The following is a 56448-nucleotide window of genomic DNA, read 5'->3' as shown; positions in this document are numbered from 1 at the left end:
TGATGGCCGGGGACTTTACAAAATTCCTGAGGATGCGGGGCGATAACTGGGTTTCTACGGATTTCGTACAGAGCCTAGCGGTTTCCAGATCCCAGGCACCAACATGCGCACAAAAGTGATCTGAAACTTCGGTATGCCGGGGTCATCTGAATTGATTGGCTAAGCCACTCTTTTGGTTGAAAAAACTCGGTTTAAAAATTGGTCATGGAATACTAATTGGAATACCGAAAGCTCGATTTCACGGTGCGCGGGCTCGTCTGAGGCCGTGACGACGGCAGTTCAGTCTGAGGCTTTGATTCTCTGATGCTGCGCTACCAAAAGCTGACCGTCAGGATCAGAGCAGGTGATGCCAGGTGCTGAGTCCTGGTAAAGGTGTAGTCACACGCTGCGAAATTCACATGAGCTGCCTCGGCTTCTGTGGACATATCTGCCGCACGGTGTAACCCGCCTGCAATAGACACGCTCCGTGAGGATCGAGTAGTGTCGCAGGCGAATTTGCTCCCGCATCTGATCGAGCAAACGAGGCTGTCCTTCCATGGTGTGTAACTCCCTTATACGCTCATCGAAACGCCAACAGCTCCAGCCTAGACAGGGATAACGAAAGGAACAAGGAATGTTATACACCACGCCCGTCCGGGCAGTTATACACCAATTGGTGTCTATTTATAGTTATGTGAAGAGTCTCAACGGATGACTGAACAAGAAACACACCATAAGATGGTCGTTGGCAGCTTTATAAAAAACAAGCTGGAAGAATATGAGTACTTCCTAAGAAAAATTATAAGTATTTGCAATCTAGTCAACAACAGCTTCTTAGCCGGAATCAACCCTGTCAACACAAGCGATGAAGACATAAATTTCACCTTCAATGCTTTCGTTAATACCTTCCAGTCACTGAAAGACTCTTTAAAAACAGCTACAAGCCAGAAAATTGCTTGGTCATACTTCTCAGGAGTAAGGCACTCTGCATTTGTCAAGGAATGCAGAAATGCCATAACGCATGACGGCATGCAAATCATCAACGCCTACACTGATGGCAAGTATTACATTGCGAGCAATATAGAAAGAATTGACAGCAAAGGGAAATTTATTAGCCTTGAAGCCCCGAAGCAAGACATTCTCACTCTGTGTCTAGAATTCTCTACTGACCTAATGCTTCAAGTCGAAAAAATCGCTGATGAATACGGCCAAAGCATTCCGACTCAAAGCAATGTAGACAAAATGAAATACATTGCACGGTACATGAGCAGCCCTATTGTTCCTGAGTTTGCGCGCACGTTATTCCAACAAAATCGTGAAATTATCGAACAGCAATTAGCAGCACATGTCTTCAATCCGGTAGCAGGCATTAAAAAGCAAACAGCGAGCATTAGCAGCCTATGTGCTCAAGCATAACAATTGGTTCAAATCGTTCGCTACGCTCACTGGGGCGGGCTAAGGCCCGCCCCTTAACCAAACGTTAGCTTTCACTAAGTAAGCGGAGATAACTTGAAACTTTTAATACCATCGTCCAAGCAGTTCAAAAGTTGGACTATGCTAAATAGAATTGGCTATGTTGGAGCTGCAGTTGGAATATTTGTAGGTTCAGTCCAGCTGATTATCTGGACTATTGGTGTTTACCAATGGCTGGAACCCGCTCCATCGAAGCTGAGTGCTCAAGACCTCCTCACCATTGATCAGAATCCGACTAAATTAGAAATAACGAGGGTAGAAAAAGAAAAAAACAGCTCCAACGATGAATTAGTCACTTTTACTATAAAAAACACATCTAATGTGACCGCGAAAAATGTCAGGGTAGAATTTTATAATTATGACTCTAATAAATCCCCATATAGTGATGAATTTGCTAACGGCTATAATGGTAATGGAGTAGATATTCGCGCTGGAGAAACTCGTAAGTACAAAGTAGCGTTACTAGGCGACTACGAAAACTTCTTTAACCCTGATGACTCAGGTGCGCCCCTTCTAAGGGTTTCAACAGAAGTTCAATCTGAACGACCGTTTGAGTTAGAGGCACTTGCCTGTGGAGTAATCAATGGTGATGTACCTCCTTGCACTTTCAGTACCTCGGGCAGGTCTACGGTTGTAGATATTAGATATGGCTCTATCTTTGGGCAAAAGTACCACGTACTAACTCAGTTCTATAATACTTTTCTCAAGGGTGAAGTTAAGTTTCTACCAAAGCTAACAATGAGCTCAAGCAAGGACGCAGCATAGCTGCGCCGCTTAGCTTGTCGTTAGATGGCTATGTCGAACCGGAGCATTGCAACGCGAATCATGGAAGTGGTGGCTGCATACGAGGCGAAACAAGTTGGAGCGTCGGCCATTGCCCGTGCACTGGAGCTACATGAGCCCGCGTTTGAGGCGCTTCCTCGCACAGTGCGCGACGAAATGCATCACCTATCCGTCCAGATCATCAGGGACGACGTAACGCCGCTGGAGGAAGCGCAACTCGGTTTCAAGTCTGATGGAGTGGCAATTTCAAGGCTTAGAGCTTTGCTTCAGTCAGTTGAAGAATGAGCCGCCTGATGCAAACGCTCGAGTCGATCAAGCGAGCCGGCAACGGCGACAAGTTTATCGTCTTTACCGATTTGCGATATATTCAGCGGGAATTGCAGCACGCGATTCAGCAGCGTTTCGGATTTCGGGCGACGGTCATCAATGGTGATACCAGTACCAGCAGTCAGAGCGCCAATAGCCGGCAGAGGCTGATCGATCAATTCCAGGAGCTGCCAGGTTTCGCCGTCATCATCCTGTCCACTATCGCAGTCGGATTCGGGGTGAACGTGCAGGCCGCCAACCACGTCATTCACTTCACGCGTTGCTGGAACCCGGCCAAGGAAGATCAGGCGACCGATCGGGCCTATCGGATTGGGCAGCAGAAGGATGTGTATGTGTACTATCCGACGGTTCGAGATGCAGCGATGCCGACGTTTGAGGCGACGCTGGATGAACTTTTGAGTAAGCGACGGGCGTTGGCGCGGGATATGTTGAGTGGGGCTTCGGAGCTTCAGGCTTCGGATTTTGAGGGATTGCTGGGGGCGCGGTGAAGGCTGAGCCTTTAATTAATCAAAATCACAATCGAAATAGAAAGGTGACGGCCAGCCTCGACACACTGTTAATGCCTGCCTCCCTATGCGGGGTTACTTGGCTATGTGTCAATTATGCGTGCAGGTTGTTCATTACTGCATTTGCAATTGCGGAGCTTTCAGCCGTCTGAGGGGGTTCTAACGCAGTGTCGCCAGCGAGGCCTGCCTGGATTGTTTACCTGTGAGCTTGTCCAGTCTTGGCGCCGGCAGCTCAATGGCCTACGGTGCGCTGAAGTTTGCATCGCAGGGCGCATACGTCGAAGCAGCTGTGGTGTCCATGATGTCGAGTAGGTTGAGCGAAGAGCTATCCGCCTCGGCATCGCGTTCTTCGTGACGGCGGCATCGATGGTCTATTGGATTACTCGCATCCGCTGTTCTGTGAGCGCAACTGCCTTTGCTTTCTCACCGTGGACAGCTCCCGGCAGCTTCAGGACAGACGGGGGATTGGGATGATCCAGCGGCGTGATCCAATCGCACGGGAGAACGTGCATTTCGCCATGCGCTGGCGTCACAGTGCCGCGCGAGTAGCTTGAGTGGATACTGGTGTTACCTCTGTGCAAAAAAGCCGCGTTTTGATGGGGCGCGATCTTTACCCATGCTGGCTGGATAGATATTGTGACGTCGTTCGCACACAGTTAGGTCAAAGAGCCATCAGGGACGTAATCAAGGGTTCTAGCGTACACTTTTACGCCGTCCCAATAATCGCCTCGCCAACCAGATATGCGAGGTCAATGCAGTTCAACGGGACGGATACATGGACAAGAATTCACTGACTGAGCGCGACATCTGCAGCAAATACATCACGCCGGCCATCACCGCAGCGGGCTGGGATTTGCACAAGCAGGTCCGTGAGGAAGTCAGCTTTACCAAGGGCCGCATCATCGTCCGTGGCAAGCTGCACAGCCGGGGCGAATCGCGCCGCGCAGACTACATCCTGTATCACCAGGCCAACCTGCCGCTGGCTGTTATCGAAGCCAAGGACAACAAGCATGCCCTCGGCGGCGGAATGCAGCAGGCGCTCGGTTATGCCGAGGCGCTGGATGTGCCGTTCGTGTTCTCCAGCAACGGTGACGGTTTTCTCTTCCATGATCGCAGTGGTACCGGCGCGCAGAAGGAAACCGAGCTGAGCCTGGGGCAGTTCCCCAGCCCCGAGGAGCTGTGGCAGCGCTACTGTCAGTGGAAGGGCCTCAGCGGCGAAAGCCAGCAGAAGGCCGAAGCCCCGTATTACGACGACGGCACCGGGCGCATGCCGCGCTACTACCAGATGAACGCCATCAACCGTACCGTTGAGGCCGTGGCGCGCGGGCAGGATCGCATCCTGCTGGTCATGGCCACCGGCACCGGCAAGACGTACACTGCCTTCCAGATCATCTGGCGCTTGTGGAAGTCCGGGCAGAAGAAACGCATCCTCTTCCTCGCCGACCGCAACATCCTCGTCGACCAGACCAAGAACAACGACTTCAAACCCTTCGGCCAGGCGATGACCAAGATTGCCAAACGGCAGATCGAAAAGTCCTACGAAATCTACCTGTCGCTGTATCAGGCCGTGACCGGCAATGAAGAAGAGAAGAATGTCTACAAGCAGTTTTCCCGCGACTTCTTCGACCTCGTGGTGATCGACGAATGCCACCGAGGCAGCGCCTCCGAAGACTCGGCCTGGCGCGAGATTCTCGACTACTTCTCCGGTGCCACCCACATCGGCCTGACCGCTACGCCGAAGGAGACCAAAGAGGTTTCCAGCATTACCTACTTCGGTGAGCCGGTGTACAGCTACACCCTCAAGCAAGGCATCGAAGATGGCTTCCTCGCCCCGTACAAAGTGGTGCGCATCGACTTCGACAAAGACCTGCAAGGCTGGCGCCCGCCCAAGGGCACGCGCGACAAGAACGGTGAGCTGATCGAAGACCGCGTCTATGACCTCAACGACATGGACCGCGACCTGGTGATCGAGGCGCGCACCCAGTTGGTTGCCCGCAAGGTCACCGAATACCTGACCGCCACCGACTCCTTCCAGAAAACCATCATCTTCTGCGACGACATTGACCACGCCGAGCGCATGCGCCAGGCCCTGGTCAACCTCAACCCCAAGCGCGTTGAGGAAAACCGCAAATACGTGATGCGCATTACCGGCGACGACAAGGAAGGCAAGGCCGAGCTGGACAACTTCATCAACCCCGAGTCGCGCTACCCGGTGATCGCCACCACCAGCAAACTCATGACCACCGGCGTTGATGCCCAGACCTGCAAGCTGGTGGTGCTCGACCAGCACATCAAATCCATGACCGAATTCAAGCAGATCATCGGTCGTGGCACCCGTATCAACGAGGATTACGGCAAGTACTGGTTCACCATCATGGACTTCAAGAAAGCCACCGAACTGTTTGCCGACCCGGCCTTCGACGGGGAGCCGGCGGTAATCTACAACCCCGAGGGCGACTCCTCACCGGTGCCGCCGGAAGAAACCGAGGGCGAAGAGGGTGACGTGATCGACGGTGGCGCTGGGCCAACCGAAGGTGACGAAACCACCGGCGGCGCTGACGACGATGGCTGCAAGAAGCGCGTCAAATACGTGATCAACAACGTCGCCGTCCACGTCATTGCCGAGCGCGTGCAGTACTACGGCCCGGACGGCAAGCTGATCACCGAATCGCTACGCGACTACACCCGCACCTGCGTTAAGAAACAGTTTGCCTCGCTGGATGACTTCCTGCGTCGCTGGAGCGATGCCGAACAGAAGAAAGTCATCATCGATGAATTGGCCGCTCAAGGCGTGATGTGGGAAGCCCTGGACGACGAAGTCTCAGCCAAGCGCGGCCAGCCGCTCGATCCGTTCGACCTGATCTGCCATATCGCCTTCGACCAGCCGCCGCTCACCCGCAAGGAGCGCGCCGAGCAGGTGAAAAAACGCAACTACTTCGCCAAATACTCCGGCGCCGCCCGCCAGGTACTGGAAGCCCTGCTCGACAAATACGCCGACACCGGCGTCGAGCACATCGAAGACATCAAGATTCTTCAGCTGGCGCCATTCAGCCAGATCGGTGCGCCGATTGAGCTGGTCAAGGCCTTTGGCGGCAAACCGGGCTATCAGCAGGCCATTCAGGAGCTTGAGCGACAGCTCTACGGATAACCGATGCCCAAACTTAATTCATTTGAAATCGCAGCTGCGCTCATCCGTAAGGGCTTTGTTCTGACCGTAAAAAATCAACATGCTAACGGGTATGAGCAACCTGGTTTTAACGGTCGTGTATTCGTCAAAATGAGCAAAACGGGTGCTCCTGTTGCCAAGCAGCCCTTCCTCATTCATCCAGAACATGCCACAGCAGGTAAATGGGACTCCATCAAGGTACTTTCCCCTTCGTTGCCAAATATCGGGTATCGAAACACCAACATGACGGGTTATCCCACCGTAGCTGGCTCTGACAGTAAATTAGCAATTGCATTGGATATCGCTACAGAGGCCGACCTTCATCAACTGCTTGATCTACTCGGTTATAAATCCTCTGTTTCTGCCCTCCAGTCCGCGACTCCTAAATCTTCGGTCTCTACAGAGGAATTTCTAAACGATCCCAACCTCACCGACACCGAACGCGATGCCCTGATCAAAGCGCGCATCGGCCAGAGCAGCTACCGCGACGACCTGCTGGCCTACTGGGGCGGCTGTGCGATTACCGACTGCTGCGTACCGGAGTTGTTGCGGGCCTCGCATATCAAACCCTGGCGTGCTGCCAGCCCGGCCGAGCGACTTGATCCGTTCAACGGGCTGTTGCTCACCCCCAATCTTGATCTGGCCTTCGACCGTGGCCTGATCAGCTTTGACGATCAGGGGCAGATTCTCCTTGGCGAGGATCTCGACCCCGAAAGCGCCCGTGCGCTCAACATCACCCCTTGTCTGCGCTTGCGCCAGATCAAGCCGCAACATCGCGACTATCTGGCCTGGCACCGTGAACACCTTTTCAGGAAGTAAGCATGTCCATCAGCAGCACCATCAAATCCATCCAGGACATCATGCGCAAGGACGTCGGCGTCGACGGTGATGCGCAGCGTATTGGCCAGCTTGTGTGGATGCTGTTCCTGAAAATATTCGACGACCGCGAGCAGGAGTGGGAGCTGCTCGATGACGACTACCGTTCGCCGATTCCGGAGAGTTGCCGCTGGCGTACGTGGGCGGCCAACCCGGAGGGCATCACCGGTGATGCCCTGAAGGACTTCATTGACAACAACCTGTTCCCGCAGTTGCAGAACCTCCACGAATACAGCACCACGCCGGCCACCTATGTGGTGCGTGGCGTGTTCGAGGATGCCTACAACTACATGAAGTCCGGCCAGTTGATCCGCCAGGTGATCAACAAGATTCAGGAAGGGGTGGACTTTAACAAGGCGCAGGAGCGCCACGCCTTTGGCGACATTTACGAGCAACTGCTGCGCGACCTGCAGAACGCTGGCAATGCCGGTGAGTTCTACACCCCGCGCCCGGTCACCGAATTCATGGTGCGCATGGTCGACCCCAAGCTGGACGAAAAGGTCATGGACCCGGCCTGCGGCACTGGCGGCTTCCTCACCTGCAGCATCGAGCACAAGCGCAAGCGCTATGTGCAAACCGCCGAGGACGAGCGCGCCCTGCAGGCGAGCATCTTCGGGGTGGAGAAAAAGCCACTGCCGCACCTGCTGGCCACCACCAACATGATCCTGCACGGCATCGAAGTACCCAACCAGATCAAGCATGACAATACCCTGGGGCGCCCGCTTATCAGCTGGGGGCCGGCTGAGCGGGTCGATTGCATAGTCGCCAACCCGCCGTTCGGTGGCATGGAAGAAGACGGCATCGAAACCAACTTCCCTACGGCCTTCCGCACCCGCGAAACCGCCGACCTGTTCCTGGTGCTGATCATGCACCTGCTCAAGGACGGCGGCCGCGCCGCCGTGGTGCTGCCCGACGGTTTCCTCTTTGGTGAAGGCATCAAGAGTCGCATCAAGGAAAAGCTGCTGACCGAATGCAACCTGCACACCATCGTTCGCCTGCCCAACGGCGTGTTCAACCCCTACACCGGCATCAAGACTAACCTGCTGTTCTTCACCAAGGGCACGCCCACCAAGGACGTGTGGTTCTACGAGCACCAGTACCCAGTCGGTTACAAAAGCTACTCCAAGACCAAACCCATGCGAGTCAAAGAGTTTGCTGTCGAGGAAGCCTGGTGGGGAAGCGAGGCCGATGGCTTTGCCGCACGGCAGGAGAATGAGTTTGCCTGGAAGGTCAGCTTCGCCGAGCTGCAAAACTGCAACTGGAACCTCGACTGCAAGAACCCTCACGTCGGAGAACAGATCAGCCATGACCCGAACGAACTGCTGCGCGACTACGCCGCGCTGCAAGGCGAGATTGGCGAACTGCGCGACCAGCTCAAGGCTGTGCTGGCCGAGGCCTTTGCCGCTCAGGCGGCGGAGCGTGACGCATGAGCGCCGTGTTGACCGACAATCTGCCGCTGCTGGCCGGCGCGCCCAATGGCATCAAGAAGCTGCGTGAGCTGATTCTGGAGCTGGCGGTGCGGGGTAAGCTGGTGCCGCAAGATCCGAGTGATGAGCCGGCCAGTGAGTTGCTGAAGCTGATTGCTGAGGAAAAAGCGCGGCTTGTGGCGCAGGGGAAAATCAAGAAGCAGAAACCGCTGGCTGGCGTTGAAGAGGCAGCACTACCATTTGAATTGCCAGTGGCCTGGGTTTGGGCTCGTCTTGGCGAAATTACCAACTTTGGTACTACAACCAAAAAAGACGAAATCCCAGATGACGCTTGGGTGCTCGATCTTGAGGATATTGAGAAAGACACTTCAAGACTTTTACAGAAGACTCGCTTTTACGAGCGTAACTCTCTCAGTGACAAGAACAGCTTCGCTAAAGGCGATGTGCTCTATGGCAAGCTCCGTCCGTATCTGAATAAGGTTCTAGTAGCTGAGGATGACGGATTTTGCACAACCGAAATTCTCCCGTTCAGGTGCCACGGACCTTATGTAGCGCACTACTTTATGGTCGCGCTGAAAAGCCCATACTTCCTCAGCTATGTGAATGCTAAAAGCTACGGTATGAAAATGCCTAGGCTAGGAACTGAAGACGGTAGGCAAGCCCTTTTCCCTCTACCCCCTCTCGCCGAACAACACCGCATCGTCGCCAAAGTCGATGAGCTGATGGCCCTGTGCGACCGGCTGGAAGCGCGGCAGGCCGATGCCGTCAGCGCCCACGTCCAACTGGTGCAGGCGCTGCTGGGCAGCCTGACTCAGGCCAGCAATGCAGAAGACTTTGCGCAAAGCTGGCAGCGCCTCACCGAGCACTTCCACGCCCTGCTCACCACCGAATCCAGCATCGACGCCCTCAAGCAAACCCTGCTGCAACTGGCCGTGATGGGCAAGTTGGTGCCGCAAGATCCTAGCGATGAACCGGCGAGTGAATTGCTGAGGCGGATTGCCGAGCAAAAGGCGCGCCTCATCTCCGAAGAAGGTCTTCGAACGACAGCAAGAGACGATGTCCCAGAGGCTGAGCATTACTTCAGGCTACATACCGGTTGGGCGTCCTGCCGGCTTGGCAACCTTGCTCGTTTCATTGACTACCGGGGCAGGACACCTACAAAAACATCATATGGCGTACCGCTCATTACTGCCAAAAATGTGCGTCCAGGATTCATCAGTAGAGATCCTCAAGAGTTCATTGCTGAGACGGACTACTTGTCTTGGATGACAAGAGGCTTTCCACGGGTTGGAGACATGCTTTTCACAACCGAAGCTCCAATGGGGAACGTGGCGGTAATTGATATTGCTGAGCGTTTTGCACTGGCTCAGCGCGTGATTTGCTTCCAACTGCATGAGCTGGAAACGGGCCCATTCCTGAAGCTGACCATGATGTCCTCTGGCTTTCAGACGCAGCTTTCAGATGCCGCCACAGGTATGACCGCCACTGGTATCAAATCCTCTCGCCTTAAAGAAATACCAGTTCCGATACCTCCGCTCGCCGAACAACACCGCATCGTCGCCAAAGTCGACCAGCTGATGGCCCTCTGCGACCAACTCAAAGCCCGTCTTAATCATGTCCGGCAAGTGCACGAGCATCTAGCCAGTGCGCTGGTCGAGCAGGGCGTGGCCTGATTTAACAAGAACACCGATAAGGACATCCTATGCGTCCCGACAAGAAAGCCGTCACCGACCTGTTTACCGAGCGCGCGCAGTACCTGATCCCCTTGTTCCAGCGCGGTTACGTGTGGACGCTGAACGAGCAGGTGCAGCCGCTGTGGGAAGACCTCGTTGACCGCCTGGAGGCTATCGTCCAGCATCAGGTTGATGCAGCCATGGTCGGGGCTGGCCGGCTCAGGCCGCTACGCCGGCACTTTCTCGGGACCGTGGTGATCGGCAGCCTCAAGGGCGGCAGCAGTGATGCCGTGGGCAACCGCGATGTGATCGACGGTCAGCAGCGTATCACCACCCTGCAGATTCTGTTGCTGGCGTTTCGCGACCTGGTCGCGCCTCTGGATGACGATGCGCTGAGCTATGACCTCAAGCCGCTGACGCAGAATATCGGCCGATACCGCCAGGCCAGCGATACCCTCAAGGTGTTGCCGACCAATGTTGGCCGCGATGTCATGCAGGCGCTGGCCGGGCTGGGCAGCGCCGAGAAGATCAGCGAGCGCTTCCCGGCCAAGGTCGGCCGGCAGTACCAGGAACGCCCGGCGATGGTGCGTGCCTACCTGTTCTTCCACGCCATGCTGGCCTGCCACCTGCGCGGCCTGCGCTACGACGACCCGTTGCCGGACGCGGCTGCAGATGAAGAACACACCGTGGCCCATGCGGTGATTCGTACCATCGACACGGACAACCAGTTGAAACTGCCGGGCGCCGACCTCCCTCTGCAGGTGGAGCGCGCCCATGCGCTGCTGGCCACCCTGCGCGAAGGTTTCCAGATCATGTCGCTGGAGCTGGAGGACGAGGACGATCCGCAGATTATCTTCGAAACCCTCAATGCCCGGGGCGCGCCGCTATTGCCGAGCGACCTGATCCGCAACTTCATCTTCCTCCATGCCACCCGCAACGGCGAGGACGTGGATGAGCTGTATCGCCAGGGCTGGCAGCATTTCGACGAGACGGTAGACACCAGCACTGGCAAGGGCGCCAAGTTCTGGAAGCAGCAGGAGCGGCAGGGCCGCCTGAAGAACTCGCGACTGGACCTGCTGCTTTACCACTACGTGGGCATGCGCAAGTGCGAGGATTTGAAGGTGGCCCACGTATTCAACGAATTCAAAGACTGGTGGCAGTACGAGCCCCGCGACACTCAGCACGAGCTGGCGCGCATCACGCACCTGGCGGGGTATTTCCAGACCTTTATGGTACCGGGGCAGGCGAGTCGCCTCGATCTGTTCTGCCGGCGTCTGAAACTGCTGGATGTATCCACGGTGACGCCGCTTGTACTGTATCTACTGGAGCACCATAAGCCGGATTCCGCGGAGTTCCTGCAGGCCATTGGTGATCTGGAGTCTTACTTGGTGCGCCGGTTTATCTGTGGCTACACCACCAAGAGCTACAACCGCACCTTCCTCAACCGCTTGCTGGTGGAGATGGTGCGCGAGCAGAAGACCGATGCCGCGACATTGCGCGACAAGTTGCTGTCCCTGCAGGGCGACAGCCAGTGCTGGCCGGATGACGAGGCCTTCGCCCTTAACTGGTGCCATCGCGCTCTTTACCAGGGCCGCAACACCAGCAAGGTCCGTGCGGTTCTCGAGGCGCTGGAGTTGTCCATGCGCGGTAGCAAGCAGGAGAGCCTGGTGCTACCTGATGGCCTGACCGTGGAGCATGTGTTGCCGCAGAAGTGGCAAACGAACTGGCCGCTCGCCGAGGACACGCCAGAGAACCAGGAAAAGCGCCGTCGCCTGCTGCACAGTATCGGCAACCTCACACTGGTGACCCAGGCCTTCAACTCCGCCCTGAGCAACGAACCCTTTGCCGTGAAGCGGCAGGAGATCGTAACCACCAGCCTGCTGATGCTCAACACCCACTTCCAGCGCTATGGCGACAACGATTCCTGGGATGAGGAAGAAATCGTGGTGCGAGCGGACAGCCTGTTTGCATCCGCGCTGAAGATTTGGCCGATGCCGAAGTGATGCTGGAACCACTGATTATTCAAATAACGTTTTTGGGTGCCCTGACATGATGGACCTGCTGCAACACCTGATTCCTGACTTCGCCCATATGTTCAGCGCCAACCCTAATGGCATCAGTGCCTGGTTCTGGTCGGCCACTGCGCTTGTCTTTGTTTTTTCCTTTTGGGCGCTGGTGGTGCATTACCGCCGCTTCAGCGCGCGGATGCAGGCTCTGCACTCGCTGCTGGAAGGGCAGAGCAAGGAGACGCTAGCGCAGAACCGCCGGGAAACCCTACAGAGGGCGGGTGAGCTCAAGGCGCCGAATGTAGGCATGCTCTGGCGTGAATTCGACGAAAGCCTAGTGCTGTCCTCGGATCAGAAGCAGCTGTTCAACACGCTGGATGCCGAGCACTTCTTCAACCCGCGTACGCTGGCTGGTGGTTTGACGGCCAGCCGTTTGCTGGCGGCAGCGCCAAGCTTTCTAGTGGCCATCGGCGTGCTGGGCACCTTCGTCGGTCTGACCGTTGGTCTGGAAGGGCTGGTTGGCAGTACGGGCGAGATCGAAGCGCTCAAGGGCGGGATCAACAAGCTGATCTCCGGTGCTGCCGTGGCCTTTATGACGTCAGTCTGGGGTGTGCTGTTCAGCCTGTTGCTCAACTTCATCGAGAAGATGTTCGAGCGTGCGGCGCTGCAGGGGATTCAAGCGCTGCAGCACGATGTGGATGCGCTGTATCCGCGCATTCCCGCCGAGCAGTCGTTGGTGCACATCGCCGAATACGGCAAGGAGAGCAAGGAGGCGCTGCAGGAGCTGCACGAGCGCATCGGCGAGCGTCTGCAGGAAACCCTGACCGGCATGAACGAGGCGATGCAGACCGCACTCACTGATGCCCTGAACAACATCATGGCGCCGGCCATTCAGACCTTGGTCAGCACCACCAGCCAGCAGTCCACTCAGGTGCTGGAAAGCCTGGTAGGCAACTTTATGGAAGGCATGACCTCGGTTGGCCGTGAGCAGGGCCAGCAGATGCAGCAGGCAGCGGCTAATGTGAATGCCGCCGTGAGTGGCATGAGCGAGCAGCTGAATCAGTTGTTCAGCAGCCTCAGCGAGCAGCAGAGCCAGCAGATGTCGGTGGCGCAGCAGCAAAGCTCGGCCTTCGAGGCGCAATTGCAGCGCATTAGCGGTTCTGCTGATGATCGTCAGGCGCAGATGGAGCAGCGCTTCAGCGAGTTGATGGCGGGCCTGAGTGGTCAGCTACAGAATCAGCTGGGTGTGGCGCAGCAGCGCGACGAGGAGCGCCAGGCGCTGTTCGAGCGGGTACTGGGCCAGGCCAGCAGCAGCCAGACGGCGATGCTGGAGCAGTTCTCCCATTCGACCCGTGAGCAGATGCAGGCGATGGCCGAGGCCGGCAACGAGCGTCACAACAATCTGGAGAAGGTGTTCTCCCGTTTGATGATGAGCCTCAACACTCAACTCGATACGCAGATGGGCGCGGCCGAGCAGCGTGAGCAGGCGCGTAGCCAGCGGCATGAGCAGCAACAGGCCGAGCTGCTCAAACGCCAGCAGCAGATGCTGGGTAGCCTGGGGCAGTGCAGCCAGCAGCAGATCAGCGCACTCAACGAGGCGGCGGCGCAGCAACAACGTGAATTACAGAGCACCGTGGACAAGCTGTTGGGTGGCCTGACCACGCAGTTCAGCACCCAGGGCGAGCAAGCCGAGGCCCGCGAGCAGGCGCGGCAGCAGCGCTTCCAGCAGCAGTTGGAGCAGGTTACCCTGCAGCAGCAGGAGCTGCTGGCCGGTTTGGCCAGTGCCGTGCAGGCCACTCAGCAGCAGAGCCGGCTGATGGCGGAGCAGCACCAGCAGTTGCTCGGCCAGCTCAAGCAGGCCACCGAGGCGGCAGCGCAGAGTAGCAAGCATATGGACAGCAGTGCCAACCAGCTTGGCCTGCTATCGGCCAACGTGCGCTCGGCCGCCGAGCTGTTGGGCCAGCGCCTGGAGCAGGTGACGGCACGCATCGAGCAGGCGGGTGGACAGAACGCCGAACTAGCCGGCCAGCTGCAGCAGCAGGCGACGACCTTGGCGCAGTTGCAGGGCACCCTGCTGGAAGGTGCGCAGCGCTTCGAGCAGGCTGCCAGCGAGGCGCGTAACGGCTTTGGCGAGATGAAAACGACCCAGCAGGAATTTCTCGCCGGGGTGCGCCATGAATTTACGTCACTGGGCGTGGCGCTGCGTGAGCAGGTCGAGGCGGTTGAGAAGCAGGCTGAGGAGTGGCTGCGTAGCTATGCCGGTGAGGTGCGCGTGCAGACGGATGACCGCATGAACAAGTGGAATGAGGTCTCGCAGAACTATGCGGATCAGATGCACCGCATCGTGCAGAACATGAGCAGCATTCTGGATGAGCTGGAGGCACGCTGATGCGTCTGGGCAAAGCCAAAGAGGTCAGCGTCGACGAGGAGAATCCGTACTGGATGTCCTTCTCGGACATCATGTCGGCGCTGCTGGTGATCTTCATTCTGGCCTCGGTGATTCTTATCCTGCAGTTGATGGAGATTCAGCAGGAGCTGAAGGAGCGGCAGGTTCAGTTCGAGGAAGAAATCGTTGAACTGAAAAAGGCCGAGCAGGTGCGCCGCACCATTCTTGATGAAGCGGTTGAGGCCCTGCGCCGTCGCGGCATCAAGGTCGAGGTCAGCGAAAATCATACGGTGCTGAGTATCCCCAACGATCTGCTCGGGTTCGACAGCGGCGCCTATGACATTCATGCCGCTTACCAGGAACGTGCGCTGGAGATTGGCAAGGTGATCCATGAGGTGATCGCCCGTGATGACAGGATTGAGTATCTCGATACCATCTTCATCGAGGGCCATACCGACAATCGACCCTTCCCGGGGTTTATGGGCAAAGGCAACTGGGGGCTCTCAACCTTCCGCGCCATCTCTTTGTGGCAGTTCTGGGGCGCTGCCCTACCGGGTGATGAGCAACTGGCCAGCCTGAACAACAAGGATGGCAAGCCGCTGTTCTCGGTCAGTGGTTACGGTGAAACCCGGCCGGTGGTGGTAGACCAGCAGGCGGAAGAAGACTTCAAGCGCAACCGTCGTATCGACATCCGCTTCACCATTCGCCGCCCGGACAGCGCTCAGTACGAGCAGGTACGTGAGCGTCTGGAAGAGGTGCAGCCGTGAGGTTGCCCCCGGTGCATATGCCCGTGGTCGAGTGGCCTGCCAAGACAATCGAAGGCTGGCAGATTCTGATCGAAAAGGGGGCCAGGATGGCGGCAGCGACAGGGCAGGGTGATGCGTTCGAGGCAATACTGGCGCGTTTGCGCGATATGGCCAGCACCGGGCGTTTTGACGGCTTGCCGGCGTTGCTCAAACGCCGGCTTACCGCGAGAGCGCTGACCTGGTTGTGGTTGAACGACGAGGTTATCGGTAGGCGCCTGTTCAGTGTCCGCTTGCTCACTGTGCTGGTGGAGGCGCAGCAGCCGAGGCTGACGCGCATTACTCTGCAGCAACTGGCGCAGTTCTACTTCCGTCGCTTCGACAAGCTGGACGAGCACGAGGGGCTGCGTGAGAAGCTTGAGCAGGTTTTGCTGCAGCAACTGCAATTGTTGCCTGAACCCAGAATCAGCGGGCCGCAAGCCGATCCGCTGTTAACCCTCAAGCGTGATGGACATTGGTTGTTGCCGCTTGACGGCCCGGTACAACTGGTCGAGCAGGTTCGCGACAGCGGCCATGAGCTGAGTGCAACCTTTGAGGCTCTGGGTCTTCAGGGCTTTGACGATGGGCGCTATGGCGATATCTGCCGGGCGCACTTCTACCTGGAGACCCTGCGAGGGCTTTCGCCCGGTGAGTATGACCCGGTGCTGGACGAACTGCAGAAACCCTCTGTGGCCAAGGCGCCCTACGAGGGCGAGCGGCGAATCGGCCATATCGCGCTGGAGATTTTGATCGACCGCGTCGGGCAGGAACCGGGCGATGCCTGGTTGAACTTCATCCTTAATCTGGCGGGGGATCCGCGGATTGCCCGCAATTCGCCCAATTACCGTGAGTGGTGGCAGTTCCTCGGTGAGGAGCGGGTGCAGAAGGTTCGGGGCTGGCTGGTCAAGGAGGATTTGCGACTATTCCTGAGTGCAGTTGAGGAATACGGGATTGAAACTCAGAATTTAGAATTGCAGCGTATGTTTCCTGCTCGTAAAAGATTTATTGAAGGGTTGTTTGAGCAGAAGCTTATTGTTAATGCGCGTTTGATGTTGGGTAATAAGGCGCAGGATACCGTCAGGAAAATTCTTGGGTCTGAGGTAAAAACAAGCTTTGCTCGAATGGAAGGGCGGATGCACGATAAAGCCGTTATTTATATGGATTGCGGTGCATTTCACCTTGTTCAAGGCTCCCATAGTTTTAAGATATGGGTTTACCTTGCTCTGCCGAGTGAGTTGTTGAGGTCTTTTGATAAAAATGTATTTAGTGATGCCGATCTTACTAAGGTTGTTCCGTTGGAGTATGAGCGTAGTTATCCTGGTCTGCCTTATGTCTCATACTCACATCATCCTATGGTATGGCAGAACAAGGTTTTCACTTTCTTGGCGGAAAACGGTATTTCTCTCGATCTCGAAAGATTGCTAAGTCGTTCTGATTATCAAACATATCTACGGCGTTATGGCATGCCTGTAGTTAACTCTACTCGCACCGTAGTACCGAAGTCCAAGTTAGCAGAAGCTCCGGATTTTCTACTAAGTGAGCCACGGGGCTCAGCTACTGGTCAGGCAATTCAAACGATGTCAGAGCCTCAGGGGCCTTCGCCTGTCTCACAGGCAACGAGAGATTCCAGATCTACTCCTGCACAAGATCCAGTGGCTCCACGTGCTGTAACTTCTGCTCCATCTTCTTCGGTAGGGCAAGGTACTCAACAGCATGATCCCGTAGTGTCGCGCTCTGTAAGTTCTGGAGAAGTGAATGCTGCTGCTGCGGCTCCTCAGATGGTGGTAAACGAAGGGCTGCTGGCAGGGTTGAAACCCTCGGCTCTGAAAATACTGCGCTACTTCGTGGACAACCCGGGCGATAAAGTCCGCTATGCCGCGAATGTTTTCGATGTCGATACGCGAGAAATCAATCAGATCTTGTATGGCCCATTGAAGGACATGTGCGTGCGTGATGAGCAGTACGGCTGGACGGTGAATGAGGCAGCACGTCTCGCGCTTGAGGCGTTGGATGAACATGAAGGGGCCGAATAGATGAGGTTGATGGATATTTTCCGCTCGCTCATCGGTGAGCGGGATGGCGCGTTGAGTACCCAGCAGGGTTTTCAGTCGCAACCGGACTCCAATGGCTTGAACTTCTTCATGCCCATGCCGGCCTTCCAGGCGTTGCAAACTGGGCAGGGTAGTGCGCTGGCAAAAGTACAGTTGATCGTGTTCAATATGCTGACTGAGCAGGGCATTGCTGAAACCACCGCTAACGGTTTCCACATCGGTGCCGAAGATGTTTCGGGGATGGACCTTGAGCAGGCGGAAATCCTGCGCTTGCCAAGGCGCTTGCCGGGGCGCTTTCTGACCTCGATCAGTGGACGCACAGGCAACAGTGGTTTTCGTGTGGCGATCACCCTGGAAATGCCGGATGGCGCTGCCAGCTTTACACGCAAAGGCCCCTATCTGTACCTGACCAGCAGTGAGTGCTACTGGCTGACGCCTGCTGAAATGATGGGTTTGCAGGCTTGGGAGCGGCATGAGGCGTTAGCTCCTGAGCAGCGCGGCGAGGCGGCGAATCTGCGCCTGATGGCGGAGTTGCAGACCGCTGCACGCAGCGGCATGCGCATTGATCTGAGCCACTTCGAGCGGCTTGACGTGGTGGTGCCGGAGAACGTCGGGGTTATCGCTACGCGTCTGCCGGATGGCAGCCTTCAGCTCTGCCCGAGCCTGGGGGATGGCTCGGGGCCTGACCAGTTGGAGAAGCGCTGGTCGCAGCTGGACATGTCGGCCGATGGCGGCGTGCTGCGCATCGACAATCGCGTGCTGTTGCTGGATCAGGCGCGTATGGACGGCATCCGCAATGTGCTGGCGAACAAGCGTATCCCCGCTGATCAGGTTAATGAGTTTATTGCGACGCCAACGGCGTTTCTTGATGCTGCGCTGGTCAATCTGGAGGTGGGTTTCTCCGCCCGGGTTGCGGGTATCGGCAAGCTTCAGCACATGGATTTCGGCGCACTGGATGCAACCAAGAATGACTGGTTTGCACTGGACAAGCGCCCGGCACCTGCCGCAATTCTGGGCAAGCTGATTCAGTCTCCCGAGGATTTGCAGCGCTTCGAAGCGGTACTGCAGGCGGCTAATGAGCAGGGCGCGACGAGTGTGGCGTTTGCTGGCGAGGTGATCGATATCTCTGATGCCCCGGCCGTTCAGCAGGAGCTGGCCAAGGCTCGCCAGAACATGCACCCGGTCAGCGATATCGAATCGCGTGACGAGGAGTACGAGCCCCCGGAAGGCAAGGAAAAGGTCGGGGTCATTCTCAAGGATGCCGACGAGATAAATTCTGCACTGTTGCACAAGGCGGCTGCTGCAACGCCGTTGACTGTGCCCGACTGGTCGGTTTATGCCCGGCAGCCGTTCCCTCATCAGCGTGAGGGGATCGAGTGGATGTTGAAACTGATGGGCGCTGCGTTGCAGGATGAAGCGGATGACCTGTATCGCCTGCAGGGTGGTCTGTTGGCTGATGACATGGGCCTCGGCAAGACCTACATGTCGCTGGTTACGGTCGGGGAATATCTGGCCAGTCAGCGCGCGGCTGACAAGCCACAGAAACCAGTTCTGGTGGTGGCGCCGCTGAGCCTGCTGGAAAACTGGGAGGATGAAGTCGGCAAGACTTTCGCCGGCATTCCGTTCCGCGATGTGGTGGTGCTGCAGTCGGGGCGGAGTCTGCGCGACTATCGCGTCAACGGTGCTGAGCGCGAATCGGTGCAGTTGGCGTCTATGATCGATGACAGCAGTGGCATGATGGATGAGCAGAGCATTCGCTATGCGCTGCATGTGGGGCCGGAAGCTGGTGTGCATCGTCTGGATATGGATCGCCGCTTGGTACTGACGACCTACCAGACCCTGCGCGATTATCAGTTCTCTCTGTGCCGTATCGACTGGGGCATGGTCATCTTCGACGAGGCGCAGAACATCAAGAACCCCAATGCGCTACAGACTATTGCGGCCAAAGGGCTCAAGGCGGATTTCAAACTGCTGGCAACCGGCACGCCGGTAGAAAACAGCCTGGGCGACTTCTGGTGCCTGATGCATACGGTGCAGCCCGGTTTACTGGGGGGCTGGGAAAACTTCCGCGATACCTGGATCAAGCCGATCCTGGCTGCCAGCGATGATGAGCGAGATGAGGTCCGGGCGTATTTAGGCGAGCAGCTGCGGCGTGCGGTTGGCATATTCATGCTGCGGCGGGTGAAAGAGGATCAGCTCAAGGGCCTGCCAACCAAGACCATTCTCAGTGGTGTCGAGCAAGCTGATCATGGCCTGCAACGGCATGCGACGCAGTTGGGTGTGGTGATGAAAGGCAACCAGTTACAGATCTACGATGAAGTCCTCAACAGCTACCGGGCGCGACGTGCGAGTGCTGAGGATATGCGGGGTACCGCACTGGCGGCATTGACTCAGCTGCGCTCGATTTCCCTGCACCCACGCCTGGAGAATGAGCCGGCGCTGTACAGCGAGGACGGCAAGCAAGCGCGGCAACTGATGATGGAGTCCGGCAAGCTGGCGGTGATGCTGCAGTTGCTCGATGAGATCCGTAGCAAGGGTGAAAAGGTCATTTTATTCATGATGACCAAGCGTCTGCAGCGAGTCCTCAAGCTCTGGCTGGACCAGATCTATGGCTTGAATGTATCTGTGATCAATGGCGATACCAAAGCGGTCGCGACACGTGCGGAAGACATGACGCGCAAGCGGCTGATTGCCGAATTTGAAGCCCACAGCGGTTTCAATGTACTGATCATGTCGCCAGTCGCTGCGGGGGTCGGTCTGACCGTGATCGGGGCCAATCATGTGGTGCATCTGGAGCGCCACTGGAACCCGGCCAAAGAGGCACAGGCATCTGACCGGATTTACCGGATCGGCCAGACCAAACCGGTATTCATTCACCTGCCTGCTGTCACTCATCCCCAGTTTGATTCATTCGATGTGCACCTTGACCGCTTGTTGCGCGGAAAACTGATGCTCAAGGATGCTGTTGTGACGCCGGAGTCGGTCAGTGAAGGTGAGATGATTCAGTCGATGGGCCTTTAAAGAATCTGTACGGGCGAGGTGAAAGGGGGGATAGATTTATTGATGGACTGCCTACCCTCGATTCGAGCGTCAGATCAGCAATCCTCGGCCGCTCCCTAATCGCTTCCAGATCAATAGGGCGGTGAGTCGATAGTAATACCGGGTGGCGTCGGAATGGTCTTTCAGGTGCTGAGTGAGAAACCAGCGCACATGCTTGAGCTGCCAGGTCCAGGGATTATCGCGTTGCCATCGCTGTTGAATGGCTGCTTGCATGACTCGTGCTTGGCGTAGGTGACGTTGCTGCGTGGCCTTTGAGCCGGTCAGTACGCCGCTCAGGAACAGCGTCATATCGAAGGGTTTGCTCATGTTCTCCCGCCAATGTAGGCCGATACCACATCGATCCGGTTATGCCCAAGCTCAAGGCTGATCTGTTGGCGCGCCAGTTGATCAAGGGCGCGGTCAATGCGATAGCAGTGGCCGCCATTGACCGGTGCGGCGTGGCCCGTGAGCTGCTCGTACCGTTCGCAGGCGTAGGCTGCGCGCAGTTCATGAAAACCCTTCAGCCCGTGTGCATGCAGCGTTTTGCGGGCGGAGAGCACTGTTTGGTGCAGAAATATGGCGTAGCTTTCGTCTCGGGCCAGCAAGTTGCGGCTGCCGGTCGGCGATGCCTGACGAACCAACTGTAGGGCCGCTTTCACCGCTTCATTGGCCACCACCCATCGCGGCGCTGATGAGCCTGAACGGCCTCCTTTGGTGCCGTCTTGGATGTTGATGCGGCCTAAGCGTTCGGCTTCGCGGTGTAAGCGTGGCAGGTCAGCCAGGATCGCTTCGCGCAGGCGCATGCCGGTTGCTAGAGCTAAAAGGACTATGGCGGCCACCCGATCGTGTTGCTGTTCTCCAAGCACCTCAGCCAGTCGCCGCACCTGTTGGTGATCTTGGCCATCCGGCGCGCGAGTGCGTACGCTCGAGCGCTGCTGTCCCAACGCCTGACTCGGGCTGGCGATCCTCACATCCTGATCACCGCGCAGCGCAGCAAGGGTGCGGTTAACGCTGCTCAGGCGGTTTTGCGCGGTGGCGATACACAGCTCGCCTTGCTGGATCTGCTGGCGCAGGTATGCGACGTAATCCTCCAGCGTATGTCGATCAATCTGGCGCGCATCGTTGTAACCGGGGCCGTTTTCTGACCGGCACCAGCGCACGAAGGCTTGCCAGCGATCGCTGTGTGCTTTCACGGTGGCGAAGTGGCCGCCTGCGAACATATCCCCGAGTGCTTGCCGCCCGGCATAGCTCAGTTGGCGACCATAGCCAAAGTTGCGACCGTCACGCCGACCGACCAGCGCCATTATCTTCACCTTGATCGTTGGTTTGTAGGTGCAGCAGCAGGGCTTTCCAGTGGGGACCGATGCAGTCCAACTGTCCCCAGTGTGCTGGGCGGACGAGAAGGGCGTTTTCGCTGTGTTGCAGCAGAGCCCCTTCTTCTTGCAACTGTTCGATAAGCCGAGCGAGGTCGATTGACTCAGATGTTGGAGCGGCGACAGCGGCGACACTGGCGACAACCCCCGCCGCATCTGGATTGGCACGTGGCGACAAAGTGGTGGCAGTGGCGGCGACACTCCGTAACTCGGTCGGCGAGCAATGTTGCGCCCGATAGCGGCGCACGGCGTCATTGAGTCGGAACATGGCGCACCTCGAATATGTCCCCGTCATTGTTCAGCCAGTTATGGGCAACCAGTTGCAGCAATAACTCGAAGGTGTGCCGCGTGCTTTTACGGGCAAAGCGGGGGCCGTTGCGCGTGATATCGCGGAGGCGAAACGGTGGCCAGTTCTTCTTTATCAACCAGCGCAGGAGGCAATCGGCCTCTGCGCGAAGCTTGTTCAGTGGTTCCTGTTCGGTCAGTCGTTGGTTCTCGGCCAGGTAGTAGTCCATCAGCGTAGAGGCGCGCTGGATGTGCATTTCTTCCAAGACAGTCGATTTTTCAACCACCGCCATCACACCAGCCATGCGCAGAACGTTCGCTGCGGCTTTGCCCGCAGCAGCTTGCACGTTGACCAGCTCGCCGAATTCCCCGGACTCGCATTCAATGGTGTCGTGAATGGCAATCCAGGCTTCACGGGCGCGGGGGTTTAACTCTAGGGTTGCAGGGCTGAGGCCGCCGTCTTTATGGCGTGACCAAGGGGTCTGCATGAGCGCGGCAATGCGCTGCTGGTACAGGTGCACCTTTGGATCACGGGTCAGGTCGATGGCTTTGTACAGCCGTTGTCCAACCAGACGCTCTGGCCAACTTGTCAGGCAGCGTCCCAGGATGCCCTGGTCTTTGATATCAGCGTCCTGCAGCAAGCGATCTGCCATACGGGGTTGCAGCATCAAGTGCATGCTGAGACGGCGGTCATAGGCACGCAGACTTTCCCCAGCCATCGCGCGCGACCGATCAATCGGGCTACCGTCCCATAACGTCGACAAGTGAGTGATGGCCTTGATCATGTTGTCCTTGCTCATGGTGCTGCCGCCCAAAAACTGCCCGCCTTCATCGCTGAACAGCCCCATGCTCGGCAAACCATGGCAGAGGCTTTTGACCAGACCTTCAATGGTCGGCTCAGCACTGAGGAGTCTCGGTTGGACGGGCTCAGGTTGGGCGTCCAGCGCTAGCTGTGCTGACTTTTTCGAGGTTGGCGATTTCGCGGTGAGTCTCATTGCAGCGCGGTGAGCCTTGAGCTGTTCGCCATAGGCGATCCACTGCTGTCTCTCCCAGTCGCGTATGGCTTGCAGCGCAACATGGTCCACTGCGCTTTTGCGATCACCCGAGCAAGCCACTGTCAGCAAGTACAGCGACAACGGATAGACTCGACCGTCGAGGTGAACATTGGCATGCGCCTGGCTCGCCAAAGCTGCCGTGGCCAGTACGGACTGCGCGGCCATGGCGCAGGGCACGCCGATGACATCGGCCATGCGCTCTACGGCCGGCCCCAATAGATCGCCTAGCGCCGCGACCGGGTATGGTAGGGGCGGAATCTGCTGTTCCAACAAGGGGCGTGGTGGCCCTTGTACTTCGCGAAGTTGCATAGCCGTCCTCCATAAATTACCGATCTCTCCCTCACGTCATCCCGCCAAGAATGCTGAGTGTTATCAGGGATCAAGGCCCCTGCGACCTGTGAGGGTGTCCACTGACGCGGGACTGGCGGCTCCTTACGACCGGGAGCAAGGGCATCTCATGATCTGGCCTCCTGAGCACCGATAGCGGTGGGCGGGTGGAGGCTGAATTGGCTGACGAGACCAGTGCCGCGAGATCCTGAGCCGGGTGCAAGCAGCACTGCGATGACCGGGGCATGCCTGACTGTCAGTCAGGTGCAGTCCATTCCTTGGTCTGCGGCACCATCATCTACATGGCTGTTGCTGGTGGCATCGGCGTTTGTCACGAGGGGAATTGCGCTACGCAATGTGCTATGAGGGCAGGAACAGCGGAAGGCGCGCTCCTCTCATTGCTGGATAAAGGAGTCGGAACGGTTGAGTGGCCGAGTGCGGCGAACTGAAACTCCATTACAACGAACGGTTGAAACTTTATTGAATCGCAGACACAAAAAAAGACGCCCATAGGCGCCTTCCTTCGTCAATTTGGTGGAGCCGGGGGGATTTGAACCCCCGTCCGCCAGTACTCCGCTGTCGGTACTACATGCTTAGCCATGTCTACTGAGTTAATCCGCAGCCGCCCGACGGGCAGGGTGCTTTGGACGAGTTGGGTAAGTTTTAGTCGCTTTGCCCCCAACGTGCTACACGACGATCCTGTTCTGTATGACAATCACTTCGGGTTTACAGGCATCCCCTGGTGATTGCTGGAGCCGAAGCTACCAGGAGAGCGGGCTCAGCTGCTTACGCAGCGAGAGCGTAGCCCTCGTAGTTTTCGTCATTGGCAACTATAGAAAGTTGCAACAGTGGATTTACGAGTTCTGTTACCAACTCGGCATGCACCTAGAGTTTCGCTACCGGCGTCGAATCCTAATCGGCCCCACACTAGCTCTAAGCTAACGCACCTTACGGCACGTGAACCGGAGTATACGGCATTGCGCGGGTGGCGTCGACAGCTGAGCGCTCACCCGCGCGATGCATCAGGCGCCGCCGCTGCTCGAGCCGCTGCCTTTGTTGGTTTTGTCCAAACGTTCAACGACTTTGCTGGTGATTTCGATGCATTTCTTGGTGTCGCCGGAAGCCTGGGCTTGCTTGGCTTCGTCCACTTTGTCCTGGACAGCGGTGTCCAGGCCTTCGGAGGTGGCACCGGCGGTGGCCATGCTGTCGTTGATTTTCTGCAGGTTCAGGGCGCACAGGTCGTCGGCAGCGAAGGCCGGCGAAGCGAGCAGGGTAGCGGCCGCGAACAGGGCCGAAAGCGCGGTACCTTTCATGGGAGTCTCCTCTGTGGCCTCTGGTAGGTGGGCCTGTAAAGGTGGACTGTGCCGTTTGGCTGACAGTTCCGTTGTGATGGTGGCGGGATGGCATGAGGGTTTGTGGCGGGATGTTGCTGGGGTGTGGGGAGGGGGGCGTGGGGATGCGTATGACTTATTGGCGGGGGAAGGGGGCCGCTTTGCGGCCCATCGCGGCGCGAGGCCGCTCCCACAGGGGTTAGGCTACTGGGCAGGCGGTGGGGCGGGTGCCGTCTACGACTTCGTTGTAGGGGGCTTGGTCGCGGTCGCGTAGGCCGTAGTCGCGGATCACCGAGGTGACGCGCACGCGGTAGTCGTCGAAGATTTTGTCGCGGCCGGCGCGTTGGGCGGAGAGGTGGGCGGTGACGTTGCGCCATTGCACCACGGCTTCTTCATCGCGCCAGGTGGTCACCGACATCACTTTCTTGGGGTTGAGGGTGCTCTGGAAGCACTCCACCGAGATGAACCCTTCCATGGGCTTGAGCAGGGGGGTGAGCTTGTTGACCAGGTCTACGTAGGTTTCGCCCTGGCCGGGCAGTGCTTGCAACTCGAACAATACGACGATCATGGGTAGTGCCTCATCCTTGATGACTTTGTTGTTTTCATGCGGTGCTGGTGCAGCGGGTTACTTCAGGTTGGCAAGCCAGGCGCGCATCACGCGGGCGGCGGCCTGGGTCAGGCGCTCGCCGAGTTCGGCGGCGGCCGAGCGCAGGGCGATGGGGTCCAGGCCGGTCTGGCCGACTTCGTTGGCGTGGCCTACCAGCCACTGCTCGATGCGGGCGGGGTCGGCTTCCAGGTGGCATTGCAGGCCCAGGATGCGGTTGTCCACGGCAAACGCCTGGTGCGCGCAGATGTCGGTCTTGGCCAGCAGCACGGCGCCCTCTGGGATGTCGAACTGGTCGCCGTGCCAGTGCAGCACGGGCACGTCGCCCAGGTCGGCAAGCGGCGATTGCTGGCCTTCGGCTGTGAGGGTAAGGGGCGAGAAGCCGATTTCCTTGACGCCCATGGGGTAGACCTTGGCGTTCATGGCGCGGGCGATCAGTTGTGCGCCCAGGCAGATGCCCAGCATGGGCTTGCCCGACTCGACGCGTTGGCGCACCAGCTCAAGTTCGGCCCTGAGGAAGGGGTAGGGCTTTTCGTCGTAGGCGCCGATGGGGCCGCCCAGCACGATCAGCAGGTCGGCCTGCATCACCTGTTCGGCGTGGAGGGTTTCGACGGTGGGGTCGATGTAGGTGAGGCTGTAGCCGGCTTCGTTCAGGACGGGGGCCAGGGTGCCGACGTCTTCGAAGTGGATGTGGCGCAGTGCGATGGCTGTCTTCATGTGCAAACCCGATGATGAAAGAAGTGAGGGCGCGGTTTACGCCGTGGGGTTGAGGTCGACCTTGATCGTACCGGCCTTGGGGAAGGTGCAGCAGGCCAGGGCGTGGCCGTCGCGCTTGTCCTGGTCGGTCAGGCAGAAGTCGGGTTCGACGCTGTACTCGCCTTCCGACACTTTCAGCCGGCAGTGGCCGCAGATGCCGGCGCGGCACAGGCTGCGTACGGCGATGCCACTGGTTTCCAGCATCTCCAGCAGGCTCTTGCCTGCGGCGGGCTCCAGCACCTGGTCGTTGTGCTGAAGGTGCAGGCGCAAGGGGCTTTCGGCCTGGGCATTGTCTGGCGTGACCGGGGCAGAGGCGGCTGGCGGGGTGAAGGATTCGATCAACAGGGGGCAGGCGGGGAACAGCGCCAGCAGGTGCTCGCGCATGCCCTGGGCGAAGCCGTGGCTGCCACAAATCACCACGCTGTCCGGGTTGCCCAGTGCTTGCAGGTCCTGGGCTTGCGGGCGGCCGGCCTTGAAGTGGCCTTTGCCGTACACCACTTCGCGGGTGACGAACACCTGCAGGTCGAACCAGGGGCAGCTCAGTTCCAGTTGCAGCAGTTCGTGCAGGAACGGGATGTCGGCAATGGACGGCACGCACAGCAGCAGGCTGACCTGCGGCACGCTCAGGCCGCGCTGGGCGCGCTCGTGCAGCCCGCGCAGCAGGGCGATGGGCAGGGTGATGCCGATGCCGCCGGCCAGCAGGCCCACGTGGCGGCAGGCCTGGACCGAGGCCAGAGTGATGTCACCTGCGGCGAACTGCACATCGAAACGCGAGCCGGGTTGGCAGGTGGCGTGCAGCTGGTCCGAGACCCCGCCGCGCCCTTCGCGCTTGATCGCCAGCTCGAACTGGTCGTTGCCGAGCCTGCGGGTGATGGAGTACAGCCGCTGCTGGCGGGCGCCGGACAGGTTCGTTGCCTGCAACGCCACGTGCCGGCCGGGCACCAGGTCTGCCATAAAGGCACTGGAGGCGTTGAGCACGCGCAGGCCGAATACCTTGATCTGCGCGGTCTCGCTGCTGACGTGCTCGCACACGGCTTCGAAGCTTGTCGGGGTACTCATGCGCTAGCCCTCTCGCGCAGCTGCTCGACGGCTTGTTCGGCGCTCTCCAGGCCATTGCCGGCCAGGCCGATGCGGTTGACCAGGGCTTCGAGGGAGTCGGTATAGACGCTGATCTCGTTGTTGTCGCCCACGTCGTGCAGGATCTCGTTGCCGTTGGGCAAGCCCAGCATGTCGAACACCCGCGCCCAGGCGCCCATCTCGTTGTTGGCGAACATCTGCACGGTGCGCAGGATGATCGAGCGCAGGTACAGGCGTTCCTTGCGGGTCAGGCCGTTGACGATGTCGGTGGCGACGAAGCTGAACACGCTGGAGTGGCTCCACTCGTCCATGGCGTGGGTGCGGGTGACTTCGTGGCAGACCGACTGGATGGTGGTGTCTTCGGCCATGGTCTTGAGGTAGTCGGTGATCAGTGTTTCGCTGGCGCAAGCGATGCCGAAGCGGGTCAGGCGGCGTTCCCATTCGGCGGTGCAGTTGGCCAGCAGCGCTTCGCGCCAGGTCACCAGGTTGAAGGCGCTGAAGTCCAGTGGGGTAAGTTGGCGCATGTCATAGATGTAATTGCAGGCCATGATCGACATCCGTGTATGCAGGGCTTCATCGAGCAGGGCTTGTGACATCACATCTTGCAGCAGTGCGCGGTTATGGCTTTGCGGCGGGGTCTTGATAATGTCTTCACACGCCGGCACTACCACATTGCATTCAATATAAATGGTCTTGAGGTTATAAATGCCCCAGGCGTAGGACATGCACTTGGACTGCAAGTCCTTGGGGGCTTCAAGCCAGGCCTGGTGGTTGCGAAACGGCAGCAGTGAATGGCTGAAGTCGTTCTTGTTGGCATCGAACGCCAGGCCCCAGTAGTCGGGCTGTGGCTGGTTTACAGCAGCGCGGGTTTTCCACAGGGTTGAAAGTTTGGCCAGCATGCCTTTAACTGCATCGTCGGTACCGCTATGGTTAACATCCATGTTAAAACTCCAGGCTATCGGTTGTAGTTGTTAAGTTTGATTACGCCGGCTTGGTTGCACGCGCAGGTGCGGGCGGCGCCCTTCAAGTTTGCGGTACACATATTTCGTTATTGTTGCTTCAAGTCATTTAAATGAAAGTTGCAGGGCAGTGACTTTGCGCTGCCGCGCCATTACCCATTCCTGCAGCAATGTCAGGGCCACGGTCAGGCCCATGAACGCGGCGCTGGCCCAGAAAATCGCGTTGGGGTGGCCCTGGTCCAGCAACCAGCCGAACCCGACCGGCCCGATGGCACCGCCGATGTTGAAACCCGTGGAGACGATGCCGAAGGTTTTACCTTCTGCCCCTTTGGTGGCGGCGGCCCGTACCAGCATGTCCCGTGACGGGGCGATCACGCCGGTCAAAAAGCCTGCCGCGCCCAGCACGGCGAGCAACAGCGGCTCGCTCAGGCCCGCCGTGGCCACCAGCAGCATCAGCACGCACGCCACCGCAAAAGCACTGGCCGCCAACACCCCGTGACGCTGGGTGCGGTCGGCCAGTGCACCGCCTGCCAGCACACCGAATGCGCTGGCGAACAGAAAGGCGGTCAAGGCCGAGTTGGCCCAGTACAGCGCCACGCCCTGGCCTTGCATCAGGGCCGCGACAGAGAACTTTTCGATGGCCCCGGTGCTCAGGTTCAGCAGCACGAACAGCAGGGTCAGGCTGATGATCATGGGCGAGAGCAGCGCCACGCGTTGCGCCTGCACGGGCTTGGGTGCCGGGGCGGGCGGCGTGTCACTGACCTGGGCCAGTGCCGAGCCGGGTATCAGGAGCAGGGCCAGTACTGCAAAGCCCACCAGCGCTGCGGTCGCAAAGGCCATGGCCGGGCCGCTGGCCACCGCCACCCCCAGCAACAACACCGGGGCCACCGCCGCGCCCAGAAAACCTGCAAAGGTGTGCACCGAAAACGCCTTGCCGATGTGCGCAGGGTTGATGTGCCGCGACAGCAGGGCGTAGTCGGCAGGGTGGTAGACGGCATTGGCCACCCCCGCCAGCGCCATGCCCACCAGCAGGCAGGTGTAGCCGGGCAGCAGGGCAATGAGCAGGAAACTGCAACTGCCCAAGGCCAGGGCCATCAGCAGCAGGCGCCTGGCGCCATGGCGATCGACGGCGAAGCCCATGGGGGCCTGCACCAGCGCGGTGACGATGTTGAACACGCTGAGGGCCAGCCCCAGCGCTACATAATCCACGTTCAAAAAAGCAGGCAGCAGCGGAAAGAGCGCCGCCAGCACCATGATGTGCAGGTGGCTGACAAAGTGTGCTGCGGCGACTTGCGGCAACAGGCCGATACGTATCGTCATGGTGAAACCTGTAGGGGCATGAGCTGAGTCGGCGCAGAGCTTAAAGAGGCTATGGTCTTGTCGGGTAGTCCAGTTAATGGCATTAGGCCAGACCACTTTGGCCCATCTTTCGCGCGTTCTGGCATGCCCAGGGCAGACGCCTGCTTGCCGGGTCAAGACAGGTGGTCTGCAACGGCGCGGGCAACCGGTACGGTCGCAGGCGCCGCAGGCCGCTAGGGTAGTGCGGTTATTGTCGGCGTTCAGACAAGGAGTACACATGCCGCATTTCGCTTATAAAGAGGGCCACGCGCTGCCGGGCATCAGTGCCGCTGCGCTGCCGCAGGTGGACAGCGAGGTGTGGACCGCCATCGATGCCGAGCGGCTGCGCCAGGTGCAGTCCATCGAGCTGATCGCCGCCGAGAACGTGGTCAGCCGCGCCGTGCTCGAAGCACAAGGGTCGGTGCTGACCAACAAGTATGCCGAGGGGTATCCGGGGCGGCGCTATTACGCCAGCTGCGCCAATGTAGATGTGGTCGAGGACCTGGCCACCGAGCGGGCCCGGCTGCTGTTCGACTGCAGCTACGCCAACGTGCAACCCCACTCTGGCAACCAGGCCAACCAGGCGGTGTTCCTGGCGCTGCTGGAGCCGGAGGACAAGATTCTCGGCCTGGACCTGAAGTCGGGCGGGCACCTGTCCCACGGCGCGGCGTTCAACGTGTCCGGGCGCTGGTTCCAGGCGGTCAGCTACGGTGTGCACCCGCTGACGCACCTGGTCGACATGGACCAGGTGGCGCACATCGCCCGCCGTGAGCGCCCACGGCTGATCATCGCCGGGGCGTCGGCGTACTCACGCGCGCTGGATTTCGCCCGTTTCCGCGCCATTGCCGACGAGGTGGGGGCGTACCTGATGGCCGACATCGCCCACGTCGCCGGGCTGGTCGCAGGCGGCGCCTATCCCTCGCCAGTGCCCCATGCCCACGTCACCACGCTGAGCACCCACGCGACCCTGCGCGGCCCACGCGGGGGGATGATCCTGTGCAACGACCAGACCCTGGCGCGCAGGATCAACGCGGCGGTATTCCCCGGCCTGCAAGGCGCTGCGCTGATGCACACCGTGGCGGCCAAGGCCGTGGCCCTGGGCGAGGCGCTGCAACCGGGCTTTGGCCCCTATGCCCATGCGGTAGTGGCCAATGCCCGGGCCTTGTGCGGGCGGTTGGCCGAAGGCGGCTTGCTGGTGGTATCGGGCGGCACGGACTGCCACCTGGGTGTGATCGACCTGCGGCCCTGGGGCCTTGCCGGTAACGCCGCCGAAGGCGCGCTGGAGGCGGTTGGCATCACCGTCAACCGTAACGTCGTGCCCGGTGACGAGGTCAAGTCCAGCGTCACCTCGGGCATTCGCCTGGGCAGCGCGGCCTGTACCTCCCGGGGAATGGGCGAGGATGAGTTCCGCGAGATAGGGGACATGATCCTGGCCATGCTCGGGGGTGTGCGCAGCGGTGCCATGGACAGCCGCACCGAGCGCTCGATCCGCGAGGGCATCTTCGACCTGACCCGGCGTTTCAAGCTGCCTTACTGAACCCGGCGCTCAAAGCTTGAGGGCGTTGGCCAGGCGCAGCATGGCTGCTTCGATCTCGTAGGCCGTGAGCGAGGAATACCCCAGCAGCCAGCCATGGGTCTGCGGCTCGCCCAGGTACAGGCTGCTCAGGCCCGACAGCTGCACGCCGGCTGTAGCCGCCTGGCGAATGGTCTTTTCTTCGGACCAGCCTGGCTTGAGCAGGCAGGGGATCTGCAAGCCACCTGGCGGCAGGTGGGCGGTAACCACCGGGCTCAAGTACTTGGCGATGGCATCGTGCATCACCGCCCGGCGCCCGGCGTACAACTTGCGCATGGCGCGTACGTGGGCGTTGTAGTGCCCGTCCTCCATGAAGCGCGCCAGGGTCAACTGCAAGACCTGCGGGGTGTGGCCGTCCATCATGCTGCGGGCATAGGCGAAGGGCTTGACTAGTTCGGGCGGCAGCACGATGTAGCCCATGCGCAGGCCAGGGTAGAGGGTCTTGCTGAAGGTGCCGATGTACAGGGTGCGCTGGTACCGGTCCAGGCCCTGCACGCAGGCGGTGGGCTGGCCGTCGTAGTGAAACTCGCTGTCGTAGTCGTCCTCGATGATCCACTTGGCTTTTTGTGCAGCCCAGTTGATCAGCTCCAGGCGGCGCTCCAGGGGCAGGGTCGCGCCCGTGGGGTACTGGTGCGAGGGGGTGACGTACACGCAGTTGGCGCCGCTGCGGTCGGCGAACAGCAGGTCGGTGCGGATGCCCCGTTCGTCCACGTCGATGGGCAATACCTTGGTCTCGGCGATTTCGAACGCCTTGCGGGCGCCGTAGTAGCCGGGGTTTTCCAGCAGGATGGGTTTGCCGGCATCTACCAGCAATTGCGCGCACAGGTACAACGCCTGGCGCGTACTGCTGAGCACCAGCACCTGGTCGGGTGTGCACGCGGCCCCGCGTTCGAGGTTCAGGTAGGTGGCGATGGCCTTGCGCAGGGGTTCGGCGCCTTGTGGGTCACCGTGCAGCAGGACGCTGGCGCGGTAGTCCTTGACCACCTGGCGTTGCAGCCGCTCCCAGACGTCGGTGGGGAAGCTGCGGGTTTCCGGCAGGCCGGTGGCGAAGGCCTTGATCACTTGCTGGTCACGCACGCCGCCGGTCTCGAAGATCATGCGCCCGCGTTGGCTGAGTTCGGCGCCGGGCGCGACCACGCTGCGCCGTACCTCTTGCGTGCGTTGCCGGCGTGGCCCGGCCCCGCGCAATTCGGCGCCCACCGTGTCGCACACGTAGCTGCCCGCGCCGCCGCGGCGCACGATGAAACCGTCCCGGTGCAGCTGCACGTAGGCGTTTTCGACGGTATCGCGGGCACAACCCAGGGACTTGGACAGCACACGGGTGGAGGGCAGTTTCAGGCTCGGGCCCAGCGCGCCATCCAGGATCAACGCACGCATGGCGCGCTGGATGCGCTGGTGCAGGTCCAGCAGCTGAAACTCGGCGTCGTTGAGCCGAATCTTCAGGGTGTCCAGCGCGAAGGTCTTCGCCATGTGGTCTGCTCTCCATCCATGAACTGGCAGGTAAGGGCAGGCCAGTTTATCCGTAGACTCCGGCCTTCGCCAGCCAGGCCAGGCCTGGTATTCACCGCGTCGGCGCGTTCACGCACAGGAGCCCACCCACCATGGCACGGTCACACAATTTCAGCGCAGGCCCCACCGCAGTCCCCCTGGAAGTGCTCAACCAGGCGTACGACGAGTTCCACGATTTTGCCGGCACGGGCATGTCCATCATGGAGATGAGCCACCGTTCGCCCATCTTCCGCGCCATTGCCGAGCAGACCGAGGCCGACCTGCGCGAGCTGCTGGAGGTGCCGGCGCACTACCGGGTGCTGTTCGTGCAGGGCGGCGCTTCGTTGCAGTTCGCCCAGGTGCCCATGAACCTGGCCGGTGACAACGGCAGCGTGGACTACCTGCACACCGGGTTGTGGTCGGGCAAGGCGATCGAGGCGGCGCGCCAGTATTGCGAGGTACGTGTGGTCGCCAGTGCCCAGGGGACCGGCTTTGACCGGGTGCCGGCGGTCGAGGACTGGCAGCTGAACCCGAAGGCTGCCTACCTGCACTACACCGAGAACGAGACCGTACACGGCGTGCAGTTCGCCGAGCCGCCCGCCAGCGAGGCGCCGCTGGTGTGCGATGCCTGTTCGAGCCTGCTGTCCAAGCCCATCGACATCGCCCGCCATGGCCTGGTGTATGCCGCCGCCCAGAAGAACATGGGCGTGGCCGGGCTGACGGTGGTCATCATGGACCCGGCGCTGCTGGACCGCTGCCATGGGTTCACCCCGGACATCCTCAACTACGGGTGCATCAGCGATGCCCAGTCGATGCTCAACACGCCCGCCACCTTCCCCTGGTACCTGACCGGCCTGACGCTGCAGTGGATCAAGCGCAGCGGGGGCTTGCAGGTGCTGCACCAGCGCAACCAGACCAAGGCCAGCCTGCTGTACGAAACCCTCGACGGCAGCGACGGTTTCTACCGCAACCCGGTGCAGCCGGCCTATCGCTCGATCAACAACGTGCCGTTCCGGCTGGCCGATCAAGCCGTTGAAGCGGCTTTCCTGCGCGAGGCCGAGGCGGCTGGGCTGCATGGCCTGAAGGGCCACGCCAGCGTCGGCGGTATCCGCGCCAGCCTGTACAACGCCATCTCCGTCGAAGCGGTGGCCGCCCTTTGCGAATTCATGGGGGCGTTCGCCCGCAGGTACGGTTGAGCGCACTGAAAGTGGTCTGGTCTGCCTAGGCGAAGCGTCGGGGTAAAACCAGCCAATCTGCGGCTATAAATGACTGCCTACCGCAGCCGGATACAGCGTCTAGCAAGGAGCCAAGACCTATGTCATCTACTCGTACCCCCTCGCCCCTGCGCCTGCAGGACCTGCTGCACCCGGTGGTGGCCGGGCTCATTTCGGTGATCGTCAACTATGGCGGCACCTTCATCCTGGTGTTCCAGGCTGCCAAGGTTGCAGGGCTCAGCCCCGAGCTGACCGCCTCCTGGGTGTGGTCGGTGTCCATCGGGGTGGGCGTGACCGGGCTGCTGCTCAGCTGGGTCAGCCGCGAGCCGATCATCACCGCCTGGTCCACGCCGGCGGCGGCGTTCCTGATCGTGGCCCTGGCCACCACGCCCTACGCCGAGGCGGTGGGGGCGTACATGGTGTCAGCGGTGGCCTTCGTGCTGCTGGGCGTGTCGGGCTACTTCGAAAAAGCCGTGCGCCTGATTCCGCCAGGGGTGGCCGCGGGCCTGCTGGGCGGCATCCTGTTGCAGTTCGGTATCGGCGCCTTCGCCAGCATGAGCGTCGACCCGCTGCTGGTCGGGCTGCTGATCGGGGCGTACATCGTGTTCAAGCGCCTGAGCGCCCGCTATGCGGTGGTCGGCATCCTGGTACTGGGGCTGGTCTACCTGGTGATGCAGGGGCGGGTCGATTTCGCTGGGCTGTCCCTGGAATTCGCCACGCCAGTGTTCACCCGCCCCGAGTTCTCGCTCAACGCACTGCTGAGCGTGGCGCTGCCGCTGTTCCTGATCACCCTGACCGGCCAGTACATGCCCGGCATGCTGGTGTTGCGCAACGACGGGTTCAGCACCAGTGCCAACCCGATTCTCGGCATCACTGGGCTCGGCTCGCTGCTGATGGCGCCGTTCGGCTCCCACGCCTTCAACATCGCCGCCATCACTGCCGCCATCTGCACCGGCAAGGAAGCGTCCGAAGACCCATCCAAGCGCTGGGTGGCGGGTGTGGCCGCCGGCATCTTCTACATCCTGGTGGGCATCTTCGGGGTGACCCTGGCGGCGGTGTTCATGGCCTTCCCGGCCACCTTCATCACCACCCTGGCGGGGCTGGCCCTGCTAGGCACCATCGGCGGCAGCCTGGCCAATGCCATGCTCGATGCAAAAGCGCGCGAGGCGTCGTTGATCACCTTCCTGGCCTGTGCGGCCAATATCACCCTGCTGGGTATCGGCGGTGCGTTCTGGGGGCTGGTGATCGGCCTTGTGGCCTACGCCGTGCTCAACGGTCGCCTGCCTCGCCGGGCCAAGGCCGTTCAGGCAGAACCGGCAGCAGTGCCCACCAAAGGAGCGACGAATTGATGAGCGAGTACGCCGAAGACCTCACCACCCTGCATGCGCGCCACGGCCGCTACCCGCAGGCCAACACCGTCGAGGATTTTCGCCGCAACCTGGCCGCCGTGCATGAGCGCATCGCCCGGGCCTGCGAGCGGGTCGGGCGAGACCCGGCCGAAGTGCGCCTGCTGCCGGTCAGCAAGACCTTCGACGAAGCGCACCTGCGCCTGGCCTATGCCGCCGGTTGCCGCCTGCTGGGCGAGAACAAGGTGCAGGAGGCCCAGCGCAAGTGGGAAGCCATGGCCGACCTGCACGACTTGCAGTGGTCGGTGATCGGCCACCTGCAGACCAACAAGGCCAAGCAGGTGGCGCGCTTTGCCAGTGAGTTCCAGGCGCTGGACAGCCTGCGGGTCGCCGAGGTGCTGGACCGCCGCCTGCGCATTGAGGGGCGGCAGATGGATGTGTTCGTCCAGGTCAACACCTCGGGCGAGGCCAGCAAGTACGGGCTGGTGCCTGATGACGTGGCGGCATTCGTGCAAGCGCTGCCGGCGTTCCCGGCGCTGCGTGTGCGCGGCCTGATGACCCTGGCGCTGTTTTCGGCCGACGCCGCGCGGGTACGCCCGTGCTTCGTGTTGCTGCGCGAGTTGCGCGACCGGCTGCGCGCCAGTGCGCCTGAAGGGGTGTCGTTGCAGGAGCTGTCGATGGGCATGTCGGGTGATTTCGAAGTGGCCATCGAGGAGGGCGCCACGGTGGTGCGCGTCGGCCAGGCGATCTTCGGCGCCCGCGCCATGCCCGATGCCTACTACTGGCCCACGGCCGATGCCGCGCCGCACCAGGACGCTACCCCGTCGCTGGCTACCAGCCACTGACCCCTCTGTACAGGAAACCTGCAATGTCTGCTGCTCCCGCTTACCTCATGCACACTTCAGCCCGCCAACCGGTTGCGTTCAGCCGGGGCCAGGGCGCCCTGTTGTGGGATTCGCACGGGGTCGAATACCTCGACGCCATCGCCGGGGTGGCCGTGACCAGCCTGGGGCACGCCAACCCCGAGATCGCCTCGGCCCTGGCCGAACAGGCCGACGTGCTGCTGCACACCACCAACATGTTTCGTATCCCGTGGCAGGAACAGCTTGGCGAGCGCTTGTGCCGGCTCTCGGGTATGGAGCGGGCGTTCTTCTGCAACTCCGGCGCCGAGGCCAACGAGGCCGCACTGAAGCTGGCGCGTTTGCACGCCACGGCCCGGAACGTTGCCCAGCCCCAGGTGCTGGTCATGGAAAACAGCTTCCATGGGCGCACCCTGGCAACCCTGGCCGCCACTGGCAACCCGGCCGTTCACCGCGGCTTCGAGCCGCTGATGCCAGGCTTCATCCGCGTGCCCTACGATGACATCGAGGCCGTGCGCCAGGTCGCGGCCCAGTCGCCCAACGTGGTGGCCGTGCTGGTCGAGCCCGTGCAGGGCGAGGGCGGTGTGCACCCGGCGTCGGCGGGCTATCTGCAAGCGCTGCGCCAGCTGTGCGACGCGCACCACTGGCTGATGATGATCGACGAGGTGCAGACCGGCATGGGCCGTACCGGCAGCTGGTTCGGCTTCCAACACGCCGGCATCGAGCCCGACGTCATCACCCTGGCCAAAGCCTTGGGCAATGGCTTCCCCATCGGCGCGTGCCTGGCCCGTGGCAAGGCCGCCGAGCTGTTCTCCCCTGGCCACCATGCCTCCACCTTCGGCGGCAACCCCCTGGCATGCCGCGTGGGCTGCACGGTGGTGGACATCATGCAGCGCGATCACCTGCCGCAGCGGGCTGCGGTGCTGGGCCAGCGTTTGCTGGCGGCCCTGCAACTGGCGCTGGCCGGGCACCCTGAGGTGGTGTCGGTGCGCGGCCTGGGCCTGATGGTCGGCATCGAGCTCAACCGCCCCTGCGCCGAACTGGTGGACCGGGCCCGGGACGAGCAACACCTGCTGATCACCGTTACCCGAGGTACCACCGTGCGCCTGCTGCCGCCACTGATCTGCTCCGAGGCGCAGATCGACGACATCGCTTCACGCGTGACCCGCTTGCTGTCATTCCAAGCCTGATTCAGAACAAGGACGCTTAATACATGTACGACTCGACGCTGACCCTCAACGCCTTCGATCCAGAGCTGCACGCCTCGATTCGCAACGAAGTGAATCGCCAGGAAGACCACATCGAGCTCATCGCCTCGGAGAACTATGCCAGCCCGTTGGTGATGCAGATCCAGAGCACGGTGCTCACCAACAAGTACGCCGAGGGCTATCCCGGCAAGCGCTACTACAGTGGCTGTGAATACGTGGACGTGGCCGAAAGCCTGGCCATCGAGCGGGTCAAGGCGCTGTTCAACTGCGACTACGCCAACGTGCAGCCCCACGCCGGCGCCCAGGCCAACGCGGCGGTGTTTTTGGCGCTGATCCAGCCAGGCGACACCGTGATGGGCATGAACCTGGCCCAGGGCGGGCACCTGACCCACGGCAACCCGGCCAACTTCTCGGGCCGCCACTACAAGATCGTGCCCTATGGCCTGGACCCGAAGACGGGCTTTCTGGACTATGACGAGATGGAGCGCATCGCGCTGGAAACCCGCCCGAAGATGCTCATCGGTGGTTTCTCGGCCTACTCGCGCTACAAGGACTGGGCACGCATGCGCAGCATCGCCGACAAGGTCGGGGCTATTTTCTGGGTAGACATGGCCCACGTGGCCGGGCTGGTTGCCGCTGGCGAATACCCGGACCCGCTGCCCCACGCCCATGTGGTCACCAGCACCACCCACAAGACCCTGCGCGGCCCGCGCGGCGGCCTGATTCTGTCCAAGGGGCAGGACGAGAGTTTCTACAAGAAGCTCGATTCGGCGGTGTTCCCGGGTGTCCAGGGCGGCCCACTGATGCACCAGATCGCGGCCAAGGCCGTGGCCTTCAAGGAAGCGCTGTCGCCGGCATTTCGCAGTTACCAGACCCAGGTGGTGACCAATGCCCGGGCCATGGCCAAGGTGTTGCAGGCGCGCGGGTACAAGATTGTGTCGGACGGGACCGACAACCACATGATGCTGATCGACCTGTCGGCCAAGCCCTACACCGGCAAGGAAGCCGATGCGGCCTTGAGCAGCGCCTATATCACAGCCAACAAGAACTCGGTGCCTAACGATCCGCGTTCGCCGTTCGTGACCTCGGGGCTGCGCATCGGTACGCCGGCGGTGACCACCCGCGGGTTCGATGTCGAGGCGTGCGAGCAGGTGGCGGGATGGTTGTGCGACGTGCTCGATGCTTTGGAAACCGGGCGCAGTGACGAGGTGGGGCACCATGTGCGTGAGCAGGTGGTTGCGCTGTGCCGTCGTTATCCGGTTTATGGCTGAGAGGGTCGGGACCTGGCACCGGAGGTGTCGGGTTTTGATGCAGGTTTTATAACCTGTGTGAAAGGGCTGCCTGGCAGCCCTTTCTTGTTGCTGAGTTTGCTGTGCCGTTGGGTATCGGATGAAGATCACCGGGGCCGCTGCGCGGCCCATCGCGGCCGGTCCGGCGCCCCGGCAAGGCCGCTCCCACTGGGTTTTGAGCTGCGGTGGGAGCGGCCTAGTGCCGCGATGGGCCGCGCAGCGGCCCCAGGTTCCCAGCATCGAACACGGGCCTCAGCTACCGCGCCTGGGTCACCCGGTCCACCAGGTACACCAACCCGTGATAATCGATGCCACTGTGGGTCGACAAGCCAATCTCACAGGTGCGGCTGGTAGAAATGCCCTCACCACAGTACTGCACGGCATCTTTCAGGCTACGCAAGGCATGGGCATTGAGCTCCGGGGTGGTGAAGCCCTTGTCGCCAGCAAACCCGCAGCAATGAATGCCTTCAGGTATCACCACCTGGGTGCTGCACCGCCGCGCCAGGTCGATCAGGGCCTGGCTTTCGCCCAGGTGCTGCGTACTGCAGGTCACATGCACGGCCACCGGTTCATCCTGCGGGGTGAAGGTGAGCCGGTCGACCAGGTGCGTGCGGATGAAACGCACGGGGTCGTACAGGTCCAAACGGGTATCCCCCAGGTCCTGGACCAGGCGCAACGTGCAGGGGCTGGTGTCGCAATAGATCGGGTCCAGGCCGCCACGGCTGGCGTGCAGCAGGGCATTGATCAGCTCCTGGCGCTTGTGTTCAGCCTGCTCGGGGTAGCCTTTGGAAGCGAAGGGCTGGCCGCAGCACAGGCTTTCGGCATTTTCCGGGAAGACGACCTGATACCCGGCCTTCTCCAGCAGGCTGCGAGTCTTGTCCAGCAATGAGCTCTGCTCGCGATCGGCATACGCAGGGCCCATGACCTTGGACACGCAGGCAGCCAGGTAGACCACGCGCGGGCGCGGGTCGTTGCTCGCCTCACCTACGCGCACAGGGCGCAGAGGCTGGGGCATCGCCGGGGTCCAGCGGGGCACGCGGCCTTTGCTGGTCTTGCTCAGGGCGGCGCTCAAGCGGTTAAGACGAGGCGCGCCCAGTAGCTTGCGGGCTGTATTGGCGGCGGTCAGGGACAGGCGAGCGCCGCCCATGGCCGTCTTGAAGTGTTCGGCCAACCAGTCGGCGGCCTTGCCATGTTCGGCCGCCTGGGCGCGCAGCTTCTTGACCAGCTCGCCGGTGTTGATGCCCACCGGGCAGCGCTGGGCACACAGCCCCGTGGCAGCGCAGGTGTCCATGCCCTGGTACTGGAAGGTGTCGCGCAGGGCGCGGGTGTCCTGGCCGCTGCGTTCCTTGGCCTGGATATCCCGCCACATGACGATGCGCTGGCGCGGGCTGAGGGTCAGCCCCTTGGACGGGCACACCGGCTCGCAGAAGCCGCATTCGATGCACTTGTCGACGATCGCGTCGGCAGCCGGCAGCGGCTTGAGGTGCTTGAGGTGAATGGCCGGGTCTTCGCTGAGCACCACATCAGGGTTGAGAATGCCGTTAGGGTCGAGCAGGCGCTTGAGCTGCCACATCAGCTGGTAGGCATCCTGGCCCCATTCGAGCGCCACGAAGGGCGCCATGTTGCGGCCGGTGCCGTGCTCGGCCTTGAGCGAGCCGCCGAACTCCACGGCCACCAACTGCGCCACGTCGTCCATGAAAGCCTGGTAGCGAGCCACTTCCTCGGCGCTGTTGAAACCCTGGGTGAAGACAAAGTGCAGGTTGCCTTCCAGCGCATGGCCGAAAATGATCGCCTCGTCGTAGCGGTGCTGTTCGAACAGCTGGATCAGGCGGTTGACGCCCTCGGCCAGTTGCTCGACGGGGAAGGTGACGTCTTCGATGATGACCGTGGTGCCGGTCTGGCGCACGGCGCCCACGGCGGGGAAGGTGTCCTTGCGGATCTTCCACAGCTGGTTGTACACCACCGGGTCTTCGCTGAAATCCACTTGCTGTTCCAGGGGGAACTCGGCAATCGAGGCCATCACTTGGTGCACCTGCTCGTGCAGCAGGGTCTGGCTGGCGGCGCGGGATTCGATCAACAGCGCGCAGGCATTGGCCGACAGGCCCTTGACCCACACCGGCATGCCGGCCATGTCCTGCACCGAGCGCAGGCTGCGCCGGTCCAGCAACTCCACCGCGGACACGGGCTGGCGCTTGAGGATCGGCACGGCGCGGCAACAGCTTTCTACACTGGGGAACACCAGCAGGGCGCTGGCCTTGTGTGGGTGGTCGGGCACGGTGTCGTAGGTCACCGCGCTGATGAAACCCAGGGTGCCCTCGGAGCCGACCAGCAGGTGCTGCAGGATGTCGAGCGGCTGGTCGAAATCCACCAGGGCATTGAGCGACAGGCCGGTGGTGTTCTTGAGCCGGTACTTGTGCCGGATGCGCTCGGCCAGGGCCGTGTTGGCGCGGGTCTCCCGGCCCAGGCGGGCGAGGGCGTCGAGCAAGGGGGCATGGCTTTTCTGGAAGGCCGCGACGCTGGCCGGGTCCTCGCTGTCCAGGCAGGTGCCGTCGGCCAGCACCAGGCGCAAACCGGCCAGGGTGTGGTAGGTGTTCTGCGCCGTGCCGCAGCACATGCCGCTGGCGTTGTTGGCGACGATGCCGCCAATCTTGCAAGCATTGATCGAGGCGGGGTCCGGGCCGATCTTGCGCCCGAACGGCGCCAGCCAGGCATTGGCCTGGGCGCCGATGACACCTGGCTGCAGCCTGATCTGCTCGCCCTGGCCGCGCACCTCGCGCCCGTTCCAGTTATCGCCCAGCACGATCAGGACCGAATCGCTGATGGCCTGGCCGGACAAGCTGGTGCCGGCAGCGCGGAAGGTGATGGGCACTCGCTCGCGCTGGGCCAGCTTGATCAGGCCGACCACCTCGTCCTCGGACTCCACGCGCACCACCAGCTTGGGGATCAGGCGATAGAAGCTGGCATCGGTGCCGAAGGCCAGGGTAGAGGTCGGGTCGTCGAAGCGACGCTCGGCAGGTATCAGGCGCTCGGCATCGCGCAGAAACGCAGCAGGCAGGCTCATGCAGTCTCCTCGCGGGGCCGCGACGTCTGGTGCGGCGCGTGCCCCGGTAATCAGGCGGTGTTTCAGGCAGGCGCTCAGGCGCCCAGTTCGCGTACCAGCGAGTCGCGGGTGATCTCGCCGATGGACTTGGTGCCGGTCAGCACCATGGCCACGCGCATTTCTTTCTCGAACAGCTCCAGCAGGTTCTTCACCCCCGCCTGGCCATGAACTGCCAGGGCATACAGGAAGGCCCGGCCGATCAGCACGGTGTCCGCGCCCAGGGCGATCATGCGCACCACGTCCAGGCCGCTGCGAATGCCGGAGTCAGCCAGGATCTTCAGGTCGCCCTTCACCGCGTCGGCAATCGCCGGCAAGGCGCGGGCACTGGACAGCACGCCGTCGAGCTGGCGGCCACCGTGGTTGGACACGACGATGCCGTCGGCGCCGAACTTGACCGCATCGCGGGCATCGTCGGCATCGAGGATACCCTTGATGATCATCGGGCCGTCCCAGAACTCGCGGATCCACTCCAGGTCGCGCCAGGAAATGGACGGGTCGAAGTTGTTGGCCAGCCAGCCGATGTAGTCGGCCAGGCCCGTGGGGTTGCCCCGGTAGGTGGAGATGTTGCCCAGGTCGTGCGGGCGGCCCATGACGCCCACGTCCCATGCCCACTGCGGGTGGGTCATGGCTTGCAGCATACGCCGCAGCGGGCCGTTCTTGCCGCTCATGCCCGAGTGGGCATCACGGTAGCGGGCGCCGGGGGTAGGCATGTCGACGGTGAACACCAGGGTGCGAACGCCGGCGGCCTTGGCGCGCTCCAGGGCATTGCGCATGAAGCCGCGGTCCTTGAGCACGTACAGCTGGAACCACATCGGCCGGTCGATAGCCGGGGCCACTTCTTCGATGGGGCAGACCGAAACGGTGGACATCGTGAACGGGATGCCGTGGGCGGCCGCCGCACGGGCCGCCTGCACTTCGCCACGACGGGCGTACATGCCGGTCAGGCCGACCGGGGCCAGGGCCACGGGCATGCTCAGGGTTTCACCGAACAGCTCGGTCTGCAGGCTGAGTTCGGACATGTTCTTCAGCACGCGCTGGCGCAGGGCGATGCTGGCCAGGTCCGAAACGTTGTGGCGCAGCGTGTACTCGGCGTAGGCGCCGCCGTCGGCATAGTGGAACAAGAAGGGCGGCAACTTGCGTTGGGCGGCGGCGCGGTAATCGGTAGAGGCAGAAATGATCATGGGCTCTCGCAGCTTGGCAGGTGAGTAAGGCCGGGCAATGTAGGCTGCCCGGCCCCTTTCACTTTAGTGATGAACCAGCATGCCGGTCAGCCAGTAGGCCTGCACCAAGGTGATCAGGCCGACGATGGTGGCGAAGAACAGGCTGTGCTTGACGGTGAAGCGGAACAGGTCGGACTCCTTGCCCACAAGGCCGGTGGCGGCGCACGCCACGGCGATCGACTGCGGCGAGATCATCTTGCCGGTCACGCCGCCACTGGTGTTGGCTGCAACCAGCAGGGTGTCGTTCACGCCGATCTGGTGTGCAGTGGTGGCTTGCAACGAGCTGAACAGGGCATTGGAGGAGGTGTCCGAACCGGTCAGGAACACCCCCAGCCAGCCCAGGAACGGCGAGAAGAACGGGAACGCCGCGCCGGTGCCGGCCAGTACCAGGGCCATGGTCGAGGACATGCCGGAGTAGTTGGTCACGAAGGCGAAGGCCAGCACCATGCCGATGGACAGGATGGGCCAGCGCAGCTCGTACAGGGTTTCCTTGAAAGTGGTCAGACCAGTTTTGAGGTTGATCTTGAGCACGGCCATGGAGATCAGCGCCGACAGGAAAATCGCGGTGCCCGTGGCAGAAATCGGGTCGAGCTTGAACACCGCCGGCATGGCCGTAGGCGCGGCCACGATGGGGGCAGTCTTGATCACCAGTTGATCGAGGTGCGGGATGGCGAAGTTGAACACGAAGTTGTACATCGCACCGCCCGGGGCGAACGCGGCCTTGAAGGGCTTGAGGGTCCAGATCGTGACCAGCACCGTGAGAATCAGGAACGGCGACCAGGCTTTGAAGATTTCACCCAGGCTGTAGGGGCTTGGCTGGCTGCCACCGGTTTGTACCACGGCCGCGCCAACGCTGCCGGTGGCCGCTGCGAACGAGCGCTTGGGCTGCCACACTTTCAGGAACAGGGTCAGGGCGATTAGGCTGGCCAGGGCCGAGGTGATGTCCGGCAGTTCCGGGCCGATGAAGTTCGAGGTGAAGTACTGGGTGACAGCGAAGCTCAGGCCGGCCACCAGGGCTGCGGGCCAGGTTTCTTTCACACCGCGCAGGCCGTCCATCATGAACACCAGCCAGAAAGGCACGAACAGCGACAGCAACGGCAGCTGGCGACCGGTCATGGCGCCGATGTGGAAGGCGTCGATGCCGGTGACCTGGCCTGCCACGATGATCGGGATGCCCAGCGCGCCGAAAGCGACCGGTGCGGTGTTCGCGATCAAGCACAGGCCTGCCGCGTACAACGGGTTGAAGCCTAGGCCCACCAGCAGTGCGGCGGTGATCGCTACCGGCGCACCAAAGCCGGCCGCCCCTTCCAGGAAGGCGCCGAAGCAGAAACCAATCAGCAGCACCTGCAAGCGCTGGTCGTCGGTGATCGACAGCACCGAACTGCGGATCACCTCGAACTGGCCGCTCTTGACCGTGAGTTTGTACAGGAACACGGCCGCGACGATGATCCAGGCGATGGGCCACAGACCATAGAGGAAGCCGTAGCCGGCAGCGGCCAGGGCCATGTCGACAGGCATCTTGAAGGCGAAGATCGCCACCAGGATCGACAGACCCAAGGTGATGCTGCCGGCGATGTGGCCCTTGAGGCGGAAGACGGCCAGGGCCAGGAAGAAGAATACGATGGGGATGACCGCCGCCAGGGCGGACAGGCCGAGACTGCCCAGCGGGCTGTAGAGTTGTTGCCAGGTTTGCATATGGGGTGGCCCCTAATTGTTGTTGGTCATGCGCTGGCCCTGGATAATTGGTAAGACCAATTTACAATGGCTCGCCGCTAGGTTAAAAGGGCACACGGGGGTGTGTCAATTTGTCCGAGGCAGCACTTTGGTCGAATGCCGATAAGTGGGCAGGTGATGTGGCATGAAAAACGAGCGCTGGTGGGTGTCGGCCGGCTGTGGATCGGCGAGAATGGATGCCCCGGATATCAGCCGGGATTCGTGGAGAGCGTGTGATGGTTTTTGATCAGGTCCGCCAGCGGCGCCTGTCCGACGACATTGTCGATCGGTTGGAAGGGATGATTCTGGAAGGCACGTTGACGTCGGGCCAGCGGCTGCCGGCCGAACGCGTGCTGGCCGAGCAGTTCGGGGTATCACGCCCGTCGCTGCGCGAAGCGATCCAGAAGCTGGTGGCCAAGGGCTTGCTGGTCAGCAAGCAGGGCGGCGGCAACTATGTGGCGCAGTCGCTGGGCTCCACGTTCAGCGACCCGTTGTTGCAACTGCTCGAACACAGCCCCCAGGCGCAACACGACCTGCTGGAGTTCCGCCACACCCTGGAGGCGTCTTGTGCCTATTACGCTGCCCAGCGCGCCACTGCACCCGACCGGGCTCGCTTGAAGGAGGCGTTCGACGTGCTGCAGGACTGCTACGCGCGGGTAGGGGAGGTCACACGGGCCGAAGAAGGCGCCGCCGATGCGCGTTTTCACCTGGCCATTGCCGAGGCCAGTCACAATGCTGTGCTGCTGCACACCATTCGCGGGTTGTTCGACCTGCTCAAGCGCAACGTGGTCACTAACATCGGTGGCATGTACCAGCAACGCAGCGAAACGCGCGACATGCTGATCAGTCAGCACCGGGAGTTGTACCTGGCGATTGTCGAAGGTCGGGCCGAGGATGCGCGGGAGGTGTCCAGCCGGCACATTCTGTACGTGCAGGAGGTGCTTGAAGAGGCGCACGAAGAGGCGCAGCGGGTCGCGCGGGCGGAGCGGCGCAACGGGCACTAGAGGCTTGTTGTCAGGCGTATGTAGGGGGTGGACACATGCCCCTTCTGGCAATCGGTGTGAATGATGGCTTGCCGACCATGACTACCATGCCGAGTCTCTTGCGCGCTCGCACCTGCCATTTTTGCCAGTATGAAGATTTCTCCAATGCTTCAGAATCGTCTTGCGCACTCATCCTTCATCCCGCGCAGCAGGTACTTGAAATATGAGGCAAACAAACGACCGCTCGTATCTCTTCTACAGAAACAACACGCTGACCAGTCTCAAATGCGGGAACCACACGCGTGCGGTTTTTCGCCTCAATGAACTGCCGCTGGCTGAGCAGCACGTGCAAGGTGGCGCGACTCGTTTGGTCGCCTCAGATAGCCAAAAAACGGTGCTTAGTGCGCTGGATGATGAGCAGCATAACTACGCCTTTACAGTGTTTGGCCATGATTTGAGCCAGCAGCACGGTCACGGGATACTCGGTTTCAGCGGTGAGCATTTCGACAGGTGCTCAGGCGCTTACTTCCTCGGAAACGGATACCGCGCCTACAGCCCAGCACTCATGCGTTTTCATTCCAGCGACCACTGGAGCCCCTTCGGTCGTGGCGGATTGAACGGCTACGCCTACTGCAACAATGATCCGGTTAACTACCAAGACCCTAGCGGGCACACACGCCATTCCAGTCGCGCGCTTATGAGAAACAGGGTGGTAGGCAAGTTCAAGGTTGAGCATCATGAGACGTTGAAGACTCCCCCGGTCGAAACCGTGGGCAAGCGTGAGAGCGCCCGGAGCCAGGCCGTCGAGCCCCTCCACTCAACACGCCGCACTACCAAGATATTCGAGGTTGTTGTAAACCACTGGGAGGACTCGAAAAAAAAGGCGTACGTAACCGAAGAGAATCTGAATGCGTACCTGGACGTCACTAACGAGCTAAATGCGCTTGAACTGGCTCATAAGATGGGCGATCCACGGGTGGCTGGCAGTTCCGGTTACCAGTCCAAACTTAGAAATGCTCGTGACGCGCTAACACTCGAGGGGAGCTCCCTTGTAAAGAGAGCGGCTGATCCGATGGACATGACTGCTTTCCGGCAAGATACGTAAGTTAGCGAGGGCGCCCACGTGATCAGAAACACCTAATTTTGCTCACGTCCGAAAATAGAGGCCGCAGAACCGCATCGGACAAGTTGCCGACATCGACTTCGATGCTGACACGCAGAGCCTAGCGCGTGCCTCTTGAGCAGGTACCTGGCCAAGGGGCACGCGCGATTAGGCGGTGCAAGCGCTAGTCTTCCTTGCCCTTGTTGCGTACCGCCCGCTGCAGCTCGCGGTTGGAATCGCGTTCGCGCACGGTATCGCGCTTGTCGTATTCCTTCTTGCCCTTACCCAGTGCGATCTCGCACTTGATCAGGTGCTTGCTCCAGTACAGCGCCAATGCCACGCAGGTGTAACCCTTTTGCGCCACGGCCGCTTCGAGCCGCTCGAGCTCACGCTTGTTGAGCAGCAGCTTGCGGGTGCGGATGGGATCTGCGATGACGTGGGTGCTGGCGGTGGTCAGCGGGGTGATGTGGCTGCCGAACAGCCAGGCCTCACCGTCCTTGAGCAGCACATAGCTGTCAACGAGGTGCGCCTTGCCGGCTCGCAGGCTTTTTACTTCCCAGCCGGACAGGACCAGCCCGGCCTCGAACTTGTGCTCGATGAAGTAATCGTGTCGCGCTTTCTTGTTCTGCGCGATGGTCCCGGTCGGATGTTTTTTTTGCTTAGCCATAGGGACGGCATTATAGGCAAGTCCGCGCGTCGTCCGCTATGGGATTTCTGCGTGCTTGAGCCACTGGAATGAATACCGGACAATACCTGCACTGTCATAGGTACAGAACCTGTAATCGGAATGCTGCGAAGCACCGCCACCCAGCCTTGGAAGTGACGCCTGGATGACTACCCATATTCAACGCTCCGCCCTGCTGCCATACCCCGCCCAGGCCTTGTACGACCTGGTAAACGATGTGGCCAGCTACCCGGACTTCTTGCCCTGGTGTTCCGACTCGACGGTGCTCGAAGCCAGCGAAACCCACATGCGCGCCAAGCTCGAGGTGGCCAAAGGCGGTATCAGCCAGCACTTCGTTACCCGTAATGTGCTGGTGCCGGGGCAATCCATCGAGATGAACCTGGAGGAAGGACCGTTCTCCCAGCTGCATGGCATCTGGGTGTTCAAGCCCTTGGGTGAGAAGGCCTGCAAGATCAGCCTGGACTTGTCGTTCGACTATGCCGGCTCATTGGTACGCGCCACGCTGGGGCCGCTGTTCAATCAGGCCGCCAATACCCTGGTGGATGCGTTCTGCGAGCGCGCCAAGCAGTTGTACGCTGCTTCCTAATGGTTGCAATCGAGGTATGGCCACACTCAAGTGGCAGGGAGCGGTGACGCTTGATTGGAAGCGTCTCTTGCAGCAATGAAAAAGCCCGGACACTGTCCGGGCTTTTTTCGTATCAGCCGCGTTTAGCGCGTTTCCAGCGGTGCCGGTGTAGGCACTGGCGTGGTTTCGATGGTGTCGATCTCGCGCTGGATGGATTCCTCGACCGAGCCTGGTTTGGCCGGTTTTTCTTCCGGTTGGGCTGCCGGCTGCTCGCCGTTGGCACCTGGGCTGACCGTGGTGTCGCCGCTGCCACCGAGGATTTCCTGGTCGCGGCTGACGCCCGGCATGAAGTCGCCAGACAGGCTTACCAGCTGGTCGCTTTCATTGAAGAAAATGCTCATGCGTTCCTGTTGGCGCTGACCGCCACCAGGTTGCAGGCTGTAGAGGTAGTCCCACCGGTTGGTGTGGAACGTATCCTGAATCAGAGGGTTGCCCATGATAAACCGCACTTGCCGCCGGGTCATTCCCGGACGCAATTGGTCTATCATGTCCTGCGTGACGACATTGCCCTGCTGGATGTCGATTTTGTAAACCCCGGGAAACGAGCAACCGGCGAGTGCGAGCAGTCCCACGAAGGTGAGGCTGGTTAGCAAGAGCTTGGTGTTTTGCATCGGTGGGCGACTTCCACTATCTTGGCTGGACAACGTAAACACCGATCATACCCGTATTAAGAGAAGCTGCGAAGCAGCATCGGCGAGAAAGCTGACCATGGTTGAAAATAGCGAATTGCGCAAAGCCGGTCTCAAGGTGACCCTGCCTCGAGTCAAGATCCTTCAAATGCTCGACTCTGCCGAGCAGCGTCACATGAGCGCCGAAGATGTGTACAAGGCCCTCATGGAGGCAGGCGAGGATGTTGGCCTGGCCACCGTGTACCGTGTACTGACCCAGTTCGAAGCAGCGGGTCTGGTGGTTCGCCACAACTTCGACGGCGGTCATGCGGTGTTCGAACTGGCCGATGGCGGTCACCACGACCATATGGTCAACGTGGATACCAGTGAAGTCATCGAGTTCATGGACGCCGAGATCGAGAAGCGTCAGCGTGAAATCGTCGAAGAGCACGGTTTCGAGCTGGTGGACCACAACCTGGTCCTTTATGTGCGTAAGAAGAAGTAACGATTACTTCGTTCTGAACAGCAAAGGCGACCCTAGGGTCGCCTTTGTTTTTTCTGCAAACGGTGGTGGTGACCCTTATTCCGGCCCTGTGCCGAAGTGCCTCAGGCCTTGCCGCTGACCACCATCTTGCGCGCATGGGCCAGCGATTCCTTGGTCAGGTCGATGCCACCCAGCATGCGCGCCACTTCTTCGACCCGCTCGCGTTTGCCAAGGCTGGCCACGGCCGTGTGCGTGGTATCGCTCTCGCGGACCTTGTGCACGAACAGGTGGTGATGGCCTTGGGCGGCCACTTGAGGCAGGTGGGTGACGGTCAGCACCTGGCCGCGTTCGCCCAGGCGACGCAACAGCTGGCCCACGATTTCCGCCGTAGGCCCGCCGATACCCACGTCCACTTCGTCGAATACCAGGGTAGGGATGCGCGACGTCTGTGCCGTAATGACCTGGATCGCCAGGCTGATCCGGGACAGTTCGCCGCCCGAGGCGACTTTGGACAGCGCCTTGAGAGGCTGGCCGGGGTTGGCGCTGACCAGCAATTCGATCTGCTCCAGCCCATTGGGTGATAGGTCGGCTGTGTCATTGGGCGTGAGCTGAATGCAGAAGCGGCCACCGGGCATGCCCAGGCGCTGGATTTCCTGCTCGACCGCCTCTGCCAGTTGCTTGGCGGCATGCTGACGCAGCCCGCTCAGTTCGCGGGCCTTCTCTTTGTAGTGCTGAGCGAATGCAGCCATTTCTTCGCCCAGGCGCTCCAGGGATTCATCGCTGGCGTTGAGCCCTTCGAGCTCCTCCATCAACTGCTGCTGCAGGTGCGGTAGCTCCGTGGGGTGCACCCGGTGTTTGCGCGCCAGGGTATAGATAGTGTCGAGGCGCTCTTCCAGGGCCTGGAGGCGCATGGGGTCGGCATCGAAATTGTCGAGGAAGCGGTTGAGTTCGCCCACGGCTTCTTCCACCTGAATCTGCGCGCTGGCAATCAGGTTGGCCGCTTCCGACAGGGCCCTGGGGGCGTTGCTGGCAGCGCCCAACCGGTTGAGGCTGGAGGTGAGCGCGCCAAGCACATTGCCCGAATCGCTTTCACTGCACTGATCGATGACCTGGCGGCAAATGCCGAACAGGGCCTCGGCGCTGGTGAGGTTCTTGTGCTCCTGCTCCAGGTGCTCCAGCTCGTTTTCGCCCAGGCCCAGGTTGTCCAGCTCTTCGAGCTGATAGCTGAGCAGTTGGTGGCGGGCACGCTGTTCGTCGCCAGAATTGGACAGGCGCTCCAGTTCGAGCCGCGTCTGGTTCCAGCGCTTGGCCGCCATTTGCACCTGCCGGGCCAGGTCGATGGCCCCGGCGTACTCGTCGAGTAGGCGCCGGTGGGTATCGGCCTTGAGCAGGGACTGGTGCTCGTGCTGGCTGTGGATGTCGATCAGCAGCTCGCCCAGGGCCTTGAGGTCACCGAGGGGGCAGGGCGTACCGTTGATATAGCCACGGCTGCGGCCTTCGGCAGTGATGACACGCCGCAGGATGCACAGCCCATCGCTGGCCAGGTCGCGTTCGGCGAGCCAAGTGTGGGCCTCGGGGATGTCGACCAGGTCGAACGTGGCGAGGATGTCGGCCTTGTCGGTACCGGGGCGTACCACGCCGCTGTCGGCGCGGTCGCCCAGGGCCAGGCCCAGGGCATCGAGCATGATCGACTTGCCCGCACCTGTCTCGCCCGTGATCACGGACATGCCGCGGGCGATTTCCAGGTCGAGGTGTTCGACGATGGCGTAGTTGTGGATGGACAGGTGCACCAGCATGAGGGCGACTCCAGAAAGTCATGTCTGGTTATTTATACAGTAGTTTTTTCCAGCCTGCCAATGCCCTTTTGGTGCAAACGCTTCAAGGCGTAAAAACCAGGCTGCCCCTTGAAGCTGTATTTTCCGGCCCCATATACGCCACATCACCGGCGAGCCTGGCTCGCAGTCCACCAAATTGCGCAGGAGATATCCCATGGCTGATGAGCAGCTGAACGAGAAAGACCTCAACGTCGAGCAAACCGGTGCCGACAACGCAGCTGATGCCCGCGTGCTGGAACTCGAAGAACAGCTGGCCGCGGCCAAGGACCAGTCACTGCGTACCGTGGCCGAACTGCAGAACATTCGCCGGCGTGCCGAGCAGGATGTGGAAAAGGCGCACAAGTTCGCCTTGGAGAAGTTCTCCACCGACCTGCTGCCTGTGATCGACAGCCTGGAACTGGCCCTGGCTCACTCCAGCGCCCAGGACGAACACGTCAAGCAGATCCGCGAAGGCGTCGAGCTGACCCTGAAGATGTTCCAGGACACCCTCAAGCGCTACAACCTCGAAGCCATCGATCCGCATGGCCAGCCGTTCAACCCTGAGCACCACCAGGCCATGGCCATGCAGGAAAACGCCGAGGTCGAACCCAACAGCGTGCTGAACGTGTTCCAGAAGGGCTACCTGCTCAATGGCCGCCTGCTGCGCCCCGCCATGGTGGTGGTCAGCAAGGCGCCGAGCGCAGCGCAACCTTCTATCGATGAAAAGGCTTGAAATCCTTTCGGGCATCCCCATCTAGGTGTCAAGCCTTCAAGTATTACCGCAGTTGGCCGCACTAGCCGCTGCTACCTCATTCAAGTTTCGGGAGAGTTAACATGGGCAAGATCATCGGTATCGACCTGGGGACCACCAACTCGTGCGTCTCCGTGCTGGAAAACGGTAACGTCAAGGTCATCGAGAACGTCGAGGGTGCGCGTACCACCCCATCGATCGTGGCATACGCCAACGACGGCGAAATCCTGGTCGGCCAGTCGGCCAAGCGCCAGGCCGTGACCAACCCGCACAACACCCTGTTCGCAGTCAAGCGCCTGATCGGCCGCCGCTTCGAAGAAGACGTCGTGCAGAAAGACATCAAGCTGGTGCCTTACAAGATCGTCAAGGCCAGCAACGGCGACGCCTGGGTCCAGGCCAGCGGCAAGGACATGGCGCCACCGCAGATCAGCGCCGAAGTTCTGAAGAAAATGAAGAAGACCGCCGAAGACTACCTCGGCGAGCCTGTGACCGAAGCGGTCATCACCGTACCGGCCTACTTCAACGACAGCCAGCGTCAGGCCACCAAGGACGCCGGTCGCATCGCCGGTCTGGACGTCAAGCGCATCATCAACGAGCCGACCGCCGCTGCACTGGCCTACGGCATGGACAAGGCCAAGGGCGACCACACCGTGATCGTCTATGACCTGGGTGGTGGTACCTTCGACGTCTCGGTCATCGAAATTGCCGAAGTCGACGGTGAGCACCAGTTCGAAGTACTGGCCACCAACGGCGACACCTTCCTGGGTGGCGAAGACTTCGACATGCGCCTGATCGACTACCTCGTCGACGAGTTCAAGAAAGAGTCCGGCATGGACCTGAAGAACGATCCGCTTGCCCTGCAGCGCCTGAAGGAAGCTGCTGAAAAGGCCAAGATCGAGCTGTCTTCGGCTCAGTCGACCGACGTCAACCTGCCGTACATCACTGCAGATGCAACCGGTCCGAAGCACCTGAACGTGAAGATTTCCCGCGCCAAGCTGGAATCGCTGGTCGAAGACCTGGTCAGCCGCACCATCGAGCCTTGCCGCATTGCGCTCAAGGACGCCGGTATCGACGCCAGCAAGATCGACGACGTGATCCTGGTCGGCGGTCAGACCCGTATGCCGATGGTCCAGAAAGCCGTTGCCGACTTCTTCGGCAAGGAAGCGCGCAAGGACGTGAACCCGGACGAAGCCGTTGCCATGGGTGCTGCCATCCAGGGCGCAGTATTGGCCGGTGACGTGAAGGACGTTCTGCTGCTGGACGTCAGCCCGCTGACCCTGGGTATCGAAACCATGGGCGGCGTGATGACCTCGTTGATCGAGAAGAACACCACCATCCCGACCAAGAAGTCGCAGGTGTTCTCGACTGCCGACGACAACCAGGGCGCCGTGACCATTCACGTGCTGCAAGGCGAGCGCAAGCAGGCGGCTCAGAACAAGTCGCTGGGCAAGTTCGACCTGGCTGACATTCCGCCAGCGCCACGTGGCGTGCCGCAGATCGAAGTGACCTTCGACATCGACGCCAACGGCATCCTGCACGTCAGCGCCAAAGACAAGGCCACTGGCAAGTCGCAGTCCATCGTCATCAAGGCCAACTCCGGCCTGTCGGACGACGAAATCGAGCGCATGGTGCGCGACGCCGAGGCCAATGCCGAGGAAGACCGCAAGTTCGAAGAACTGGCCGCTGCCCGTAACCAGGGCGATGCACTGGTTCACTCGACCCGCAAGATGGTCGCTGACGCGGGTGACAAGGTCACCGCTGAAGAAAAGACTGCCATCGAAGCGGCCGTGGTTGCCCTGGAAGCCGCCGTCAAAGGCGACGACAAGGCTGCCATCGACGCCAAAGTCGAAGAGCTGTCCAAGGTCTCTGCACCGGTTGCCCAGAAAATGTATGCCGAGCAATCGGCCGAACAGCCTCAGGGCGGCGCGCAGCAGGCCGAGCCGGAAGCCAAGCACGATGACGTGGTGGACGCCGAGTTCGAAGAAGTGAAAGACAACAACAAGCAGTAATTCCTGCAAGTTGTCGGCCAGTGCACCGCCGTTTGGCGGTGAACTGGTAGGATGTCGCCGCGCGGGGGCTTGCTCCCGCGTTGACGTATCTGGAATTCGAGAATTTTTGCAGCATTTGTCAGCCCCTCATGGGGAGCAGGTGCTGACGGCGCGGCGCAGATGCCGGACGCCCAACAAGGTGCAAATGACCTATGTCCAAGCGTGATTATTATGAGGTCCTGGGTGTCGAGCGCGGCGCCACGGATGCTGACCTCAAGAAGGCCTATCGCCGGTTGGCGATGAAGTACCACCCCGACCGCAACCCGGGTGACAAAGAGTCCGAAGACAAATTCAAGGAAGCCAACGAGGCCTACGAGGTCCTGTCGGATGCCAGCAAGCGCGCGGCGTTCGACCAGTATGGCCATGCCGGCGTCGACCCGAGCATGGGTGGCGGCGGGGCCGGTTTCGGGGGCGCCAACTTCTCCGACATCTTCGGTGATGTGTTCAGCGATTTCTTCGGCGGTGGCCGGGGTGGCGGACGTGGCGGCGCTCAGCGCGGCAGCGACCTGCGCTACACCCTGGAGCTGAACCTGGAAGAGGCCGTGCGTGGCACCACGGTCAGCATTCGCGTGCCTACGCTGGTGAACTGCCAGCCGTGCGATGGCAGCGGTGCGAAGAAAGGCTCCACCCCGTCGACCTGCCCCACCTGCGGTGGTATCGGCCAGGTACGCATGCAGCAGGGCTTCTTCTCGGTGCAGCAGACCTGCCCGCGCTGCCATGGCCAGGGCAAGATCATCACCGACCCTTGCGGCGCCTGCCATGGCGAAGGCCGGGTCGAGGAATACAAGACCCTGTCGGTCAAGGTGCCAGCAGGTGTCGACACCGGTGATCGCATTCGCCTGTCGGGCGAGGGTGAAGCCGGCGCGCACGGTGGGCCGACCGGCGACCTGTACGTGGTGATCAACGTGCGTGAGCACGAGATCTTCCAGCGTGATGGCAAGCACCTGTACTGCGAAGTGCCGATCAGCTTCACCGACGCTGCGCTGGGTGGCGAACTCGAAGTGCCAACCCTCGATGGTCGGGTCAAGCTGCGCATCCCCGAAGGCACCCAGACCGGTAAGCAGTTCCGCCTGCGTGGCAAGGGCGTGGCGCCTGTGCGCGGTGGTGGTGCGGGCGATCTGCTGTGCCGCGTGGCGGTGGAAACGCCGGTCAACCTCAGCCGTCGTCAGCGCGAACTGCTCGAAGAGCTGCGTGATTCGCTTGAGGGCGACAGCTCCCATTCGCCCAAGGCCAGTGGCTGGTTCGATGGCGTGAAGCGCTTCTTCGGCGATCTCTGACAAGGAAAAGGCTATGCGACGTATTGCAGTGATGGGCGCGGCAGGGCGAATGGGTAAGACCCTCGTCGAAGCCGTGCAGCAAACCGCAGGTGCCGGCCTGACGGCTGCCATCGACCGCCCGGACAGCACGCTGGTGGGGGCGGACGCAGGCGAGTTGGCGGCCCTGGGGCGCATTGGCGTGCTGCTGTCCGACGACCTGGTCAAGGTTGCCGATGACTTCGACGTGCTGATCGATTTCACCCATCCATCGGTCACCCTGAAGAACCTGGCGTTCTGCCGCAAGCATGGCAAGGCCATGGTCATCGGCACCACCGGGTTCACCGTGGAAGAAAAGCACCTGCTGGCCGAAGCGGGCAAGGACATTCCGATCGTGTTCGCGGCCAACTTCAGTGTAGGGGTCAACCTCAGCCTCAAGCTGCTGGACATCGCGGCGCGTGTGCTAGGCGACGACGTCGATATCGAGATCATCGAGGCGCACCACCGCCATAAAGTCGATGCGCCTTCGGGCACCGCGCTGCGCATGGGCGAAGTGGTGGCCAATGCGCTGGGGCGCGACCTGCAGGAAGTGGCGGTGTATGGCCGCGAAGGGCAGACCGGTGCACGTGATCGCAAGACCATTGGCTTTGCCACGGTGCGCGCCGGTGACGTGGTCGGTGATCACACGGTGCTGTTCGCTGCCGAAGGCGAGCGCCTGGAGATCACCCACAAGGCCTCCAGCCGCATGACGTTCGCCAAGGGTGCCGTGCGAGCGGCCTTGTGGCTGGACGGGCGCGAGCCTGGCCTGTACGACATGCAGGATGTGCTCGAGCTGCACTGAGCCATCGGCCCAGGCCAGAGCAACCTGCCGCCGATGATACGCACCCATGCGTGTCTGGGCGGCGGGGCTCACCTCTAGCACGTGGCTCTGGTAGCGGTCTGTCGCATTCATGTGTTTAAGAGGCACATATGCGGTAGACCGAAAACGCACTTTTCTGTAAGCTACAGCTTTAGTGTGTCCACTAAAAGCGCGCAGCGAATTGAATTCAGCACATAAAAGCGGGGTGACGTGTCCATACGTCACTCCGCTTTTTTGCAACCTGCGATCGCCCTTTCATGCTTGATTTTCGGGAGGTCTTCTTGACAAAGCCAGCCATACTCGCCCTTGCCGACGGCAGTATTTTCCGCGGTGAGGCAATCGGTGCCGACGGCCAGACCGTTGGTGAAGTGGTATTCAACACCGCTATGACCGGCTACCAGGAAATCCTTACAGACCCTTCCTACGCGCAGCAAATCGTTACCCTGACCTACCCGCACATCGGCAACACCGGCACCACGCCAGAAGACGCTGAATCCAACCGCGTCTGGTCGGCCGGCCTGGTCATTCGCGATCTGCCGCTGCTGGCCAGCAACTGGCGTAACACCCAGTCGCTGCCCGAGTACCTCAAGGCCAACAACGTGGTGGCCATTGCGGGCATCGACACCCGTCGCCTGACTCGAATCCT

The 56448-nt window shown here is 60.9% G+C and carries 43 protein-coding genes, 1 other RNA gene and 2 pseudogenes (1 of these 46 cut by a window edge); 28 read left to right on the top strand and 18 right to left on the bottom strand.

What is annotated here, in order from left to right; all coding sequences use genetic code 11:
• Positions 1-690: 690 nt before the first annotated feature.
• The 13 genes and pseudogenes from FS767_RS15470 to FS767_RS15410 all read left to right on the top strand — a co-directional run bounded on the left by FS767_RS15470 (position 691) and on the right by FS767_RS15410 (position 20456).
• Positions 691-1395, top strand: a complete 705-nt coding sequence (locus FS767_RS15470; protein ID WP_144966666.1) for a hypothetical protein — start codon at positions 691-693, stop codon at positions 1393-1395.
• 93 nt (positions 1396-1488) lie between these two features.
• Entirely contained in the window at positions 1489-2217 is a 729-nt protein-coding gene (locus FS767_RS15465) for a hypothetical protein (protein WP_144966664.1), read from the top strand.
• A 60-nt stretch (positions 2218-2277) separates the two neighbouring features.
• A complete protein-coding gene (locus tag FS767_RS15460; protein ID WP_144966662.1) occupies positions 2278-2520 on the top strand; it encodes a hypothetical protein in 243 nt (80 codons plus the stop codon).
• A 5-nt stretch (positions 2521-2525) separates the two neighbouring features.
• Positions 2526-3050: pseudogene (locus tag FS767_RS15455) on the top strand (helicase-related protein); the annotation flags it as partial.
• Positions 3051-3843: 793 nt separating this feature from the next.
• A complete protein-coding gene (gene hsdR / locus FS767_RS15450) occupies positions 3844-6216 on the top strand; it encodes an EcoAI/FtnUII family type I restriction enzme subunit R (protein WP_144966660.1) in 2373 nt (790 codons plus the stop codon).
• 435 nt (positions 6217-6651) lie between these two features.
• Positions 6652-7053 (top strand): annotated as a pseudogene (locus FS767_RS23530) (HNH endonuclease); the annotation flags it as partial.
• A gap of 2 nt (positions 7054-7055) precedes the next feature.
• Complete coding sequence (locus tag FS767_RS15440; RefSeq protein ID WP_144966655.1) at positions 7056-8540, top strand: class I SAM-dependent DNA methyltransferase; 1485 nt, start codon at positions 7056-7058, stop codon at positions 8538-8540.
• Positions 8537-10210: a restriction endonuclease subunit S gene (locus tag FS767_RS15435; protein ID WP_144966652.1), complete on the top strand. Its 1674-nt coding sequence runs from the start codon at positions 8537-8539 to the stop codon at positions 10208-10210. The genes FS767_RS15440 and FS767_RS15435 overlap by 4 nt, the downstream gene beginning before the upstream one ends.
• Before the next feature lie 29 nt (positions 10211-10239).
• Entirely contained in the window at positions 10240-12213 is a 1974-nt protein-coding gene (locus tag FS767_RS15430; RefSeq protein WP_144966650.1) for a DUF262 domain-containing protein, read from the top strand.
• Between the two features lie 46 nt (positions 12214-12259).
• Positions 12260-14605: an anti-phage ZorAB system protein ZorA gene (gene zorA / locus FS767_RS15425; protein ID WP_144966647.1), complete on the top strand. Its 2346-nt coding sequence runs from the start codon at positions 12260-12262 to the stop codon at positions 14603-14605.
• Positions 14605-15369, top strand: a complete 765-nt coding sequence (locus FS767_RS15420; RefSeq protein ID WP_003249891.1) for an OmpA family protein — start codon at positions 14605-14607, stop codon at positions 15367-15369. The genes zorA and FS767_RS15420 overlap by 1 nt, the downstream gene beginning before the upstream one ends.
• Before the next feature lie 17 nt (positions 15370-15386).
• Entirely contained in the window at positions 15387-17417 is a 2031-nt protein-coding gene (locus tag FS767_RS15415; RefSeq protein ID WP_256674277.1) for an EH signature domain-containing protein, read from the top strand.
• Positions 17418-20456 carry a DEAD/DEAH box helicase gene (locus FS767_RS15410; protein ID WP_144966643.1) on the top strand — a complete coding sequence of 1013 codons (3039 nt, stop codon included), beginning with the start codon at positions 17418-17420 and terminating at the stop codon, positions 20454-20456.
• A 69-nt stretch (positions 20457-20525) separates the two neighbouring features.
• Here the strand turns inward: FS767_RS15410 and FS767_RS15405 are convergent, their stop codons facing one another.
• From FS767_RS15405 to FS767_RS15355, 11 genes are all read right to left on the bottom strand, one after another.
• Positions 20526-20801: a hypothetical protein gene (locus tag FS767_RS15405; protein WP_033701633.1), complete on the bottom strand. Its 276-nt coding sequence runs from the start codon at positions 20799-20801 to the stop codon at positions 20526-20528.
• Positions 20798-21778, bottom strand: a complete 981-nt coding sequence (locus FS767_RS15400; protein ID WP_144966641.1) for an integrase domain-containing protein — start codon at positions 21776-21778, stop codon at positions 20798-20800. Before FS767_RS15400 ends, FS767_RS15405 begins: the two co-directional genes overlap by 4 nt.
• On the bottom strand, positions 21756-22115 hold the full coding sequence (locus FS767_RS15395; protein WP_144966639.1) for a hypothetical protein: 360 nt from the start codon (positions 22113-22115) through the stop codon (positions 21756-21758). Before FS767_RS15395 ends, FS767_RS15400 begins: the two co-directional genes overlap by 23 nt.
• Positions 22099-23496: a YfjI family protein gene (locus FS767_RS15390; RefSeq protein WP_144966637.1), complete on the bottom strand. Its 1398-nt coding sequence runs from the start codon at positions 23494-23496 to the stop codon at positions 22099-22101. The genes FS767_RS15395 and FS767_RS15390 overlap by 17 nt, the downstream gene beginning before the upstream one ends.
• A gap of 550 nt (positions 23497-24046) precedes the next feature.
• Positions 24047-24438: a transfer-messenger RNA gene (gene ssrA / locus FS767_RS15385) on the bottom strand.
• Positions 24439-24536: 98 nt separating this feature from the next.
• A complete protein-coding gene (locus FS767_RS15380; protein ID WP_144966634.1) occupies positions 24537-24827 on the bottom strand; it encodes a hypothetical protein in 291 nt (96 codons plus the stop codon).
• 217 nt (positions 24828-25044) lie between these two features.
• On the bottom strand, positions 25045-25413 hold the full coding sequence (locus tag FS767_RS15375; RefSeq protein WP_027915438.1) for an antibiotic biosynthesis monooxygenase: 369 nt from the start codon (positions 25411-25413) through the stop codon (positions 25045-25047).
• A 57-nt stretch (positions 25414-25470) separates the two neighbouring features.
• Positions 25471-26166: a glutamine amidotransferase gene (locus tag FS767_RS15370; protein WP_144966632.1), complete on the bottom strand. Its 696-nt coding sequence runs from the start codon at positions 26164-26166 to the stop codon at positions 25471-25473.
• Positions 26167-26202: 36 nt separating this feature from the next.
• Positions 26203-27264, bottom strand: a complete 1062-nt coding sequence (locus FS767_RS15365; protein ID WP_144966630.1) for an iron-sulfur cluster-binding domain-containing protein — start codon at positions 27262-27264, stop codon at positions 26203-26205.
• Positions 27261-28223, bottom strand: a complete 963-nt coding sequence (locus FS767_RS15360; protein WP_058638212.1) for a diiron oxygenase — start codon at positions 28221-28223, stop codon at positions 27261-27263. The genes FS767_RS15365 and FS767_RS15360 overlap by 4 nt, the downstream gene beginning before the upstream one ends.
• A 123-nt stretch (positions 28224-28346) precedes the next feature.
• Positions 28347-29561 carry an MFS transporter gene (locus FS767_RS15355; protein WP_144966628.1) on the bottom strand — a complete coding sequence of 405 codons (1215 nt, stop codon included), beginning with the start codon at positions 29559-29561 and terminating at the stop codon, positions 28347-28349.
• A 256-nt stretch (positions 29562-29817) separates the two neighbouring features.
• Between FS767_RS15355 and FS767_RS15350 the strand changes: the two genes are divergently transcribed.
• Complete coding sequence (locus tag FS767_RS15350; RefSeq protein WP_058604779.1) at positions 29818-31116, top strand: serine hydroxymethyltransferase; 1299 nt, start codon at positions 29818-29820, stop codon at positions 31114-31116.
• Between the two features lie 9 nt (positions 31117-31125).
• On the opposite strand, the gene FS767_RS15345 is transcribed toward FS767_RS15350, so the two are convergent.
• Entirely contained in the window at positions 31126-32622 is a 1497-nt protein-coding gene (locus FS767_RS15345) for a PLP-dependent aminotransferase family protein (RefSeq protein ID WP_144966626.1), read from the bottom strand.
• Positions 32623-32753: 131 nt separating this feature from the next.
• Between FS767_RS15345 and serC the strand changes: the two genes are divergently transcribed.
• From serC to glyA, 5 genes are all read left to right on the top strand, one after another.
• The gene (gene serC / locus FS767_RS15340) at positions 32754-33836 is read left to right on the top strand and encodes a 3-phosphoserine/phosphohydroxythreonine transaminase (protein ID WP_144966624.1); all 1083 of its coding nucleotides are present in this window, start codon (positions 32754-32756) and stop codon (positions 33834-33836) included.
• Between the two features lie 119 nt (positions 33837-33955).
• The gene (locus tag FS767_RS15335) at positions 33956-35203 is read left to right on the top strand and encodes a benzoate/H(+) symporter BenE family transporter (protein WP_144966622.1); all 1248 of its coding nucleotides are present in this window, start codon (positions 33956-33958) and stop codon (positions 35201-35203) included.
• Complete coding sequence (locus FS767_RS15330) at positions 35203-36045, top strand: YggS family pyridoxal phosphate-dependent enzyme (protein ID WP_144966619.1); 843 nt, start codon at positions 35203-35205, stop codon at positions 36043-36045. Before FS767_RS15335 ends, FS767_RS15330 begins: the two co-directional genes overlap by 1 nt.
• A 23-nt stretch (positions 36046-36068) precedes the next feature.
• The gene (locus FS767_RS15325) at positions 36069-37250 is read left to right on the top strand and encodes an aspartate aminotransferase family protein (protein ID WP_144966617.1); all 1182 of its coding nucleotides are present in this window, start codon (positions 36069-36071) and stop codon (positions 37248-37250) included.
• Between the two features lie 23 nt (positions 37251-37273).
• Complete coding sequence (glyA, locus tag FS767_RS15320) at positions 37274-38539, top strand: serine hydroxymethyltransferase (protein ID WP_078477975.1); 1266 nt, start codon at positions 37274-37276, stop codon at positions 38537-38539.
• A gap of 274 nt (positions 38540-38813) precedes the next feature.
• On the opposite strand, the gene FS767_RS15315 is transcribed toward glyA, so the two are convergent.
• The 3 genes from FS767_RS15315 to FS767_RS15305 form a co-directional block, all read right to left on the bottom strand.
• The gene (locus FS767_RS15315; protein WP_144966616.1) at positions 38814-41618 is read right to left on the bottom strand and encodes an FAD-binding and (Fe-S)-binding domain-containing protein; all 2805 of its coding nucleotides are present in this window, start codon (positions 41616-41618) and stop codon (positions 38814-38816) included.
• A gap of 74 nt (positions 41619-41692) precedes the next feature.
• Positions 41693-42838 (bottom strand): FMN-dependent L-lactate dehydrogenase LldD, encoded by a 1146-nt coding sequence (gene lldD, locus FS767_RS15310; protein ID WP_100850852.1) that lies wholly within the window; start codon positions 42836-42838, stop codon positions 41693-41695.
• A gap of 63 nt (positions 42839-42901) precedes the next feature.
• Positions 42902-44572: a lactate permease LctP family transporter gene (locus FS767_RS15305; protein ID WP_144966614.1), complete on the bottom strand. Its 1671-nt coding sequence runs from the start codon at positions 44570-44572 to the stop codon at positions 42902-42904.
• A 254-nt stretch (positions 44573-44826) separates the two neighbouring features.
• On the opposite strand from FS767_RS15305, the gene FS767_RS15300 reads away from it, so the two are divergent.
• Both FS767_RS15300 and FS767_RS15295 read left to right on the top strand, forming a co-directional pair.
• Positions 44827-45594 (top strand): FCD domain-containing protein, encoded by a 768-nt coding sequence (locus FS767_RS15300; protein WP_027915425.1) that lies wholly within the window; start codon positions 44827-44829, stop codon positions 45592-45594.
• A 202-nt stretch (positions 45595-45796) separates the two neighbouring features.
• On the top strand, positions 45797-46678 hold the full coding sequence (locus tag FS767_RS15295) for an RHS repeat-associated core domain-containing protein (RefSeq protein WP_144966612.1): 882 nt from the start codon (positions 45797-45799) through the stop codon (positions 46676-46678).
• A gap of 181 nt (positions 46679-46859) precedes the next feature.
• Here FS767_RS15295 and smpB read toward each other — a convergent pair whose 3' ends face one another.
• Positions 46860-47342 (bottom strand): SsrA-binding protein SmpB, encoded by a 483-nt coding sequence (smpB, locus tag FS767_RS15290; RefSeq protein WP_023533119.1) that lies wholly within the window; start codon positions 47340-47342, stop codon positions 46860-46862.
• A gap of 163 nt (positions 47343-47505) precedes the next feature.
• Here smpB and FS767_RS15285 point away from each other — a divergent pair, with 163 nt between their 5' ends.
• Positions 47506-47946, top strand: a complete 441-nt coding sequence (locus FS767_RS15285; protein WP_023533169.1) for a type II toxin-antitoxin system RatA family toxin — start codon at positions 47506-47508, stop codon at positions 47944-47946.
• A 122-nt stretch (positions 47947-48068) separates the two neighbouring features.
• Here FS767_RS15285 and FS767_RS15280 read toward each other — a convergent pair whose 3' ends face one another.
• Positions 48069-48596, bottom strand: a complete 528-nt coding sequence (locus FS767_RS15280) for an outer membrane protein assembly factor BamE (RefSeq protein WP_023533140.1) — start codon at positions 48594-48596, stop codon at positions 48069-48071.
• 97 nt (positions 48597-48693) lie between these two features.
• Here FS767_RS15280 and fur point away from each other — a divergent pair, with 97 nt between their 5' ends.
• On the top strand, positions 48694-49098 hold the full coding sequence (gene fur / locus FS767_RS15275) for a ferric iron uptake transcriptional regulator (protein WP_023533128.1): 405 nt from the start codon (positions 48694-48696) through the stop codon (positions 49096-49098).
• 101 nt (positions 49099-49199) lie between these two features.
• On the opposite strand, the gene recN is transcribed toward fur, so the two are convergent.
• The gene (gene recN / locus FS767_RS15270; protein ID WP_144966610.1) at positions 49200-50873 is read right to left on the bottom strand and encodes a DNA repair protein RecN; all 1674 of its coding nucleotides are present in this window, start codon (positions 50871-50873) and stop codon (positions 49200-49202) included.
• A gap of 193 nt (positions 50874-51066) precedes the next feature.
• On the opposite strand from recN, the gene grpE reads away from it, so the two are divergent.
• The 5 genes from grpE to carA form a co-directional block, all read left to right on the top strand.
• Positions 51067-51624, top strand: a complete 558-nt coding sequence (grpE, locus tag FS767_RS15265) for a nucleotide exchange factor GrpE (RefSeq protein ID WP_027915422.1) — start codon at positions 51067-51069, stop codon at positions 51622-51624.
• A 101-nt stretch (positions 51625-51725) separates the two neighbouring features.
• A complete protein-coding gene (dnaK, locus tag FS767_RS15260) occupies positions 51726-53651 on the top strand; it encodes a molecular chaperone DnaK (protein ID WP_058604768.1) in 1926 nt (641 codons plus the stop codon).
• 191 nt (positions 53652-53842) lie between these two features.
• Entirely contained in the window at positions 53843-54967 is a 1125-nt protein-coding gene (gene dnaJ, locus FS767_RS15255; protein ID WP_023533145.1) for a molecular chaperone DnaJ, read from the top strand.
• 13 nt (positions 54968-54980) lie between these two features.
• Positions 54981-55784, top strand: a complete 804-nt coding sequence (gene dapB, locus FS767_RS15250) for a 4-hydroxy-tetrahydrodipicolinate reductase (protein WP_058604766.1) — start codon at positions 54981-54983, stop codon at positions 55782-55784.
• 299 nt (positions 55785-56083) lie between these two features.
• Positions 56084-56448: the 5' portion of a glutamine-hydrolyzing carbamoyl-phosphate synthase small subunit gene (gene carA, locus FS767_RS15245; RefSeq protein ID WP_144966608.1), read on the top strand. It continues 772 nt past the right edge of the window; only the first 365 of its 1137 coding nucleotides appear in the window; the start codon lies at positions 56084-56086; the stop codon falls past the right edge of the window.

The sequence above is a fragment of the Pseudomonas sp. DE0010 genome (genome assembly GCF_007680745.1).
Classification (GTDB): Bacteria; Pseudomonadota; Gammaproteobacteria; order Pseudomonadales; family Pseudomonadaceae; genus Aquipseudomonas; species Aquipseudomonas parafulva_B.
The sequence above is the reverse complement of the archived record's forward strand: the minus strand, read 5'-3'. Positions and strand labels throughout refer to the sequence as shown.

What these genes read in the sequence shown, in the direction of transcription:
- FS767_RS15440 (WP_144966655.1), top strand. Translation starts at nt 7,056, where the DNA reads ATGTCCATCAGCAGCACCATCAAATCCATCCAGGACATCATGCGCAAG.
- dnaJ (WP_023533145.1), top strand. Translation starts at nt 53,843, where the DNA reads ATGTCCAAGCGTGATTATTATGAGGTCCTGGGTGTCGAGCGCGGCGCC.
- lldD (WP_100850852.1), bottom strand. Translation starts at nt 42,838, where the DNA reads ATGATCATTTCTGCCTCTACCGATTACCGCGCCGCCGCCCAACGCAAG.
- FS767_RS15390 (WP_144966637.1), bottom strand. Translation starts at nt 23,496, where the DNA reads ATGCAACTTCGCGAAGTACAAGGGCCACCACGCCCCTTGTTGGAACAG.
- FS767_RS15345 (WP_144966626.1), bottom strand. Translation starts at nt 32,622, where the DNA reads ATGGCGAAGACCTTCGCGCTGGACACCCTGAAGATTCGGCTCAACGAC.
- FS767_RS15380 (WP_144966634.1), bottom strand. Translation starts at nt 24,827, where the DNA reads ATGAAAGGTACCGCGCTTTCGGCCCTGTTCGCGGCCGCTACCCTGCTC.
- FS767_RS15435 (WP_144966652.1), top strand. Translation starts at nt 8,537, where the DNA reads ATGAGCGCCGTGTTGACCGACAATCTGCCGCTGCTGGCCGGCGCGCCC.
- FS767_RS15415 (WP_256674277.1), top strand. Translation starts at nt 15,387, where the DNA reads ATGCCCGTGGTCGAGTGGCCTGCCAAGACAATCGAAGGCTGGCAGATT.
- FS767_RS15400 (WP_144966641.1), bottom strand. Translation starts at nt 21,778, where the DNA reads ATGGCGCTGGTCGGTCGGCGTGACGGTCGCAACTTTGGCTATGGTCGC.
- dapB (WP_058604766.1), top strand. Translation starts at nt 54,981, where the DNA reads ATGCGACGTATTGCAGTGATGGGCGCGGCAGGGCGAATGGGTAAGACC.
- FS767_RS15410 (WP_144966643.1), top strand. Translation starts at nt 17,418, where the DNA reads ATGAGGTTGATGGATATTTTCCGCTCGCTCATCGGTGAGCGGGATGGC.
- FS767_RS15305 (WP_144966614.1), bottom strand. Translation starts at nt 44,572, where the DNA reads ATGCAAACCTGGCAACAACTCTACAGCCCGCTGGGCAGTCTCGGCCTG.
- grpE (WP_027915422.1), top strand. Translation starts at nt 51,067, where the DNA reads ATGGCTGATGAGCAGCTGAACGAGAAAGACCTCAACGTCGAGCAAACC.
- FS767_RS15355 (WP_144966628.1), bottom strand. Translation starts at nt 29,561, where the DNA reads ATGACGATACGTATCGGCCTGTTGCCGCAAGTCGCCGCAGCACACTTT.
- FS767_RS15330 (WP_144966619.1), top strand. Translation starts at nt 35,203, where the DNA reads ATGAGCGAGTACGCCGAAGACCTCACCACCCTGCATGCGCGCCACGGC.
- serC (WP_144966624.1), top strand. Translation starts at nt 32,754, where the DNA reads ATGGCACGGTCACACAATTTCAGCGCAGGCCCCACCGCAGTCCCCCTG.
- FS767_RS15420 (WP_003249891.1), top strand. Translation starts at nt 14,605, where the DNA reads ATGCGTCTGGGCAAAGCCAAAGAGGTCAGCGTCGACGAGGAGAATCCG.
- recN (WP_144966610.1), bottom strand. Translation starts at nt 50,873, where the DNA reads ATGCTGGTGCACCTGTCCATCCACAACTACGCCATCGTCGAACACCTC.
- FS767_RS15395 (WP_144966639.1), bottom strand. Translation starts at nt 22,115, where the DNA reads ATGTTCCGACTCAATGACGCCGTGCGCCGCTATCGGGCGCAACATTGC.
- FS767_RS15405 (WP_033701633.1), bottom strand. Translation starts at nt 20,801, where the DNA reads ATGAGCAAACCCTTCGATATGACGCTGTTCCTGAGCGGCGTACTGACC.
- FS767_RS15350 (WP_058604779.1), top strand. Translation starts at nt 29,818, where the DNA reads ATGCCGCATTTCGCTTATAAAGAGGGCCACGCGCTGCCGGGCATCAGT.
- fur (WP_023533128.1), top strand. Translation starts at nt 48,694, where the DNA reads ATGGTTGAAAATAGCGAATTGCGCAAAGCCGGTCTCAAGGTGACCCTG.
- FS767_RS15430 (WP_144966650.1), top strand. Translation starts at nt 10,240, where the DNA reads ATGCGTCCCGACAAGAAAGCCGTCACCGACCTGTTTACCGAGCGCGCG.
- glyA (WP_078477975.1), top strand. Translation starts at nt 37,274, where the DNA reads ATGTACGACTCGACGCTGACCCTCAACGCCTTCGATCCAGAGCTGCAC.
- FS767_RS15335 (WP_144966622.1), top strand. Translation starts at nt 33,956, where the DNA reads ATGTCATCTACTCGTACCCCCTCGCCCCTGCGCCTGCAGGACCTGCTG.
- FS767_RS15370 (WP_144966632.1), bottom strand. Translation starts at nt 26,166, where the DNA reads ATGAAGACAGCCATCGCACTGCGCCACATCCACTTCGAAGACGTCGGC.
- FS767_RS15365 (WP_144966630.1), bottom strand. Translation starts at nt 27,264, where the DNA reads ATGAGTACCCCGACAAGCTTCGAAGCCGTGTGCGAGCACGTCAGCAGC.
- FS767_RS15295 (WP_144966612.1), top strand. Translation starts at nt 45,797, where the DNA reads ATGAGGCAAACAAACGACCGCTCGTATCTCTTCTACAGAAACAACACG.
- hsdR (WP_144966660.1), top strand. Translation starts at nt 3,844, where the DNA reads ATGGACAAGAATTCACTGACTGAGCGCGACATCTGCAGCAAATACATC.
- FS767_RS15300 (WP_027915425.1), top strand. Translation starts at nt 44,827, where the DNA reads ATGGTTTTTGATCAGGTCCGCCAGCGGCGCCTGTCCGACGACATTGTC.
- FS767_RS15375 (WP_027915438.1), bottom strand. Translation starts at nt 25,413, where the DNA reads ATGATCGTCGTATTGTTCGAGTTGCAAGCACTGCCCGGCCAGGGCGAA.
- smpB (WP_023533119.1), bottom strand. Translation starts at nt 47,342, where the DNA reads ATGGCTAAGCAAAAAAAACATCCGACCGGGACCATCGCGCAGAACAAG.
- dnaK (WP_058604768.1), top strand. Translation starts at nt 51,726, where the DNA reads ATGGGCAAGATCATCGGTATCGACCTGGGGACCACCAACTCGTGCGTC.
- FS767_RS15315 (WP_144966616.1), bottom strand. Translation starts at nt 41,618, where the DNA reads ATGAGCCTGCCTGCTGCGTTTCTGCGCGATGCCGAGCGCCTGATACCT.
- FS767_RS15460 (WP_144966662.1), top strand. Translation starts at nt 2,278, where the DNA reads ATGGAAGTGGTGGCTGCATACGAGGCGAAACAAGTTGGAGCGTCGGCC.
- FS767_RS15280 (WP_023533140.1), bottom strand. Translation starts at nt 48,596, where the DNA reads ATGCAAAACACCAAGCTCTTGCTAACCAGCCTCACCTTCGTGGGACTG.
- zorA (WP_144966647.1), top strand. Translation starts at nt 12,260, where the DNA reads ATGATGGACCTGCTGCAACACCTGATTCCTGACTTCGCCCATATGTTC.
- FS767_RS15285 (WP_023533169.1), top strand. Translation starts at nt 47,506, where the DNA reads ATGACTACCCATATTCAACGCTCCGCCCTGCTGCCATACCCCGCCCAG.
- FS767_RS15325 (WP_144966617.1), top strand. Translation starts at nt 36,069, where the DNA reads ATGTCTGCTGCTCCCGCTTACCTCATGCACACTTCAGCCCGCCAACCG.
- FS767_RS15470 (WP_144966666.1), top strand. Translation starts at nt 691, where the DNA reads ATGACTGAACAAGAAACACACCATAAGATGGTCGTTGGCAGCTTTATA.
- FS767_RS15360 (WP_058638212.1), bottom strand. Translation starts at nt 28,223, where the DNA reads ATGGATGTTAACCATAGCGGTACCGACGATGCAGTTAAAGGCATGCTG.